Raw genomic sequence first — 51,514 nt, forward strand, 5'->3', positions numbered from 1 at the left:
ACACCTCTTTTTCAACTCCCTTGCGGCTTCGATGGACTGAAGCAACCTGCTGCCGAAAACTGCGTAACTCTTTGTTTACCAAGGAGTTTTCCGTTTCGACTGCGCCGGAAGTGGGGCGAATTATAGAGATCTGAAATCTGCCGTCAAGCACTGATTTAGGTTTTCTATCAATAAGCTGCAGAAAGCAGCAAAACACCCCAAAGGGTGCCTATATAGAGGAGCCAGAACGCCCCTCTATATAGAAGAGCTTCCCCATAAGCAGCCACAACCCATGTCATAGCCAAAAAATCAGCCCACGCGCACAGACGATTGACTGACCGCCAAAAAACAAAAAAGCACCCAAGGTGCTTTTTTGTTATCGCTATCAGTTGAACAAAGCCGACACCCTCGCCCGCGCCATGTGCAGCTTTTTGTAGCTTTCGATCAGGCGAAGGTGCCTGTCGAGCCCTTCCAGTTTCATGCTCGTCGGCGTCAGACCATAGAACCGCACGCTGCCATCCACGGACCCTATCGCCGCGTCCATCCGCTCGTTGCCGAACATCCGGCGGAAGTTGACCTCGTAGTCGCTCAGTTCCAGATCATCGTCCAGCTGCATTTCCAGCACGACGTTCACAGCTTGATAAAACAAGCCGCGCTCGACGGTGTTGTCGTTGTATTGCAAGAAGGCTTCCACCAGATCCTTGGCCTGATCAAACTTCTGCAAGGCGAGATAAATCAGCAGCCTCAGCTCCAGGATCGTCAACTTGCCCCAAGGCGTGTTGTCGTCGAACTCGATGCCGATCAAAGTGGTGATGTCGGTGTAGTCATCCAGCTCGCTGTTTTCCAGACCTTGGGCCAGCGATCTCAGGCCGACTTTGCTCAGGCTGTGCAGGTTCAGGATGTCAGCGCGGAACTGCAGCGCTTTGTTGGTGTTATCCCAGATCAAATCTTCTACCGGATAAATTTCCGAGTAACCCGGCACCAGAATGCGGCAGGCCTTGGCACCAATGTGCTCATAGACTGCCATGTACACTTCTTTGCCCATGTCTTCGAGAATGCCGAACAGGGTCGCGGCCTCTTCGGTATTGGAGTTTTCGCCCTGACCGGAGAAATCCCACTCAACGAATTCAAAATCCGGTTTTGCACTAAAGAAGCGCCACGAGACCACACCGCTGGAATCGATAAAGTGCTCGACGAAGTTGTTCGGCTCAGTCACCGCCTGACCTTCGAAGGTCGGCTGAGGCAGATCGTTCAGGCCTTCGAAACTGCGGCCTTGCAGCAGCTCCGTCAGGCTGCGCTCCAGCGCCACTTCCAGGCTGGGGTGCGCGCCGAACGAGGCAAACACACCACCGGTACGCGGGTTCATCAAGGTCACACACATCACCGGGAACTCCCCGCCCAGCGATGCATCCTTGACCAGCACCGGGAAGCCCTGCTCTTCCAGGGCCTGGATACCAGCCAGAATCCCCGGGTATTTCGCCAGTACTTCCTGCGGCACATCCGGCAGGGCCATTTCGCCTTCGAGGATTTCGCGTTTGACCGCGCGCTCGAAGATTTCCGACAGGCACTGCACCTGGGCTTCGGCCAGGGTGTTGCCGGCGCTCATGCCATTGCTCAGGAACAGGTTTTCGATCAGGTTGGACGGGAAGTACACCACCTCATTGTCCGACTGGCGCACAAACGGCAGTGAACAAATGCCGCGCTGGGTATTGCCGGAGTTGGTGTCGTACAGATGCGAGCCACGCAACTCGCCATCCCGGTCGTAAATCTTCAGGCAGTACTCGTCGAGAATTTCAGTCGGCAGTTCGTCCTTCGGGCCAGGCTTGAACCAGCGCTCGTCCGGGTAATGCACAAACGCCGCGTTGGCGATGTCCTCGCCCCAGAACTGATCGTTGTAGAAGAAGTTGCAGTTGAGCCGCTCGATAAACTCGCCCAGTGCCGATGCCAGCGCGCCTTCTTTGGTCGCGCCTTTGCCGTTGGTAAAACACATTGGCGAGTGCGCGTCGCGGATGTGCAGCGACCACACATTGGGAACGATATTGCGCCACGAAGCGATTTCAATCTTCATGCCCAGGTCAGCCAGGATGCCCGACATGTTGGCGATGGTTTGCTCCAGCGGCAGGTCCTTGCCCACAATGTAGGTGCCCGCCTCGCTGGTCGAGTGCGGCATCAGCAACGCCTGGGCATCGGCGTCGAGGTTTTCGACCTCTTCAATCACAAACTCAGGCCCGGTTTGCACCACCTTCTTTACCGTACAACGGTCGATGGAGCGCAAGATCCCCTGACGGTCCTTGGCGGAAATGTCCGCTGGCAATTCAACCTGAATCTTGAAAATCTGGTTGTAGCGGTTTTCCGGATCAACAATGTTGTTCTGCGACAGGCGGATATTTTCGGTGGGGATATTGCGAGTTTCGCAATACAGCTTCACGAAGTACGCCGCACACAACGCCGACGAAGCCAGGAAGTAATCGAACGGCCCCGGTGCCGAGCCATCGCCCTTGTAGCGAATGGGTTGATCGGCAATCACCGTGAAGTCGTCGAACTTGGCTTCAAGTCGAAGGTTGTCGAGAAAGTTGACCTTGATTTCCATGTGCGATTACCAGAATTACGAGCTAAACGATTTGGCCGCCATTATCCGGTTTTTCGGCACAGACCGTTAACTTTCCGCTATTTATCGATCAACACCACACCCCGCTCCTCAAGCAAGCGCACAAACATCGTCAGGCTCTGCGACACGGTCCCCCTGCGCCACACCAGCCAGGTGCGTAAATAGCGGAACGACTCCGACAACGGCCAGACGCTGACCGTCGTGCATCCAGGCATGCTTTCGAGCATGCTGCGGGGCATCAGCGCCAGGCCGGCACCGGCGCTGACGCAGGCCAGCATGCCGTGATAGGACTCCATTTCGAAAATCTTGCCGGGCACCGCCGCGCCATTGGCGAACCAGCTTTCGAAATGATGGCGATAGGAGCAGTTGGAGCGGAAGGCATAGATGTTTTCGCCATTCACATCCTTGGCTCGATGAATCGGGTCATGGTTGAGGGGGGCGATCAGGACCATTTCCTCCTCGAATGCAGGCACGCCCTCCAGCGCCGGATGCAACACCGGACCATCGACAAATGCAGCGGCCAGCCGCCCGGACAGTACTCCATCGATCATGGTCCCGGAGGGGCCGGTGGACAGGTCCAGTTCGACCTTGGCGTGCTTCTGGTTATAGGCGGCCAATAGCTCTGGAATACGTACCGCTGCAGTACTTTCCAGCGAACCCAGGGCGAAGGCTCCCTGCGGTTCTTCACCCGCCACGGTGGCTCGCGCCTCCTGAACCAGATCGAGAATACGTCGAGCGTAATCCAGAAAGCTCCAGCCGGCCGGCGACAGGCGCAGGCGACTCTTCTCACGAATAAACAGATCCACACCCAGGTCCAGTTCAAGCTGTTTGATTCTGGTCGTGAGATTCGATGGCACCCGGTGGATATGCTGGGCGGCCACGCTGATGCTGCCGTGCTCGGCGACAGCCTTGAAAATTTCGAGCTGAACCAGATCCAAGCCATTCTCCAAACGTGAACGTTATGCTCATTATTATTCAGTTTCCAGAAAACATATAGCCCCATAACCTGAGCACATTCCTACCTCGCAGGACGGTGCCATGACCAACGTATCCAGCCTTACCCATGCCATTTCGATCAACCCCGCTACGGGCGAGCAGATCGGCCATTACCCTTTCGAATCCGATTCGGCATTACAGGCCGCGCTGACGCGGGCCGCTACCGGGTTTCGCGCCTGGCGCGGCAAACCGGTTGAACAGCGCGCGCAACTGTTGATCAACCTCGGTCAGGCCTTGCGCAACAATGCACAGGCCATGGCGAACATGATCACCCTGGAAATGGGTAAGCCGATTGCCCAGGCCCGCGGTGAAATTGAAAAATGTGCGCAGCTCTGCCAGTGGTACGCCGAACACGGCCCCGCCATGCTGAGCCCGGAACCGACTCTGGTTGAAGGCGGCAAGGCACGCATTGAATATCGTCCCCTGGGCCCGATTCTCGCCGTGATGCCGTGGAACTTCCCCATCTGGCAAGTCCTGCGCGGCGCGGTCCCCACCCTGCTCGCCGGCAATACCTACGTGCTCAAGCACGCGCCAAACGTCATGGGCAGCACCTACCTGCTGCTGGAGGCCTTCAAGCAAGCGGACTTCCCCGAAGGTGTTTTCGAGGTCATCAACGTCACCCCGGACGGTGTATCCAAGGCGATCGCCGATCCACGCATCGCGGCCGTCACCCTCACCGGTAGCGTGCGAGCGGGCATGGCCATCGGTGCTCAGGCCGGAGCCGCACTGAAGAAGTGCGTATTGGAACTGGGCGGCTCCGACCCGTTTATCGTTCTCGACGACGCAGACCTCGATGAGGCGGTAAAAGCCGCCGTGATCGGGCGCTATCAAAACACCGGACAAGTCTGTGCCGCAGCCAAACGCCTGATTGTCGAGCAAGGCATTGCCCGGGAATTTACCCGCAAGTTCGTCGAGGCCACCCAACAACTGGTTGTCGGTGATCCACTGGCTACCACTACCTATATCGGCCCGATGGCTCGCTTCGATCTGCGCGATGAACTGGATCAACAGGTGCGCGACACACTGAAAGAAGGCGCGACGTTGCTGATGGGTGGAAAGAAGGCTGAAGGCCCAGGTAACTACTATGAGCCCACTGTACTCGGCGACGTGACCGATCAGATGACATCATTCAAACAGGAGTTGTTTGGTCCGGTGGCCTCAATCATCACGGCCCGAGACGCAGCCCATGCGCTGGAGTTGGCCAATGACAGCGAGTTCGGCCTCACCGCCACCCTCTACACGCGCAATGTCGAACTCGCCCGGCAGATGGCCAGCGAACTTGAAACCGGCGGCGTGTTCATCAACGGCTATAGCGCCAGCGATCCGCGTGTCAGTTTTGGTGGCGTGAAGAAGAGTGGCTTTGGCCGTGAACTCTCGCATTTCGGTGTGCGTGAATTCTGTAATGCACAAACGGTTTGGCTGGACCGGCGTTAAGGGGGGCGTTGTGTTCCGAACCCGGCTCGGTGGCCGGGTTCTGTTTTCACTCTTGAATGGGAAGGTCAGCTCGCAACTCCTGCATGGTGAGCAATCCTTGTTTTCTGGGATTGCCGCACATCCAACAGGAACATACCTTCCCATTGTTTGCAAAAAGCCCGGCGTTTTTCTCGCTGGTTGACCAGCATTCGTAAGCGCGTTGCCTTGAATAAAAACGAGCCTTTATGCGGCGCGTATCGTGTCGTCGTTGAGCTCTAGACATGTTTTCTCCTAAGCCGAATACGACGAAGCCCCGGCAGACTTCTCTGGCGAGGCTTTGTTCGGCTCATTTCTAAATATATAGAAATGACAGGATTTGATTAAATTCGCTCATCCGTTAATTGATGTCAACAGGCACTCACGCGGCCCGCTCGAATATTAACCCTCGGCCTCCAGAGTCTCCCCCGGCGTGCGTTTGCGCACCGCAGTGCAACAAGCTGCGCACCCTGGATGAAAAGCTGACGACACCACAGGTCGAGCAGATCGCCGCGAAGTACCAGATCGAGTTGGCAGAATACGGGAAGCTGACTTGAGACAAACCCAACTGAAACCTGAAATCAGTTGCTGCGACTGAGCTGAACGTTTTGGGATGTACATTCGGTGGTGCTAACAGTACCCATGAAAGCATTCATCTTCACGGAGCACTTCTCGATATTCAAGCCGTTACGTCCATCGCTTGAGATGTTGGTGACATATGGGCCCGCAGTTGTGCAGCCAGCCAAAACAGCAAGCAAGCCCAAGGCAACGATATTGAATTTCATATGAGTCCTTTCGAGCGGTAGCCTGAGCCAAATGGTTCGCCGAAAACGGCATTGAAACGTAGTCAGAGCGTAGACCAACCCGAAAAAATCACCCACTCCTCTGTCGCACCCGGTCACGGTAAAGCCATGATTATCGTCATCACAACACCGCGCTACATGGCTTGGCTCATCGACAAGGGGTCGCGGCGATGACGTCAGACAAGCTTCTTACCCTTTGCCCAACCAGCGACCATCAAGACCACGCCAGGAATCCAAAGGCCCGGCGCAGTGATAGCAAGACCGCAGACAACTAGTGGCAGCCCGGTTAAAAACAACGGATTTCGAAACGCCTTTTCCATAGTAACAACTCCATTAAGAATTTATCTCATTAAACCATCTAGCCTACCGGCGAACTGCGATTAGTCACCGGCACCACTGCTTCTCACAAGGTATCCCGTCGTAGTCGCCATCCATTTCCATTCCTGGGCAATTTTGCAGAAAGTTTGTGGCCTCTGCGCACGAGGTCATCTGCGAGCAATATTTGCGCCCATCGCATTTGACTGGAGCCGAAACAGGCTTTGGCGCAATCAAGACCGCAGAGATTCTTTGGGGACTCGATGGCCGAGCCTCAACCCAGGACTGTAATTCAGGGGAAAACTTCCAAGCCAACAGACCAACAACAAGCAAAACCAAAATCAGTTTCATCTTGATCCATCCATGATGAGAGACCGTTTGTGTTCTCACGTTGCCTGCTTCCAGCATAACCCACTAATCCATATACAGCCTGCCGGTGGGAGGCGGCCAACTGGTACGCAGGTTGGAAGGAGGAATAGATGCCGGGCCTCCACGAAGTGCGAGTGCTGTCGCTGCACCTGTACATGAAAGTCGGAAAGGATGGGCAAAAAATCGCGTGACATGCGAGCGAAGGCATGACCCAAAACTACCAACGTGACCACGAGGAAATCATCTGACCAGAGGCGATTCCGGACCTGAATATCAGCAAAATCACCGGGTAGTTTTGCACCAGTTTTGCGCGGGTTTTACGCAGGCACAAAAAAGCCGAACTAGCTGACTGGCTTAAGTGTCTGATTTCACTCAGAAATAATGGTCTGGACGGAGTAATTCGAACACTCGCCCCCTAGCACCCGATCTCCTTTTGCATACTTCTTGAAAGCTTTGAAAATTTCACTCTGGATTTTTCCAAGCGAGTATTTACTTGAGCTCCAGCGGTGTTCTGCTCCACGAGAGTCCAGTAACGTCCATCAAGAGCCGACGTTTTTGTGGGGGTAAAAGTAGGGGGAGTCCATTTCATGACCAAAAATTGCCATCAAAGAACTCGAGTCGCTGGCCGCTGAAGATGCCAGCCGGATCCTTAGGGAAGATGGCAATCAGAGCTGTTCTTTTCATACCAGTCGAATCAGCAGCAACACCAGGAGCACATTCAATACCGCCAGCGAACTCAGGCCCGCAAGCACACCGCCAGCGCCCCAGATCTCTAACAGGTACCCGGCCGCGAGGGGAGTCAAGGCCTGTCCTATGAGCGAAGGCCGAGCCATGCGCCCCATCAGCAAAACATAATGAGTAGGCGACATGAGGGCCAATGGCAGCAGTCCTCGAACGATCGCCCGCAAGCCATTACCCGCACCATAGATCACCAGACCCAGCGCGGTCATTGCCGGAGAGATGGTCACAAACAGCAGACCAATTGCCACGAACACCACAGAGATCAACGTCGTCCAGATCGGGTGTCGCTTTCGCGAAAACACTTGTAGAACACGTGACCCTACCTGACTCGGCCCCAGCAACGCGCTCAGTCCGATAGCGGCTGCAAGCGAGTAGCCCTGCCCCTGCAACAATGAAATCAGCTGGACCGACATCGCCGTCATGATCACGGCACCCAACGCGAAGATCAGCGTAAGCAACAGGTAGATCCGCCGGTCTATTGAGAGACTTTCATCACTCACTGCCGGGCTCTTTGTGAGGGGTCCCGTGCCCCGCGCCAGCACCCAGAGATAAAGCGGTGCCACGGCAATGACCAATAACACCCCATAAGCCACGCATGTCGTGCGCCAGCCAACGTGCTCGATGACCAGCGCTACCGCGGGCCATGACAGCGTTGTCGCAAACCCTGAATAAGCGTGATCCCGGTAATCGCACTGCCCGCCCGCTCCCCGTACAGAGAACCTAAAGCCGCGAATAGCGCTTCATACAGCCCCAGCGCCATACCGACGCCAATCACGGCCCAAGACAAAAGAAACATCGGCAACGAGGTCGAGATGGCCATCAGAAACAACCCGATAGCGACACCCAGCCCGCTACTGGCCAGGATGGGGCGGCCGCCGTACCGGGCGATAAGCCGGCTGGTCAACGGTGCCAGCATCGCGGAAACCAGAATGCTCAGAGACAGTGCGCCATACACCCACTGGCTGGCCCAACCGGTCTCTTTCATGATCGGATCGGCCATGACGGCCATCAGGAAGAACGAACCTCCCCAGACCAGAACTTGCAGCATCCCCAAAATAAAAATGCCGAATACGCCAGGCAGTCGCGTTTGTTGGTTCAAGACAGTGTCATCAGTGGTGAGCAAAGCGGAACTCGTGAGCAGCTGCGCAACTACGGATAATTGGGCGATTTGTATGGGGACGGGGCACTCGCAGCTAACAGGTTCACCGTTGGCTCAAAGCATGTGTCCAGCCCAAATCTTGCGATTGACCAGATCGGCGGCAATCTCGATAAAGGCATCCCCGACAAATTTGGCGGCCGGACTGACCCGCCTGTCGGCCGGAAAAACCTGAACCAGTTTGCGCATGGGAACGGGGTCGACCAAGGGGGCTGCACTGAGCACGCCAGCGTCGACCTGCGCGTAAATCGATGCCAAAGGCAAAGCGGTCAGACCGAAGCCATTTCGGACCAGATCGATCATGGCGCCGAAGGAGTCGGCTTCAACGCTGGTCTTGAGCTTGATCCCGACTTGACGTGCACAATCATCCAGAATCACGCGAAGGCTATGTCGAGCGCTTGGCAATACCAATTGCTGCTCAGCCAATGACTCGAACGATATCGGCGTATCAAGACGCAGGTTGGCGCTGGCGGGACCGACCAGCAGCAGATTTTCCATCATCACCGGCACGATACGCAGCGTATGCAAAGGATGGGGATCGTAAGAAATCGCCAGCTCCAATTCGCCACGCTGAACCCAATCGAGCAGATAACCGCTGAAGGCTGAGGAAAACCTGACGGCGAGATTCGGATGCGCCTCTTTGATCTTGCGTACCAATGGAACAGTGATAATTTGCGCGACCGTCGGCGTCGTGCCGATGACGACCGTTCCCCGAAAAGAGGACTTTGCGCCCACAACAGAACTTCGAATGGACTCCATTTCTTCCATGATTCGGGTGGCATGTGCCAACACTTCACGTCCGGCGTCGGTGATCTCCATGCCTCGACCATGTCGATCAAACAGGTAGGTGCCGAGTTCCTTTTCCAACAATCGAATTTGCCGGCTAAGTGCCGGTTGCGCGATGTGAAGACGATCCGAGGCCTTGCTGAGACTGCCCAGCTCGGCAACATGAATCAGGGTTTTGAGTTGAACGACATCCATTACCAGGCCAGTCAGCATCGGGCTCGGCGCGATATGCGGCGAAAGTGCTGTGAGTGTAATCGCATTTACGCACCTTGGAATGCCCCGCAACCACCGTGTCGTGCGGCCCCAGGACCTTCAAGCCGGCTGTATCCCCCGGCCCGCCGGGGCTGCACGCCAAGCTATAAAATTCAGGTATATCAGTTAGGCCTGCCTGACGGCTTATTACCCTCCTGACTCTGCGGTAGCGTGCAATCAACGTCGGCGCCAAAGAGCGCTCGACTCACTACAAGAATAAGATTCGAGGGCTCGCGCCATGATGTTCAATGCTTCGTCTCACCCGTCCGATTTCCCCGGGCCACTACCGTTCGCCACGCTCGTGCATCCACCCTCTCCCTTCTCTACGGAAATCCGGCCGTGAGCGGGTTCACGCCTTTTCGTTAAACCCAAAACCCAACGAGCCAGTCACGTCGGACGCGCATCAGCGCGCTCCTCGTCTCCCCTCGCCTTGAAAAAAGGGTGAATCACATGTCCGCATCAATCACAGACGCCAAAGACCACGCAGCCCAAACTGCTGCGATGAGAGCGCCCAACCGCGTCAAGGCCATCATGGGTGCCTGCTCGGGCAATCTGGTGGAGTGGTACGACTTTTTCATTTACGCCTACACCGCCATCTACTTCGCCGCTTCGTTTTTCCCCAAGGGCGACACGACCAGCCAGCTACTGGCGACCGCGGGCGTCTTCGCCGTCGGCTTTTTCATGCGCCCGCTCGGTGGCTGGATATTCGGCTGGATCGCTGACACTCGCGGCCGCAAGGTCTCGATGATTATCTCGGTGTTCATGATGTGCGCCGGCTCGCTGCTGATCGCCGTCATGCCGACCTACGCAACCATAGGCGTCGCGGCGCCGATCCTGCTCGTGGTTGCCAGGCTGATTCAGGGCCTGTCGGTCGGTGCGGAATACGGCACCGGCGCCACCTACATCAGCGAAATCGCGACACCGGGTCGTCGCTGTTTCTATGGCTCGTTTCAGTACTTCACCATCATTGCCGGTCAGCTGCTGGCCTTGATGACCGTCGTCATTCTCCAACAAACCCTGACCGGTGAAGAGTTGCGCGAGTGGGGTTGGAGGATTCCGTTCTTCATCGGCGCGCTGAGCTCGGTCGTGGTGGTGTATCTGCGTCGCGCCATGCATGAAACCGCCAACAAGAAAGACATGAACCGCAAAGATGCCGGCTCTCTGCGCGGCATGTTCAAACACAAACGCGCAGTTGCCCTGGTGGTGGCGTTCACCATCGGTGGTTCGCTGTATTTCTATACCTTCACTACCTACATGCAGAAGTTCCTGGTGATCTCCGCCGGCTTCAGCCCGGAAACGGTCAGCTTCATCATGACGGCGGCCCTGATCGGCTTCATGCTTTGCCAGCCGCTGTTCGGCTTGCTCGCCGACCGCATCGGTATCAAGGCGCACATGTTGATGTTCTCCGGGCTGGCCATGTTGCTGGTGATCCCCCTGCTGTACTCGCTGCAGTCGGTCAGCAACCCGTTCATGGCATTCGTGCTGGTGTTTGGCGGTCTGGCCATTGCGTCGCTCTACACGCCGATTGCCGGGATCGTCAAAGCCGAACTGTTCCCACCTGCCGTACGTGCATTGGGGGTTGGATTTCCCTATGCGGTGGGCAATGCGGCATTTGGCGGCACCGCCGAATACGTGGCCTTGTCGCTTCGCTCACAGGGCATCGAGGAGTACTTTTTCTTCTACGTAGCGGCGGTCGTGACCATCACCTTCATCGCCGCGATGCTGATGCCCAACCTGTCGCGTTACGGCTATATCAGTGGCTCAGGTGAGATTGAAGAACGTACCGGTTTGAAGGGACGTGTAAAGCCCCATGCTGCGCGAGTCTGATTGACGGAGGATCTCCAGACGACCTTCAAGGGCCCATGACTTGTCATGGGCCCTTTTTTCATCAGCGCACGGCAGAGGCAGGTGCTACCTGTGGTGCAGATTCAGGGATGCTGTTGCCGACCTTTTCCCGATGGGGCCATGCCTGCAAGTCAAGATCAAGATCCGCGAACTGGCTGGAGTCGAATATCGGCGACTTGATGCCGGCCTTGCGCTGCCGGTCATAGTCACGCAGCAAGCGCATGCCGACGTTGAACAACAGCGCCAGCGCGATCAGATTGACGAAAGCCAACAGCGTCATGGTGATATCGGCAAAGGCGAACACCGTGCCCAGATTTTGCACGGCGCCCCAAAGGATCAACAGCAACACCAGGCCCCGATAGGTCATCACCGCAGCACGTTTATCGCCCAGTAGAAAGCGCAGGTTATTTTCGCCCAGATAGTAGTTATAGAGGATCGACGTGAAGACAAACAGAGCCAATGCCACGCTAATGAACGTGCGCCCCCAGTCCCCGACCACTGCCGCCAGTGCGTTCTGTGTCAGTACCAGGCCATCGCCTTCGAAGCCTGGCGTGTAAAAACCCGACAACAGAATCAGCAGCGCCGTGCAGGTACAGATCACAAAGGTATCCAGGAAGACGCTGAAAGCTTGAACCACCCCTTGAGCCGCCGGGTGATCGACTTTCGCTACGGCGGCTACGTTGGGCGCACTGCCCAGTCCCGCCTCATTGGCAAACACCCCGCGTTTGACGCCCATGACGATGGCACTGCCAACCAGGCCTGCGAATGCCTGGTCGAGGCCAAAGGCACTTTTGAAAATGGTCACCAGCATGCCCGGCACATGGTCAAACTGAAGTACGATCACATAAACGGTCACGCCAATGTAGGCCAGTGTCTTGACCGGCACCAACAGGTCCGAGACGGCAGCGATGCGCTTGATGCCACCCATGAATACCAGGCCGAGCAATACGGCAATCGCAATACCGGAGTAGGTCGTGGAGAAGCCGAACGCATTGTTCAGCGAGTGAGTCACGGCATGGGATTGCAGCCCGTTGAAGGCAAAACCGAAAGTCACCAGGAGCAACACGGCCATGACCTTGCCCAGCCACGCCTGTTTCAGTCCGTACTGGATGTAGTACGACGGCCCACCCCGAAACTGCCCCTTGGCATCGCACCGTTTATACAACTGCCCCAGGCTGCATTCGAAGAAGCTGGTGGACATGCCTACCAGCGCGGTCACCCACATCCAGAACACCGCTCCTGGCCCGCCCAACGTCACGGCCAACCCGACCCCGGCGATGTTGCCCGCCCCTACGCGACCCGCCAGGCTAAGCATCAAGGCCTGGAACGAGCTGATCTGACCGGCGCTCTTCTGCACGCTATCGCGAAAGGCTCCGAACATATGCAGGAAATGGCGAAACTGGACAAAGCGTGAACGAATCGTGAAATAGCCACCCAGGCCTACGATAAGTACGATCAGGAGCTTTCCGGAAAGAAAGCTGTTTATGACTTCGAGCATGATTTGAACCTCTTGTTGTTATGGATTACAGGCATGCACGCGCCCTCACACATCGCCGCGGCAGACATGTGAGATGAAACGCGTTGAATAGCGACCGCGAGCCCGCAGTCAGGCTCCCGCCCTACATCGGGAAGCGCTCGGGGCGATCGGACTTACCCGGTTCGACTGCTAGTCTGGAAATCGGCGATCTGTTTCCACATCGCGATGGGGTTGGAGTACATGGGGAAGTGGCCGCAGGCCGGAATTGGCGCCAAACGCACGCCTTGGGCCTCGATGTGCGAAAGGTAGGACAGTGAAGCGTTCTGCTCGCCGTACATGAACATTCGCGGGCACTTCAAGCCGAGAAACCTGCTCATCAGGTCGGCGTTATCGGAAAGGTCGACCATCGACCGGAATATCCCCCGCACTGCCCCGGCACGCACCTTTTGCCTGAGGCTCGCCGAATAGAGTGCGCTGGCGTATGCCGGGGCCTGCCGGGCACGCGCGATGAAAGCCGTGAAAAACTTCTCTGGATCATCGCTTGGATAAGCGTTGATCTGCCGGCTGAGAAAGCAATCTTCCGGAGCAATATTGCCCTCTATATCGACGAAACTGATTACCCGCTCCGGGAACTGATGGGCCAGCATCAGTGCGGTCAGTCCGCCCATGGAGTGGCCGACCAGGTGGAAGCGCTCGATACCGAAATGCTCCAGCATCTGTAATGCGGTCTGCAGCAGAAAAGGAATCGAAATACTGGAAAGGTCGCTGCACTGACTCTCCCCGCAGCCCGGTGCGTCGTAGGCAAGGAAGGGGTGCCCGGCGAATTCCGCGTGCTGCACGATGTCGGCGTAGTCCTCTTTGGTGGAACCAAAACCATGCAGGAACACAATCGGCGTCAGGTTGCCATTTCGATGAATGGCGGCGACGTTCAGCTGGACTCCCTCAACGGTCAAAGGGAGCTGCGTATGAGTGAACGTTTCGGATGCGGTCACGAAAATGACTCCTTGGACGATAGGACTGCCGCCGAAACAGGTCATCGGCGACAGGCCCAATTTCAGCCGGTTCGAGTCTTATGTAAATTCCTAATTGTGGAACGTTTCCATACGCCAAACCTATCGTTGATTGCCCACTCGCTGCTCTTGTCCGGCTCAGGCCTTTTTCCGCAGTCGCGCAATCACTTGCGCTATGAGCGGATTGGGCCGATCCGCATTCCAGGCGACCGCCGTCGTCACCACGTTAAGCTTCTGACTCAATGATCGAAATACCACGTTATCCGGTGCCATTTTTTTCAAGGATGCCGGTACCAGGGCGATGCCCTGCCCATAGCTGACAAAGGCAATTTGCGAAGCGACCGAACGCACTTCATGCAGCACCCGCGGGGAAAACCCGCTGGCTCGGCAGGTTGCGATCAAGTAGTCGAAATAGACCGGGCTGACCTTTCGCGAAAACATCACCAAAGGTTCGTTGGCCAGGCTGGACAAACTGATACGTGTTCGCGCCGCCAATGGGTGGTCACTGGGTAACGCCACTACCAGACGATCCTCCAGCAACGGCAGTGACTGGATCGAGGCGCCCAGATCACCGTCCAGACGGGCGAAGGCCAGGTCGATATCACCGGCTTCCAGTGCCGGAACGGCCTCTACGCTGTCGATTTCCCGCACGGATACGGTCAGGTGCGGGTAATCGTCTTTCATCTGTTCGATCAGACCAGGCAGTACGTCAAACATGGCCGTGGAGATGGCACCGATGGTCAACATCCCCGACTGCCCTGCTACGGCCTCCTCCACCGCCAGTTCCAGGCGCTCGAGTTGTTCGGCGAATTTACGCACCGCCGGCAGGATCGCCGCCCCCACTGGGGTCAGTTTCGCCCCGCGTCGCGAGCGCTCGAACAGTTGGACCTTGAGTGCCTGTTCCAGCACCTGAATCTGCTCGCTCAGGGGAGGCTGAGACATGCCAAGCCGCTTGGCCGCACGGCCGAAATTCTGCTCTTCGGCGACGGCCAGGAACAGCCAGAGGTGACGGATCAGACGGAAATTGATCATGATTATTCCATAGGTTTAGCGTATCTAACGCTTCTGTGATTAGTAATATACCTATCAAATCGCCTCGTCGACACTGGCCGCCTCCGTCACCGCAGGGGCTACCCCATGAACAAAAAGAGTTTGCTGGATCGCTTGGCAGCGCTAGATACCAACACGGTATCCGACGCCCTCGACTTCCTCGGCCTGGCTGGTGCCACCGTGGGACTACGCCCGCTTTGGAACTGCCCGAAGATCATCGGTCGCGCCAGTACCGTGTTGCTGGCGCCAAAAACCGACAGCGTGCCCACCGTGCATCTGATCACCCCGGTAGTGGAGCAGATTGACAGCGACGATCGCGTGCTGGTCATTGCCGGCGGTATCGAGGGCATTTCCTGCTGGGGCGACATTCTCGCCAACGCCGCGGCCGGCAAACAGGTGCGCGGCACGGTCATCGACGGCTTCAGTCGCGATATCGATGGCAGCGAGTCGATTGGCTACCCGGTATATGGCCGTGGCGTCACCATGATCAGCGCGCGCAATCGGGTGGTGCAGATCGATGCCGCCGTGACGATCAATGTGGCGGGCGTCGACGTCAGCGAAGACGACTATGTCATCGCCGATAACTGCGGAACGGTGTTCGTGCCCCAGGCTTACATCGAGAAGGTAGTCGATCTTGGCGAGCGCATTACCCGTCGCCAGGACGGCATGGTGGAAGCGGTTCGCAGCGGCCGCTCAGTGGCCGAAGTGATGCATGACACCCAGTTCGAAGCTATCCAGGTGGAGCGTTCCTGATGAATCTTGAAGACCAAGCACTTGTCGCCCTGTTTGAGGGCCTGGACACCCCTGGCGTCTCCGATGCCCTGGACAAACTCGGCCTGCCCGGCCAATGCCTGGGCGTGGCACCGCTGGACAATTACAGCAAGGTCATCGTCGGACCTGCCTTCACCGTGCAGTACGTTTCGGCCAGCGTGCCTCCCGGTACTGTGGGCGACTTCATCGAAGACGTGCTCCCCGGTGACGTCGTGGTGATCGACAACAGTGGCCGCACAGACTGCACGGTATGGGGCGACATCATGACCCAGTACGCCAGCAGCCGGCAGATTGCGGCCACCGTCATCGACGGTGTTTGCCGAGACGTGAACAAGGCGCTGAGCGACGGCTATCCGATCTTCAGCAAGGGCCGCTTCATGCGCACCGGTAAGGACCGCGTACAGGTTCAGTCGGTCAATCAACCAGTGTCTGTCGGCACGGCTCGCGTCTGTGCCCGGGACATCGTGGTGGCCGACGCCAACGGCGTGGTGATTGTGCCTCGCGCCCGGGCAACTGAAGTGGCCGCGTGCGCCCGCCAGATCGAGTCGGTCGAAGCCGATATCCGAGCCCTGATCGCTCAAGGCAAAACCCTCAAGCAAGCCCGCGCCGCACTGGGTTACCACCACCTGCAGAGGAAAGTCTGATGACCACGCTCCCCCTCCCGTTGAATTTCCACGAACGAGCAAAAGTCCTGGGCAGCTCGACGCTGTATGAAGCGTCCCATCTGCCCTGTGCGGTCGACAGCGCGATCCGTCCCGTCTGGGACGGTGCCTTCATCGCCGCGCCGGCCTACCCACTGGAGTGCTCGCCGGGTGACAACCTGTCGTTGCACCTGGCAATGGAACGCGTGCCTCGCGGCAGCGTTCTGGTGGTGGGTACGGGAAGTTTCATCGCCGGTTACTGGGGTGAAGTGCTGACCGTGGCAGCCGAAGCGGCAGGCGTGGTCGGCCTGGTCATTGATGGGGGCGTTCGTGATATCGCGGCGCTGAAGAAGCGCCAGTTTCCAGTATTCGCGCGCGGCATCTCGGTCAAAGGCACCGTCAAGGTCAGCGCGCCCTCCGTGGGCCAGCCATTCAATTTCAATGGCGTAGGCGTGGCGGTCGGTGACCTGGTCGTAGCCGACGATGATGGCGTGATCATCATTCCCAAGTCGGATGCCGCACGTACCCTCGCTGAAGGCGAAGCTCGCGCGAACAAGGAGGCGCTGATGATGCAAGCATTGACCGAAGGTCGCTCGACCCTGGAACTGATGAACCTTACCGAATGGAGAACCCGCGCATGAGCGCTGATATCCAACGTCTGAACCAACGCCTGGCCTGTGCGCAACCTTCCGCGACCTATCGGATAATCGATAGAGTGGCTGAGCGCCGGGCGCAAGGTGCGAAGATCATTTCGCTGTGCGCCGGCGAGCCAGATTTCGATACACCCGAACATGTACGTGAAGCGGCCATTCACGCCATCGAACACGGCCACACCCGCTACACCCAGGTCGCCGGTGTACGCTCACTGCGAGAAGCGGTGGCCGCCAAGTTCCGTCGTGAGAACGGCCTGGACGTTACCTGGCAAGACACCCTTGTCTGCAACGGTGGCAAGCAGGTGATCTACAACGCCCTGGCCGCGACCCTCAATGAGGGTGACGAAGTCATCGTGCCGGCGCCGTACTGGGTCAGTTATCCGGAGATGGTGCAACTGTGTGGTGGTGAAACCAGAATCGTCACTTGCGATGCCGATACCGGATTCAAGCTGACGCCCGCGGCACTGACCGCGGCGATCACACCGCAGACCCGCTGGCTGATCCTCAACTCGCCGTCCAACCCGACGGGCGCAGTTTACAGCCGGGATGAGCTTCAAGCCTTGGTGCAGGTGTTGTTGGCACACCCTCACGTGTTGATTCTGGCCGATGACATCTACGAACACCTGATCTTCGACGATCAAGTATTCCATACCCTCGCCCAGGTTGAACCACGGCTCGCCACGCGAACCCTGACCATGAACGGTGTTTCCAAGGCCTATGCCATGACCGGCTGGCGTATCGGTTTTGCCACCGGGCCACGCTGGCTACTGGAGGCCATGGAAAAACTGCAAGGTCAGCAAACCTCAGGTGCAAGCTCGATCTCACAGCAGGCCGCACTCGCCGCACTGGAGGGGCCCAAGGACTTCATCCGCGAAAGCCGTGCCGCTTTTCAGGGGCGTCGCGATTTGATGGTGGAGCTTTTGAACGCCACACCTGGTCTTGAATGCGTCAGCCCAGCCGGGGCGTTTTACGCGTTCGCCTCCTGCGCGGGGCTGATCGGTCGCACCTCAGCGGGCGGTCGAGCGCTGCTCACCGATGAAGACGTCGCCCACGCATTGCTCGACGAAGCGAATGTGGCGGTGGTGCATGGCAGCGCGTTTGGCCTCGGCCCCTACATTCGCATTGCCTACGCCCTGGATGATGCTTCATTGCTCAAGGCCTGCGAGGCCATCCGCGCGTTCTGTAGCGCCCTGCGTTAACCCAAGTGTATTTGAACGAACCCGGCCATCGCCGGGTTTCGTTTTTCTCGGCACGGGTCAGACAGTCAGCGGTTTCTCCCCCACGCCACCCGAAGCGTCCAGCGCGGCGGCGTCTCGCTCGGCCTTATCCTCACTCACCAACTCGCCTTCCCATTTGGCCACCACAGCCGTGGCGATGGAGTTGCCCACCGCGTTGGTGGCCGAGCGGCCCATATCGAGGAAGGTGTCGATCCCCAGAATCAGCAGCAAACCGGCTTCGGGAATATCGAACTGGGTCAGCGTCGCGGCAATCACCACCAACGAAGCCCGGGGCACGCCGGCCATGCCTTTGGAGGTCAGCATCAACGTCAACAACATGGTGATCTGCGTGCCGATGGACATCTCGATGCCATAGGCCTGAGCGATGAACAGTACGGCAAACGTGCAGTACATCATCGAGCCGTCAAGATTGAAGGAATACCCCATGGGCATGACGAAACTCGAGATTCGGCGCTTGACCCCAAAACGATCCAGCGCATGAAGAATCTTCGGGTAAGCCGACTCGGAGCTGGCTGTAGCGAAAGACAGAAGGAAAGCCTCTCTGATCAGCACCACCAGTTTGAACACCCGACGCCCCAGAAACATCCAGCCGGCAAACACCAGCATCACCCAGAGCACCATCAGCCCGAGATAGAAGTCGCGCATGAACACGGCGAACTTGACCAGAATGGACAGGCCGTTAATTGAAACGGTCGCGGCCATGGCCGCCATCACCGCCAGCGGAGCAAGCTTCATCACATAACCGGTAACCTTCAACATCGCGTGGGACAGATCTTCGATGACATTCACCAGGCCCTCGGCTTTCTTGCCCAGGGAGGCCAGCGCAACGCCGAAGAATATCGAGAACACCACGATTTGAAGAATTTCGTTGGTGGCCATGGCCTCCGCGAAAGATTTGGGCACCAGATGTGTCATGAAATCCTTGAGGGTGAACACCGACGTTTGCAGGTTGGTCGCACTGGTCACCTCTGGTAATGGCAATCCCAGGTTATGCCCGGGTTGCAACAGGTTGGCCATGACCAGCCCTACCGACAGCGAGATCAACGAGGCCGTCAAAAACCAGCCCAGTGCCTTGCCGAACACCCGGCCGACAGCGCTGGCATCCCCCATGTATGCGATGCCCACCACCAGGGTCGAGAACACCAGAGGGCCAATGAGCATTTTGATCAGGCGTAGAAAAATGTCAGAGACGATCGAGATGTAACCGGCCACTCTCGTCGCCGCCGCTTTGTCCGGGAAGTTCAGGAAAATCATGTAGCCGATAAGAATCCCCAATAGCATGGCGATCAGAATGCCTGCCGCGGCCGGTAGCCTGTTTTTCATTAGGTGTGCCCCCTACTTATTGTTGTAGTTGCGTCGGTTACGCGCTGTAACCACGTAGCCGAAAACTACCCTAGCCCCACCCCGTCAATAAGAGCGGATCACGCTCTAGCTGATATGCCCAAATGCTATGGCCAGGCGCCCAGGCTCAGCACCTTTGCCCTTCCCATACTTTGTGGTTATCGCAGTTCGCCACTGCGCCATGCATTCACCGTCCAGCTATATAAAACGGGCATATCTCAAAGACAAAAACGGTAGTCGTCGTTCTCCTTCAGCACTCCCAGAATGTGTGAAAACACAAAAGCAGCACTGCTTGGGAGATGGGCATGTCAACAGAAGCTGAACAAACCGTGGGGCAGGATTGGCAGGAGGATGTATTCCGCGTGCTCAAGGCCCACGACGTCAAACACGTGGTCTTCGTACCGGATGCAGGTCACTCGGCGGCCATCCGCATGTCGTATGCCGACCCGGACATCAAAGCCGTTGTCCTCACCACCGAAGAAGAAGGCATCGGCTACCTCGCCGGCGCCTGGCTCGGCGGTGAGCGCGGCGCCCTATTGATGCAGTCCAGTGGTGTCGGCAACTGCATCAACACCCTGGCACTTCAGGTATGTGCCGGCTTCCCGCTGTTGATGGTGGTCACCATGCGCGGCGACTGGGCCGAATTCAACGCGTGGCAGAACCCGATGGGCCAGGCCACCGAAGCCTCCCTGAACCTGATGAAGGTCATGACCTGGCGCGCAGATGTCCCGGAAGACGTCGCCCCGCTGCTGCACGGTGCCGCAACCATGGCCTTCAACGGTGATTCCGCCACTGCCCTGCTGCTCGGTCAGCGCCTGATTGGAGAAAAGAAATGGGTCAAGTAAGCGCAAACCACACCCTGTGCCGCCGCGAAGTGGTCAAAGCCTTGCTGGCCGACCGCAAAGATGTGCTGGTCGTGACCGGTCTGGGCTCAGCGTCTTATGACGTCATGGCCGCCGGCGACCATGATCTGAATTATTACCTCTGGGCTGCCATGGGCAGCGCAATAACGGTCGGCCTGGGCCTGGCGAATGCCCAGCCGGACAAGTCGGTGGTGGTAGTCACCGGTGACGGTGAGTTACTCATGGGATTCGGCGCACTGGCCACGGTAGCACTGCAGAAGCCCGCCAACCTGACCATCGCAGTGCTGGACAACGGTCACTTTGGCGAGACCGGCATGCAAGTCAGCCACGCCGGTTTCGGTATTTCCCTGGACCAGGTGGCGAAGACTTGCGGCTTCAGTTGGACCGACGAAATTCGCGACATGGAAGGCGTACACGACCTGCGCGAACGCTTCGCTACCCGTGACGGCGTCAAGCTCGCGACGATCAAGATCAAAGCAGAAAACCCACCCCGGGTGCTGCCACCCCGTGATGGTCACTACGTCAAAAATCGCTTTCGTGCTGCGCTGGGTTTCAACCCGATCTGATTGCGCCCTACCCGAACCCGGTCACGCAGGGCTGATGCCATGCGTGACGCGTTGAGGAGAATAATAATGACCGACCGCAACTCTGATGAACTCAATGCCATCCGCGAAGGCGTACGCGCCTTGTGTGCTGAATTCGATGCCGCGTACTGGCGCAAAGTCGACGAAGAAAAAGGTTTCCCGGAAACCTTCGTCAAGGCCCTGACCGACGCCGGTTGGCTGGCTGCGATGATTCCTGTCGAATATGGCGGCTCCGGCCTCGGGCTGGCCGAGGCCTCGGTGATCCTCGAAGAAGTGAACCGCTGTGGCGGCAACTCCGGCACCGTTCACGGGCAGATGTACAACATGTTCACCCTGCTGCGTCATGGCAGCGAGGCACAGAAAAGCTACTACCTGCCGAAACTGGCCAACGGTGAACTGCGCCTGCAATCGATGGGTGTGACCGAGCCCACCACCGGCACCGATACCACCAAGATCAAGACCACCGCGATCAAACGCGGCGACAAGTACGTGATCAACGGGCAGAAAGTGTGGATCTCGCGAATCCAGCATTCCGACCTGATGATCCTCCTGGCGCGCACTACGCCCTTGGCCGAGGTGAAGAAAAAGTCCGAAGGCATGTCGATCTTTCTGGTCGACCTGCGCGAGGCCATCGGCAACGGCATGACCGTGCAGCCGATCGCCAACATGGTCAATCACGAAACCAACGAACTGTTCTTCGACAACCTGGAAATCCCCGCTGACAGCCTGATCGGCGAGGAAGGCAAAGGCTTCCGGTACATCCTCGACGGGCTGAATGCCGAACGCACACTTATCGCTGCCGAATGCATCGGCGACGGTCGCTGGTTTATCGAAAAGGCCAGTGCTTATGCCCGAGACCGTGTGGTGTTCGGGCGCCCTATCGGGCAGAACCAGGGCGTGCAGTTCCCCATCGCCGAAGCCCACATCGAAATCGAAGCGGCTGACCTGATGCGCTGGCGTGCCTGCGAAGAATACGACAGCGGCATCAACGCCGGGGCCAGCGCCAACATGGCCAAGTACCTGGCAGCGAAAGCGTCCTGGGAAGCGGCTAACGCCTGCTTGCAGACCCACGGAGGATTCGGCTTTGCCTGCGAATACGACGTCGAACGCAAATTCCGCGAAACCCGTCTGTATCAGGTAGCGCCCATCTCTACCAACCTGATCTTGTCCTACGTTGCCGAACACCTGCTCGAGCTGCCGCGCTCTTTCTGATAACAAGAGAGATAAAAATCATGAGCCAGCCCAAAAGCATCCGTCCGCTCGATGGCCTTACCGTCGTCAGCCTTGAGCATGCCATTGCCGCGCCCTTCTGTACCCGACAACTGGCCGATCTCGGCGCAAGGGTGATCAAGGTCGAACGTCCAGGCACAGGCGATTTCGCCCGGGGCTACGATCAACGCGTCAACGGTCTGGCCTCGCACTTTGTCTGGACCAATCGTTCAAAAGAAAGCCTGACCCTCGACCTGAAGCAGGATTGTGCCGCCGACGTGCTGGACAGTTTGCTGGCCACCGCCGATGTGCTCGTGCAGAACCTGGCGCCCGGTGCGGCCGCGCGAATGGGGCTGTCATTCGAGGTGCTGCACCAGCGTTTTCCGCGCCTGATCGTCTGCGACATTTCAGGCTATGGCGCCGGTGGCCCCTACGAGAAGAAGAAAGCCTACGATCTGTTGATCCAGAGTGAAGGCGGATTCCTGTCGGTCACCGGCGGCCAGGGCGAGGAAGAAATGGCCAAGGCCGGTTGTTCAATTGCCGATATCGCGGCCGGCATGTACGCCTACACCGGCATCCTGTCTGCGCTGTTGTTGCGTGAACGCACCGGTGAAGGCAGCCACCTCGACGTTTCGATGCTCGAAAGCCTGGTCGAGTGGATGAACTACCCAATGTACTACGCCTATGACGGAGCTCCTCCGCCCCCTCGCGCCGGCGCTGCACACGCCACCATTTACCCCTACGGTCCCTTCCCTGTCGGTGACGGCACCACGGTGATGCTGGGCTTGCAGAACGAGCGTGAATGGCAGTTGTTTTGCGAGAAGGTGCTGCTTGCGCCCGGGTTGGCCAAAGACCCGCGTTTCTCGGCCAACTTCAAACGTGTCGAAAACCGCAATGTGCTACGGGAATTGATCGTTGAATCGTTCTCCACGCTCAACTTCGATGCGGTGATCGATCGCCTGGACCAGGCGCAAATCGCTAACGCCCGAGTGAACGATATGCAAGGTGTCTGGGACCATCCGCAACTTCAGGCGCGTGATCGCTGGCGAGCAGTCGAAACCTCTGCTGGCCCCGTTCCGAGCCTGGTCCCGCCCGGCAGTAACAGTGCGTTCGAACCTCGCATGGATGCCGTGCCAGGACTTGGCCAACACACCGAACAAGTGCTCAAGGAGCTGGGACTGGGGGCAGAGCGCATTGAACAAATGCGTGCCACCGGTGCCATCTGACGGCAACGATCAAAGTTTTTCGAGAGAACACTGCCCAATGAAGATCCTGGTAGCTGTGAAACGAGTGGTCGATTACAACGTGAAAGTTCGCGTGAAAGCCGACAACTCTGGCGTCGACCTCGCCAACGTCAAGATGTCGATGAACCCGTTCTGCGAAATCGCCGTGGAAGAAGCCGTGCGCCTGAAAGAACTCTCTATTCAAGAAGGGCGCGTTGCGACTGAAATCGTCGTTGTCTCCGTAGGCCCGTCCACCGCTCAAGAGCAACTGCGCACCGCGCTGGCTCTGGGTGCCGACCGCGCCATCCTCGTCGAGTCCGCCGAAGACCTGACTTCCCTGGCCGTTGCCAAACTGTTGAAAGCTGTTGTCGACAAGGAACAGCCTCAGCTGGTGATCCTTGGCAAACAGGCCATCGACAGCGACAACAACCAGACTGGCCAGATGCTCGCTGCATTGAGCGGCTACGGTCAGGGCACGTTCGCTTCGAAAGTCGAAATCAGCGGCGACAGCGTAGCTGTGACCCGTGAAATCGACGGCGGCGCGCAGACAGTTTCCCTGAAACTGCCGGCGATCGTCACCACCGACCTGCGTTTGAACGAGCCGCGTTATGCGTCTCTGCCAAACATCATGAAAGCCAAGAAGAAGCCTCTCGAAGTAGTGACTGCGGATGCTTTGGGCGTTTCCACCGCCTCCACCAACAAGACTTTGAAAGTCGAAGCGCCGGCTGCACGCAGCGCGGGTATCAAAGTCAAGTCGGTGGCTGAACTGGTCGAAAAACTGAAAAACGAAGCGAAGGTGCTTTGAGTTAAGGAGCCGAATCATGACTATCTTGGTAATTGCAGAACACGACAACAAGGTTGTGGCTCCTGCCACCCTGAACACCGTTGCTGCTGCCGCCAAAATCGGTGGCGACATCCACGTTCTGGTCGCTGGCCAGGGTGTGGGTGCCGTGGCTGAAGCCGCTGCGAAAATCGCTGGCGTGAGCAAAGTATTGGTAGCTGACAACACTGCCTACGCGCACCAGCTGCCGGAAAACGTCGCTCCTCTGGTTGCAGTTCTCGCCCAAGAAACAGGGGCTACGGGCTACAGCCACATCCTGGCTGCCGCCACTTCCAACGGCAAAAACATCCTGCCGCGCGTTGCCGCTGCACTGGACGTTGACCAGATCTCCGAGATCATCTCGGTAGAAAGCGCTGACACCTTCAAGCGCCCGATCTACGCCGGTAACGCCATCGCTACCGTTCAGTCGAACGCTGCGGTCAAGGTGATCACCGTGCGTGCCACCGGTTTCGACCCGGTTGCAGCCGAAGGTGGCTCCGCTGCCGTTGAAGCTGTTGGCACTGCCCACGACGCTGGCATCGCAAGCTTCGTTGGCGAAGAACTGGCCAAGTCCGATCGTCCGGAACTGACCGCTGCCAAGATCGTCGTTTCCGGCGGTCGCGGTATGCAGAACGGCGACAACTTCAAACACCTGTACGCCCTGGCCGACAAGCTGGGCGCTGCCGTCGGTGCATCGCGCGCCGCGGTCGACGCAGGTTTTGTTCCCAACGACATGCAGGTCGGTCAGACCGGCAAGATCGTTGCTCCACAGCTGTACATCGCCGTCGGTATCTCCGGCGCGATCCAGCACCTGGCCGGCATGAAAGACTCCAAAGTGATCGTTGCGATCAACAAGGACGAAGAAGCGCCGATCTTCCAGGTGGCCGATTACGGCCTGGTGGCGGACTTGTTTGAAGCGATTCCAGAAATGGCCACCCTGGCCTGATTGCCGACTGACAGGAGCGATAAATATGAGCAGTTCCGATTTTTCAGCCTGGATTGGACGTCGTCAGGAAAGCCAGGACCGGATCAGTTTTACTTTGGTCAAACGTATTGCCGCGACGATGGGCGAGCCGGTACCCCGGTCGGGTGAATCGCTGCCGCCTTTGTGGCACTGGGCGTTTTTTCAGGAACCGGTTACCGCCGACGAACTGGGTCCGGACGGTCATCCGGCGCTCGGGGGATTCCTGCCGCCCGCCCACAACCGCAACCGCATGTGGGCGGGTAGTCGACTTGAGTTTTACCAGCCGTTGAAGGTGGAGGCTGACGTGACCTGTGTGTCAACCATCCTCAACGTCGAAGAGAAGCACGGTCGCACGGGTTCCTTGTTGTTCGTCACGGTGCGCCATGAGTATTTTCAGGATGGCAAACGCGCCCTGCAGGATGAGCAGGACATTGTCTATCGGGAACCCACTCCACCCAAACTGAGCGGCATCGAGGCGATACCGGAGGGCCAATGGCGGGACCTGGTCGTCCCCTCCCCGACCTTGCTGTTCCGTTACTCCGCCGTCACCTTCAATGGCCACCGGATTCACTACGACTGGCCATACGTCACAGAGACCGAGGGTTACCCGGGATTGGTGGTGCATGGTCCTTTGATCGCCACGCTGAATTTGCGCGCGTTTACCAAAGCGCACCCGAACGCGCGCTTGAAGCGCTTCACCTTCCGTGGCGTCCGTCCCTTGATTTCGCCTCAGCCTTTCGAGGTCGGCGGACGCCTGATTGATAGCGGCAAGGCACAGCTCTGGGCAGGTAATCAGGACGGCATGGCGCAGACCGGCGAAGTCGAGTTCAGCGCGGGAGAAACACCATGAATACCTCCATTGTTCGCTCCGCCCTTTTTGTCCCGGCCACTCGTCCGGAGCGCATACCCAAAGCCATCGCTACCGGTGCGGACCGGGTCATTGTTGATTTGGAAGATGCCGTACAGGAGAACCTCAAGGAACAGGCGAGGGATAACCTGGAGCGCTTTTTGAGTGACAATCCGCAAGCCCGGATTCTGGTGCGGGTCAATGCTCCGGATCACTGGGCCCACATGGCAGATCTGGAGCTTTGTCGACGACACGCTGGCGTGATCGGTATTTTGCTACCCAAAGCAGAAAGCGCGGAGCACGTTCTCACGGGCGCCAATACTCAAAAACCGATCTGGCCCATCATCGAAAGCGCCAAGGGCCTGGCCGAACTCCAAGCGATTGCCCAGACCCAAGGCGTTGAGCGCTTGTCATTCGGAAGTCTTGATCTGGGCCTGGACCTGAATTTGACCACCGGCAGTCCTGCCGCCGAAGAGATCCTGAGTCACGCTCGATACGCAGTACTGCTCGCGACTCGGGTGGCCGGCCTCGCTCCGGCGCTGGATGGCGTGTTTCCTTCCATACAGGACACCGTCGGCCTGCACAGCACCGTTCAGTTTGCCCGCGACATGGGGTTTGGTGGCGCGTTATGTATCCATCCGAGCCAAGTGGCGATTATCCATCAAGCGCTAAAACCCGGTCTGGAGGAACTGCTCTGGGCACAACGCATCATGGACGCCGCCAGTTCGGGTGAAGGTGTATTCGTGCTCGACGGGCAAATGGTCGACGCGCCTGTCATTGGCCGTGCGCAGGCCATCCTGGCGCGCGCGACCTGACTCAACGGCAGCGCTCTTGCACCGTACGCGAATTTTGTAACGCACGGACCGTATGGCTGGACCGTCACTATCAACCAGCCAATCGCCAAGCCCGGCGAGACCTGTCGCCAAATAAAAGATGGGCGAGTCCGAAAAAGACTCGCCTGACCCTTATGAGAATTTTTTGATGCGTGCCTTCCCTTAAACTCCACCAGGAACGCGCCTACACTGAGATGCACAGCGATTGAGAGGACATGGAGCTCCACGCATGCGGACTAGCGCCCTTGTGATACTCCTTATCAGCTATGCCGTGCTGATGGTGGTTTTTTTCAAGCTAAATGCTCGAAACAATCTACGCCGCAGAGAGGGTCTTTACGAAGCCTTTGAAACGACTATGCGACAGCATGGGATCAAATCTTTCGAGATCCTCAAGGAAAGTATTTATATCGGTAACAACTTTCGGCCATCAGAACTGTGCCGGGTATTGCTGGACGATTCAGGGCACTACTTTCTTTACTTGCACGCCAGCAACGCGCAACCAACTTTAACGCCGCTGACCGAGGAGCGAGCGTTACAAGCTGCACAAGGTGACATAGGAATTCAGGCATAGATCATCGCAACCGCCACAAGTCACCTCCGAGCACATTCGGAGCAAGGAAATACCTCCCCTTTTCCTCGGCATGCTCACGCCATCACCTGGCGTGAGCATGCGCCGATTACTCAGGTAAAGGCGAAGTCCGCCTCGGTGATGGCTGCCTGTGGGACACCGGTCAAGGTGATGCTTCCCACACCCGGCTGGTCAGTGACGGTTATGACGGCCTCACCGTTCTGCTCTCCAACAGTGAGATTCGCAAAGGCCAATCCGCTGGTACTCAGGTTGATCAGGTCAGTGCCGTCCTCGAATTTTATGACCCTTCGTACGCCCACACTGGGAAGACTCTTTAATACTGTCCGTCCCCTCAAAGCTTTGCTGCCAGCTTCGGTTCGATTTCGGTCGGCCACGACATGCACAAAGCGGCCAGAAGTCGTCATTCTTCAGATCTCACCGCCCCCCGCCCCCAGAACGCAACAGACGCTTTTTTGGCGATTATCCAGCTCAGTGGAAATATTCAACTTCTTCTCCCCATTCAGTAAAACGCATTGGGCAGGTGACCAAACCGACCCAATGCCATACGAGCTGATCCATTTACCGCGAATCGACTAACCCAACGTGTTAAGGCACACCACCTTGGGTTGGGTCATTTCCTCATAGGCAAAACGTACGCCTTCCCGGCCCAGGCTACCGTACTTGGAACCGCCAAACGGCATCGCGTCGAAGCGGTAGTCGGAAGAGTCGTTGATCATCACCCCTCCGGCTTCGATCCTCCGGGCAGCACTCATCGCCGTAGCCAGATCATTGGTGAAGATCCCGGCATGCAGGCTGTATTCGGGCTCATTGGCCAACGCAATGGCTTCATCGAAGGTTTCGAAAAGCTGCAATACCACCACAGGAGCGAAGACTTCATTGCGCCAGAGTCGACTGGAGTGATCGACGTTTTCCAACACGGTGGCGGCATAGCACGATCCTTCACGCCGATGGCCGCAGAGCAACGTGGCGCCCTCCTGCAAGGCCTCGTTCACCACTTGCTCTGCATTCTGCGCAGCATGCGCAGTAATCATGGGGCCGATATCGGTATCGGCCAGTAATGGATCGCCGACCACAAGCGCACGGGCCTGACTGACAAAACGCTCTCGGAACGCTTCATAAATCGACGCCTGAATAAGCAAGCGCTGGGTGCCTACGCAGTTCTGTCCCGCAGCCCAAAAGGCTCCGGACACGCAACTCTCGACAGCCGCCTGAAGGTCGCAATCGCCCATGACGATTACCGGCGCATTGCCGCCCAGGTCCATGGCCAGTTTCTTCAACCCGGCCGTGCGGGCAATCTGCTCTGCGGTGACGAAACCGCCGGTGAAGGAAATCATCCGCACCTCACGGGCGGCGACCAACGCCTTGCCCAGTTCTGCGCCGCCGGTGGCGACTGTAACCACTGATTCAGGCAAGCCTGCTGCGACCAGATAAGACACCAGTTTAATCGCCGACAATGGCGCGAGCTCGGATGGTTTGAGAATCACCGCGTTACCGCCCGCAATGGCCGGACCGAGTTTATGCGCCACCAGGTTCAACGGATCGTTGTACGGCGTGATCGCGACGATCAGGCCCAAGGGCTCGCGAGAAAACCAGCCCTGACGCGATTCGGAGCCTTCATAAGCATCGAAAGGCACCACCTCCCCAGCATTGCGCCTGGCCTCCTCGGCCGATAGCTTGAGGGTGTTGACGCAGCGTTTGACCTCCTTTTCCGCCTGTTTGAGGGTCTTTCCGGCCTCATCGACGATCAGCCTGGCAAACACTCCGGCATCACGTTCAATATTGATTGCGGCTTGCTCAAGAATGCGAGCCCGACGATGACGCGCTAATGCGGCGCATGCTCGTCTACCACTGCGTCCCGTCTCCAATAACTGCGGAACTTGCGACGCACAGACATTCGTTACGCTACCGATGACGGAACCGTCATAGGCGTTAAAGACTTCAATGGGCGGCTCCACGATATCCAGAACCAGGCGCGATAGTTTCACAGGCTTACTCCTGGTTGCGTGCAATGGATTGATGGATGCTGATGATGTCCGAGAGCAGCGCAAACGCTGTTTCCGTGCGCCCGGCTCCCGGTCCCGAAACCGTCACCGCACCGAGCAGTTCGGAGGTAAACGACACCGCGTTCGTTGCACCGCCAACACTGGCCAGCGGATGGTCATTGTTCAACAGCCGCGGTTCGACACTGGCACTGATCGAGCCGTCGGCATGGCGCATCGCCGACCCGATCAGCTTCCAGCGAGCGCCGTCCTGCCGGGCTTTTTCGATGTCGCCAAGGCTGAGGGACGAAATGCCGCTGCACGTGACGTCGCTGACCGTAAGCTTCGCGTCCAACAGTTCATTCGCCAGGATCACCACCTTCAGGCGTACGTCATGACCCTCGACATCCGCCGTCGGGTCGGCTTCGGCGTAACCCAGCGCCTGGGCCTTGGCAACGGCCTCGGCAAACCCCAGGCCGCCTTCCATGCTGGTGAGCACGAAGTTGGACGTGCCATTGAGAATGCCTTCAAAACCGACAATGGAGCTGCCTGCCAGTGCCTGCCGGGCCAGGCGAATAACCGGCGTGCCGCTCATGACCGAGCCTTCGTATTCAAAGGCGACATGTTTGCGTCGAGCCAGTGCTTTGAGCTCGGTGCCGTGCAACGCGATGGGCCCCTTGTTGGTGGTGACGACATGCTGGCCGCCCTCCAGCGCCCAACGGCAGAACGAAGTGGCCGGTTCACCGTCAACCGGGTTGGTAAACGTGGCTTCAACAATAATGTCCGCGCCGGAATCTTTGATCACCGCTTCATTGAGGGCTGTGACGTCGCCACCCGACAGTTGCGCCAATGCACCTTTGACTGTCGGCAATTGGGCAAGAGCACTGGCGTCCAGCCCTTCGCGGCCAATCACCGAACCGAGAAACAAGTCAGTCACGCCGACGATTTTCAGGGTGAAACCCAGTTCTGTATTCCACTGTTCGTTACGTTCGGCAATCAGCTGAGCCAATGCCCGGTTAACACCGCCAAAGCCAACCAGCGCCAATTTGTATTCAGTCATTTTTTTATGCCCTTGATCCGGGTGATGGGTTGTTGGGCTCTAGGTTAGGGGCACGACCAGGGCAGTGAAATAGGCCAATTTGCTCTATTTTGTGGGCGTTTTGACCAGCACCCGGGCAAAACGCCAAGCATAAAAAAAGCCAACACAGGTTGGCTTTTTTCAGAGCGATAAAGGGGTTAGACGACGGACGACAGCACGAATGAGGTCACCGTGTTTTCCACCCCGGGCAACGCGCAGATCTCATTCCAGACCTTATGCACCCGCTCCGGACTGGCAGCGCCGACCCGCAGCATCAGATCGAACTCGCCACTCATCACATCGCACTGAATGACTTCCGGTATTGCCCGCAGGGCCTGCAGCACTTCCGCGCCACGCATGCGGTCGTAGCGGTAGACGAAAATCACCGCATTGATGTTCGAAGAAGCTTGCCGCCCCTCCCCCGTGCGTACCGTATAACCCTGTATCGCCCCGTCGCGCTCAAGCCGTTCAATGCGCTGGCGCACGGCATTGCGCGACAGGTTGACCTTCGCCGCCAGCTCGGCGTGGGCAGCCCGGGCATTGAGCCGCAGTTCCGCGATGATGTGTTCATCGAGAGGGTCCAGAATTCGCTTCACTTGGCCTCCTGTTGCCGCGCCTTCACAGCGCGCCGAGCAGCTGATGGATGGTATCGAGGTCGTCCGGTTGAATCCGGTAAAGCTGCTCCGGCCCTTGCGCCGGGACCGGACGGTGTTGCGCTGGCGTGCTGACCCCCAGCTCGCCGAGCAGCACCGCCGATTTGGCCGGCGAGATTTCCCCCAGGGTAACCATCGGCGCCACCAGGCTTCGACGATACAACCTGGCCGCGAGGACGCCGGTGGCGGTATGCGGGTCGATGACGTAACCGGTGTCACGATACAGCGAGGTAATTTCCTTCAGTGTCTCCTCATCACTGACCGCGTAAGAGTCGATGATCATCCGAGCCTGCAACCAGAACTCGTTGGCGATGGTCATCTCGCCGCTGGATTCGAACGCTGCCATCAGCGCACTCACGGCCTGATCGTCATGCCCGTAGAGTTCCCAGAGAAAACGTTCCAGGTTAGAAAAGATCGACAGGTCCATGGCCGGCGACAAGGTCTTGTTGGCTCGCAACCTGGAGTAGTGGTTCTTCAGAAACAACTGATGCAACGCGTCATTCTGGTTGGTCGCAACGATTATCTGAGTGATCGGCAAGCCCATTTTCTGCGCGATGTAGCCGGCATAGACCTCGGCAAAACTCGCGGCTGGCACGCTGAAACCAATCGGACGCTGACCGCCCCCCAGTTGCAGCACGGCGTGGAAATAAAACACCAGTTGCGCCAACACACTGACCCAGTTGCTGGAGTTGAAACTGATCGCCTCGTGCTGCGTGTACGGCCACTGAAGGAACAGCCGGGTGACGATGGCCTGGCACTCGTCGAAACTGCCATTCACTGCGAACTGATGAACCTTGGGATGCGCCACCGCTTGCAGGTGCTGGAGTTGGTCTTGCGGTACACCTGCCTCCGGGTAAAACACCACCACGTCCGTTTCGTCGCCGTGCTTGAATGCCTCGATGGCGGCAAGTCCGGTGTCGCCATTGGTGGCACCGAGCACCACCGCGCGACGCCCGCGTTTGCGCAGAAAATATTGCACCAGCCGTGCCTGCAACTGGGCGGCAAAATCCTTCGAGGAACGGGTCGGTCCATGGAACAGCTCCAACACCCATTCGTTGCGATCTACCTGATGCAAAGGTGCCAGGGACCGATGGCTGAATTGGCTGCCAGCCTCCTTGAGCATGCATTTGAGGTCTGTCTCGGAGATCGTCTCGCCAACAAACGGACTGATCACCCGATAGGCCAGTTCGTCATAGGGCAAGGTCGACCAGTTGGCAATGTCCTGTGGTTTGAACAGCGGCAGTTCGAGCGGCACGAACAACCCACCGCCCTCGGCAATTCCAGACAACACGACCCTTTCGAAATTGACCTTAACAGCCGAATTTCGGGTACTTACATAGTGCATGGTTGGCTCCGGCCATTCATTTGAAACGATGTGCCTGCTCGACCAGCCAGGTGGAAAACATGACCGCGTCGGGGTGCTGGTCGGCCCCGGAACCGCGTACGAGGTAAAAAGACTCACTGGCCTCGATGCGCTGGTCGAAGGGCTCGACCAGTCGACCGTCCTGAAGCATCTCTTCAACCATCGAGGACCGGGCCAGGGCAACCCCCTGTCCCAACTCGGCCATACGCAAGGTGGAAATCAGTGTGTCAAACTGCATGCCGGTCGACGAATCGACGGTGTCTGCACCGACCATGTTCAACCAGTAACCCCAACCCTCTTCGTAACCCAGGACATGCAACAACGGATGGTGCGCCACGTCCGCCGGCACCGTCAGCGGCGAACTCGCCATCAGGGCTGGCGAGCAGACCGGAAACAAGGTGTCCCAAGTCAGGCGCTGCGACACCAGGCCGGGCCATTGACCATGGCCCCAGCGAATTTCCATGTCGTCCTCACCATCCAGTTCTTTGACCCAGATGTTGCTGATGTAGCGGATGTCGACCTGTGGATGGGCCTGGCGAAAATCCACCAGTTTGGGCGCCAGCCAGTGCACGAAAAACGCCAGGCTGCCGCGCACCTTGATCGGCCGGCGTTTGTGCTGGCCAAAAATCTCGTTGGTCCCCACCGCCAGTCGAGTGATTGCATCCTGCACGACCGGCAGATAGGCCTGACCTTCCTCGGTCAGCCCCAAGCCACGGGGCAAACGCTTGAACAGCGCCACACCCAGATGACTTTCCAATTGGCGGATTTGCTGACTGACTGCACCCTGAGTCAAAAACAGTTCTTCGGCAGCGTGGGTGAAGTTCAGGCAACGGGCGGACACCTCGAATGCCCGCAACCAGTTCAATGGGGGTAACGTCTTTTGCTTCATGGTCTGAACCTCAATGACGCCCCCTCCACCGAGCGCGCTTGCCCACCCCGTCGACAGTGCCTAGAACGCATCGGACGGTTGTGCCAAGGGGGTAACCGACAAGCGTCGCTCGCGGCTTTTGCGCGTAATGTAATACACGAAATAGCACCAGGCGATGAATGGCAAACCGAAGTACAGAGCTACCCGCTGTTCAGGGTCGAAAGCAATCCCGACACACGCCAGGCTGCAGCAGACCAACGCCCCCAACGGCACCCATGGATAACCCCGGACGCGGAACTTAAGGTCGTGGACATCGCCTCCATTGGCCACATAGTGACGGCGGAAAGCAATCTGGCTCGCGGCGATGCTCATCCACACCACCACCACTGCCAATCCGGAGATCGACACCAGCGCCAGATAGATGGTGTCGGCGGCAAACACGCTGCTGAGCAAAGAGGCGGCGCCACCGGCCATGCTGACAATAATGGCGTTGAGTGGTGTGCCCATGCGGGTCAGGGCCGAGAACTGTTTGGGCAGGTGACCCTGGTCACTCAGGGTCCAGAGCATCCGTGAAGCAGCGTATAAACCGGAGTTGGCGGCCGACAACAAGGCACTGATGATCACGAAGTTCATGATGTCAGCCGAATAGGGAATCCCGATGTAAGTGAACACCGTGACAAATGGACTCTCTACCAGGCCGGCCTGCTCACGGGGTAACAGCGTCGCCAGGACGAAAATGGTACCTACGAAGAAGATCGCCAAGCGCAGCACGGTCGTGCGAATGGCACGTGGCACATTGCGCTGGGGGTCCTTGGTTTCACCCGCGGCGATGCCGATCAGTTCAGTACCGGAGAACGCAAAGGAGACCGCCAGTAACGTCATGGCAATCGGCATGAAACCGGTAGGGAAAAGCCCCTCGCGAGTGAAGTTGCTCAGCCCGATACTGTGAGCCTGATCGATATGCAGCAGACCGATAATCGCGCCACCACCGATTAGCAGAAAAACCACCACGGTCACCACTTTGACCAGAGACAACCAGAATTCGGTCTCAGCGAACAAGCGTACCGAAATCACGTTGGTCAGAAACACCAAGCCTGCGAACAGCGCGCTCCAAATCCATACCGGTGTATCCGGAAACCAGCGCGCCATCAAAATCCCGGCGGCGGTAAATTCAGAGCCGATTGCCACAGTCCAGGTCAGCCAATACAACCACGCCACGGTGTAGCCGGTGCCGGGTCCGAGAAAACGCGTGGCGTAGGTGCTGAACGAACCCGTTTCCGGCATCTGCACCGCCAATTCGCCCAAGCACATCATGACCATGTAAACCATGAGTGCGCCAATGATGTAGGCGATGACTGCACCCAACGGACCGGCCTGGTTAACAGTGTACCCGGACGTGAGAAACAGCCCGGTACCAATGACGCCACCCAATGCCAACATGACAATGTGGCGCGTCTGCATTTCCTGTTTAAAACCGGCACGCGTAGTGAGTTGTTCTTCTTTTATGGACATGGTTGTTCTCATGAAAGTTGTCAGGGCGCGCATTAACGTCTGCGATCAGTTACTGGGCAGAGTAAAAACAGGTCGCCACTAAGTTTTATTATTATTCCACTTCATGAACGCCTCACTAACAGCCTTGTCGTGAGGTACTAACGTTAAAACTTCAGCTTGCAGCCTCGATGCACGTTTTGTTGTTTGAGTGCTGTGTGTTTGCCTGTGCCAGCTCATCGCGCGAACACCTGACAAAAGCGAACGCCTGCTTCAAATCGTCGAGCAGATCGTCAGTGTCTTCAATGCCGACCGAGACCCGCACCAGTCCTTCGGAGATACCCAGAGCCAGTCGTTCCTCCAGCGTGTTCTCGACATGGCTGGTGGTCCGGGCCGGGCCGTAAATGGTTTCCACTGCACCGAGATTGCCCGCGCAGTGGGCGAATCGCAGACGTGGCAAGAGCACCTTGACCGTGTCCATCCCACCGACCAGAACAAAACTGACGATGGCGCCGAAGCCGGACATTTGCGCGCACGCCACAGCGTGGTTCGGATGACCGGGCAAGCCGGGATAATTGACCGACTCAACCAACGGTTCGGTGCAGAGGAACTCCGCCAGGGCACGGGCACTGCGTTGCTGTTGACGCATGCGCAGCACCAGCGTTTTCATGCCCCGGATGATCATGTAGGCCGAGAACGGGTCGAGCGTCGCACCGTTGATTTCCCGGTAATGACGAACCTTGGCCATCAAGGATTCGCTGCCGCACACCAGGCCGCCAAGTACATCGCCATGACCGCTGAGGAACTTGGTCGCGCTGTGGATGACCACGTCCACCCCTAACGCCAGGGGGTTCTGATTCAGCGGCGTGGCAAAGGTGTTGTCCGCCACCACCACGGCACCGACGCGCTTGGCTGCAGCTACCAGACGCTGGATATCGAGTATTTTCAGGGTCGGGTTGGTCGGCGTTTCCAGGTACACCAACTGGCAGCCTTTGGCGATTTCACGCTCGATCTCCTCGTGATCGAACGTCTCGCACAATGTCACCTCCACACCCGTGCGCGGCAGGAATTCTTCGAAAATCTTGTTGGTGCCACCGTAGCTGTCCTTGGTCGACACCACACGATCGCCATTGGCCAGGAAGGTGAAAAGCACACTGCTGATCGCCGCCATGCCGCTGCTGAAGGCCACGGCGGACTCGGCCATTTCCAGCTCGCGAATCTTTGCTTCGAGGGTCTCGACTGTCGGGTTGCTCATGCGGCTGTAGATAAAGCCCGGCGTCTTGCCCAACGCAACGTCGTACCAGACGTCGATGTCGTCGTAACCGTAAGCGGCGCTGACCACGATCGGTGTTTGAGTGGCGTTGTAGGGATGCCTGACTTGCTCCCCGCCCCAGACCGCTCGGGTCCCGGTTCCGGCGTTATCAAGCCCCGCGTTGTCAGGTTTATTGTTCATTAAGACTACTCGCACTGAGGGTGGTGAGTGTTGAGTCATTCACCAGATCTGGCGGCCAATATATTGAAAAGCGGTGCGCCCGAGAAACGATGTTATCGGTGCCAAAGGGCTGCTTTTTTTAATGGCTGTGTAGTCCTGAAATAGGTTTACACCTTCTGATCTGTTTTTCAGGAAGGCATGATTGTTCAGCGGCTGTCGCCCAATGTTGCCTGGGTCATCGTCGGGGCTCCGGACTACCTCAATCGTTTTACCCCCTGCTCGATTTGGGTATCGCTATACGGCTACTGGTCTTGACCTCGCGTAACGACAAACTGGACTGGATGGATGCAATACCCACCTGACGCCTGAGTACCTGTTCGATAAAGTCGCTGTAGCTATCTAGATCCTCTGCCAGCACTTGCAGTACGTAATCGGCATCCCCGGTGATCTTGTGACAGGACAACACTTCGGGCAATTGCGCAATCACCGCCTCGAAGGCGTCCGGAGCGTGATCGGCGTGGGTGGAAAAACGGATGTGCACGAACGCCATGATATCCAGCCCCAGCATTCGTCGATCAAGGTTGGCCTGGTAGCCCTTTATCACGCCCGCCTCCTCCATTCTCTTACGCCGCCGCCAGCAAGGCGTAAGGCTTAACGACAGCCGCTCACTGAGCTCGGCGTTGGAAATACTCGCGTCCTCCTGCAGCAACGCGAGAATCGCCAGGTCGGTGTCGTCGAGACTGATGCGCTTGGATGATTTTTTCTTCATTACGCCATTCCTGAGTAATAAATCCCGAACAATCTAGTAAAACACGAAAACAAAGCAAAGAAAGCGCCTCCAGACCGGAACAGAATATTTGCACTGGTTCACATCAACGGATGCGCACAATGTTTACAGTTTTCAGTGATTCCCACCGTTTGCACCACGGCTCCGAATTGAAAGACGGCGTGCTCAAGCCCTCCTTCGAACAGCCCAGTCGGGCCGATACCGTCCATCATCGGGTCAAACAGGTAGGGCTTGGCCAGGTCATCGAACCGCGAGCATTTGACCGGTCGTGCTATGTCAACGCGCACAGCGAGCGCTACGTAACCTTTCTGGAAACTGCCTGGTCTGAATGGTGCGCAACCGGACGCACCCACGATGCCTTGCCGCTGGTATGGCCCGTGCGCGATCTGGCCAACGAGCAAGTACCGACTTTCATCGACGGCAAACTGGGTTTCTACGCCATGGACGCCGGCTCCCCCATTACCGCCACCACATGGCAAGCAGTAAAAACCAGCGCCGATATCGCGCTGACCGGACTGGCGCTGATCGATGAAGGCCACGACAGTGCCTTTGCCCTGTGTCGCCCACCTGGCCATCACGCAGCACGTGAATACATGGGCGGCTACTGCTATCTGAACAACGCCGCCATTGCCGCACAGCAAGCCATTACCCAAGGCGCCAAACGTGTCGCGGTATTGGACGTCGACTTTCATCATGGCAACGGCACGCAGAACATTTTCTACGGGCGCAGCGACGTCATGTTTGTCTCGCTGCACGGCGAACCGGCAGTGTCCTATCCGTACTACTCAGGCTACAGCCACGAAGTCGGCGCCGGCCACGGCGAAGGTTACAACCTGAACTACCCGTTGCCGAAGAACACCACCTGGGAAAGCTACCGCAACGCCCTGCTCCACGCCTGCAGGAAACTGCAGCAATTCGCCCCTGAAGTACTGGTTATTTCACTCGGCGTCGATACGTTCAAGGACGACCCCATCAGCCACTTCCTGCTGGAAAGCGAAGACTTCATCGGCATCGGCGAGCTGATCGCGGGCGTGGGCTGCCCCACCCTGTTCGTGATGGAAGGCGGCTACATGGTCGATGAGATCGGGATCAATGCGGTCAACGTACTGCATGGTTTCGAGAGCAAACGTGCCTGAGTCATGCCCTGAATCGCAGCGTTTCAACTACTGAATCGGAGAATAAAAAAATGACTCATTTTATCGATGTCGATCATGCCGCACACCTGTTCGCCAAGGTGGGAATCTGTCGGGCCATCCGCGAAATGGCGGCTTACATTGAGGCTGACTATTCACGCTGGGCGCAGTTTGATAAATCGCCCCGCACTGCCAATCATTCAGCAGACGGTGTGATCGAGTTGATGCCCACCGACGACGGCCAGCAGTACTCGTTCAAATACGTGAATGGTCACCCGGACAACGGTCAAAGAGGCATGCTGACGGTCATGGCCTTCGGAGTCCTGGCCGATGTCCACAGCGGCTATCCAACATTGCTCAGCGAACTGACGCTGACAACTGCCGTACGCACTGCCGCGACCTCTGCCCTGGTTGCGCAGTCCCTGGCGCGCCCGGGTGCAAGCATCATGGCAATCATCGGAAATGGCGCCCAGAGCGAATTTCAGGCCCTCGCCTTCCACGAAATGCTGTCCATCAAGCAAATACGCATTTTCGATATCGATCGCGACGCTTCACTCAAATTGAAGCACAACCTGGCCGCATTCCCGGATATTGAGGTGATTCTGGCCAACTCGGTACAGGAAGCGGTCAAGGGCGCGCACATCGTCACCACAGTCACCGCAGACAAAGCCTATGCAACGATTCTGACGCCCGAGATGATCGAGCCCGGCATGCATATCAATGCCGTCGGCGGCGACTGCCCGGGGAAAACCGAACTGCACGCCGAGATCCTGCGCAATGCCCGGGTCATCGTTGAGTTTGAACCTCAAACCCGGATTGAAGGCGATATTCAACAACTGGAGCCCGACTTTCCTGTCGTCGAGTTCTTCCGGATTGTCCTGGGCGAAGTCCCGGGGCGCGAGAACGACGCACAGGTCACCGTGTTCGATTCGGTGGGTTTTGCCCTCGAAGACTTTTCGTCACTGCGCTACGTGCACGACCTGGCGCGAGAGCATGCCATCGGTGAGCGCATCCATCTGGTGCCGACGCCTTCCAACATAAAAAATCTCTACCAACTGCTTGATCAGCAGCCAGCAATCGTCCCCTCGCGCCTGCGCACGGCCAGTTGATAGCCACAAGTGGTGCCCCTGAACAAAGTGCCAAGGGGCCACTCACCCTGCAGTGAACGCGAACCCTGCCGCCCGCAAACCACCACCGTCAGTAGCCGTTGCATCCCTAACAAGAACGCTAGACAGCCACCTTTCTGCCAAAACTCAAAAACATAAAATCAAGAGGTTTTGTAATGAAATCGACTCCGTCCGAGCGGGTTGAACAGCCCGCGCTGCAGCGCACGCTCAGCAATCGTCACATTCAATTAATGGCCATGGGAGGTGCCATCGGTACAGGCCTGTTCATGGGTTCCGGGAAGATCATTGCCCTCTCCGGCACGTCGATCATCCTCATTTATATGATCATCGGTCTGTTCGTCTACTTCGTCATGCGCGCCATGGGCGAACTGTTGCTGTCCAACTTGAACTTCAAAACCTTCGCGGATTTTGCCGGTGCCTACCTCGGCCCGCGGGCGGCATTCTTCCTCGGCTGGTCGTACTGGCTGAGCTGGAGCGTCGCGGTGGTGGGCGACGCCGTGGTGGTCGGCGGATTCTTTCAGTACTGGTTCCCCGATGTACCCGCCTGGATCCCGGCCATCGGTATGTTGATGACGCTGTTCGCCCTAAACGTGCTGACCGTCAGACTTTTCGGTGAAGTGGAGTTCTGGTTCGCGATCATCAAGATCATTGCCGTCGTCACCCTGATTGGCGTCAGCATGGTGATGATTGCCAGCTCCTTTGTATCACCTAGTGGCGTTACAGCATCCCTGAACCACCTGCTGGATAAACAGGCGGCCTTCCCCAACGGCCTGTTTGGTTTCTTTGCCGGATTCCAGATGGCAATCTTCTCCTTTGCCGGCACTGAGCTGATCGGTACTGCAGCCGCCGAAACTCGCTCCCCCGAGAAGACCCTGCCAAAAGCCATCAACTCGATTCCGCTGAGAATCATCCTGTTTTATGTGCTGGCACTGGCCTGCATTATTGCAGTGACTTCCTGGCAGCAGGTTTCGCCCAACAAGAGCCCTTTCGTCGAACTGTTTCTGGTTGCAGGGTTTCCCGCAGCAGCAGGTATCGTCAACTTTGTGGTGCTGACGTCTGCCGCCTCATCGGCCAACAGTGGCGTATTTTCATCCAGCCGCATGCTGTTTGGACTGGCCAGTCACGACAATGCGCCTGGGATTTTTCGGCGTTTGTCGGGCAATAGCGTACCTCTGCTAAGCCTGGCGTTTACCACACTGTTGATGCTGGTGGGTGTACTGCTGCTGTTCATCGTTCCGGAAGTCATGACAGCGTTCACCATCGTTTCTACCGTGTCGGCGATCCTGGTGATTTTCACTTGGTCGACCATCCTCGCGTCGTACATTGCCTATCGCAAAAGCCGACCCGACCTGCATACGCAATCGACCTACAAGATGCCTGGCGGCGTGCCGATGGCCTGGTTCTCCTTGGCGTTCCTGGGGTTTGTTCTCTGCCTGTTGGCATTAAGACCTGACACTCGTATTGCCTTACTGGTCATGCCAGGGTGGTTCATTTGGTTGGCAATTGCTTATCAGCTGACCCATTCCAGGAAGCTAAAATCCGCTGCTGGTTCGGCAAATCAGTACAGCTGATGTTCACCTGCCACCTCAAGGTGCCGATGCAGTGAACCGCGCTTGAGCAACGTGGCGTTTGTGGGGCACCTGCAGGTTGAAGAGCGGCAAGCGAAGGCCGTCAGATTTTACTGACGGCCAACTCTGCGAATGAACGATTCGCTCAGTGCAGCGCGCTGCGTTGCGCCCAACTGCCGATCACCCCATCCCCAATCCGGTGCGCCCGGATCGACCTCGTATCTAGCGCCACATCACCTACAACTGTCGATCACGTGTTGGACGGCGATTGCGGCGTATCAGGATTGAGTTGCTGACGTCTGAATTGCCCAGGTGGCTGGCCGTGGATCTGGCGGAAGCGTCGCGAAAAATATGCCTCGTCAGCGAAACCGCACAACCTCGCCACCTCCCCCACCGGTCGTGTGCCATTGAGCAAATAATTGCGTGCAGCGTGCATTCGGCGTTCGAGCACCAGTTCGGTGAAGGTCTTGCCGATTTCCCTGCGCAGCCAATGCGTCAGGTACGTCGGGGACAGGTAGGTCGCCGCCGCAACTTTAATCAAGTTGAGGTCGGGGTCGGCGATGTTCTTGCGCAAGTATTCCGACATCCTGCTCAGCGCATCGCGTCGGCTGACTTCGGCGGCATTCTCTTCGGCCAATCGTTTGAGCGGCTCGGCATACAAGGCACAAACGCTCCCCACCAGTTGCAGCAACAACCCCTTGAGCATCTCGCGAGTGCCAAACTGACGCTTCTCATCCAGGACTCGCATCTGTTCGATCAAGGCACAGACTTTGTTGAAATCCTCATCGGCCAGAATGAAATCCAGATGCTCTTGAAAGCGGAACGGCGACAACTCCGGCGCCAGCAGAATCGAGACTTCCTCCAGATCCATCGGATCGCACTGCAAATGCGGCAGCAGGAAGGTCTGGGAAAAATTGATCACCATGAAGTTGCTGTCGGCCGGATGCGGAATCACGTGCACGCGATGCGGCAGGATGAAGGCCAGCGTGTTGCGCGGAAACGGACGTTCGACATTGCCGATGTGCTGCATTGTATCGCCACCGAGGTTGACCTGGATCTGGAAATACTCGTGGCGATGCGGGCTGGTTTCGGCGCGCCGTCCCTTTTTGTCGCGGATGTAAAAGTCCGTCAATTCGCTGCGCTGCTGCATGACGTAAGTGGGTACTCGACTGGGTGACGACATCGCCTGAGGATCCTCGACAGGTACATGGACAGGTTGTCGTCGCGCCGCGATGCAGGCGGCGACCGCGCTGATTGTGAAGGCAGACCCTGCTGACCTCAACATGTCATAGGATGACAACGAAATTCAGAGAATTAATTGTATCCGTGTGTGATTTGTCGTCCGTCCAAAAAACTACGAGCACATAAAAATAATTAATCATTTAAAAACATAATCTTATTAAACGCATGAAGCATGACTAAGGAAATGAGCTGATTTGATTTTTCTTGGACACCTGCATTAATCGCCTTTTTCAGAAGAAAAAACGATCTAACGCCCCCGTTGATTTTGAGATGTTGTACGACCACTGTGACAGCCAATGCAGCCCGACCCGTCCAAAAACAATCAAAAGGTGCGCACGTGATGAACCTGATTTTCCCCCTCGCCAACCCTCCCCAGATCGAGCCAGTCCGAAGGCGTATCTGAGCGCCTGACAGCGGCTGTCCGCGCCTCTCATTCAAGTAGCGATTGCTCTGCCCCGACACTGGCGGCATCGGCTTCGGCTGCGCGCGAACATCTCGATTCTTCTAACAATAAAAAGGTCTACTCATGTCGAACTCGCAAACCTCCCCGTCCACCGCGCCGTCGGTGAATGCCGGCGCCCGGGACGCCCTGCTGCCACAACGACTGCCGACGCGTAGGCGCTGGTTCATGCTGTCGTTGCTGCTGATTGCAACCATCATCAACTACATCGACCGCGTGAACATTTCGATTGCGGCGCCGTTCCTCGCCAAGGACCTGGGCCTGGACAAGATTGAAATGGGCCTGATTTTTTCCGCGTTTGCCTGGACTTACGCCCTCGCCCTGGTGCCCGCCGGGTTTGTTGCCGATCGCTTCGGATCCCGGTTCACTTACGGTGTATCACTGATCAGCTGGTCGACGGTCACCGTGTGCCAGGGCTTCGCCACGGGCTTCGCGTCGTTGTTCGGACTGCGCCTAGCCGTCGGCGCCATGGAAGCTCCAGCCTTTCCGGCCAACAGCCGTGCGGTGACGGTATGGTTCCCGGCCCGCGAACGGGGCCTGGCCAGCAGCATTTACGTGTGCGGCCAATATCTGGGCACGGCACTGTTCACGGGCGTGCTGTTATGGCTGGCCACGACCTATGACTGGCGCCATGTGTTTTACAGCACCGGATTACTCGGCATTGTTTTCGGAGTGATCTGGCTGTACCTGTACCGCGATCCGTTGAACTGCAAGACCGTCAGCCCGGAAGAACTGAAGTACATCGAAGCCGGGGGTGGACTGGTCAAGAGCAGCCAGGAACGCACCCGGTTCAACTGGCGGCAGATCGCCGAGCTGTTCAACTATCGGCAGATCTGGGCGATTTGCATCGGCAAGTTCGCCAGCACCTCAGCGCTGTACTTCTTCCTGACCTGGTTCCCGACGTACCTGATCGAAGAACGCAAGTTGACCATGATCAAGGCCGGGATCTTCGCGGTGCTACCGTTCGTGGGCGCAACGGTCGGCATCTTGCTCGCCGGCATCGTCTCCGACTTGCTGATACGCCGTGGTTACTCAATGTCCTTCGCTCGCAAGTTGCCATTGGTGGTCGGATCAATGCTGGGGATGTCGATTGTGCTGGTGAATTTCACCGACTCGAACGTGATCTGCATTGCCGTGCTGACCATTGCCTTCTTCGCCCAGGGAATCGCTTCTTCGTCGTGGGCGGCAGTGTCGGAGGTCGCGCCCAAGGAATTGATAGGACTGACCGGCGGGGTCACCAGCCTGGCCGCCAACATCGGCGGGATTGTCACTCCGATTGTGATTGGTGGCATCGTCCACGCGACAGGCTCGTTTGCCTACGCCTTCTGGTTCATTGGTGGCGTGGCGCTGATGGGTACCTTGTCCTATTCGTTGCTGCTCGGTCGTTTGTATCGCATCGAACTCAAGGCGCGCTGAGCGCAGAAAAGCGTTTTTCTCCAACACGAGGTGGCATTCGTCCAACTTCGCAAAACGAAGCCGCCGTAGGCTGATGCTTCCAACAGGACAACTACAAAAATGACTATGACCGAATACGTTTTTACCCCGGATCTGCCTGCGACCTTGCCGGTTGCCGGCAGCCAGCAGCGCTTTCCCGTCGGCCGGGTATTTTGCGTCGGCCGCAACTACCCTTGGCCAGACACCCAAGGCCAGTCCCGTCAGCCGCCAGTGTTCTTCATGAAACCGGCGAGCAACGTGGTGGATGCGGCGGGTGAAGTGACTTTCCCGCCGTTGACTGAAGAGTTTGTCCACGAAATCGAATTGGTCGTGGCCATCGGTGAAGGCGGCGCCAATATTCCGGAGAGTCAGGCGCTGGCCTATGTCTGGGGCTATGCCGTCGGTCTTGACCTGACTCGTCGTGATGTCCAGCGCGCGGCCAAAAGCAATGGTTTGCCGTGGGAAGGTGCCAAGGTGTTCGACGGCGCCGCACCGATGACCGCCATCGTGCCGGTGACTCACGCGGGACACCCGGACGGCGAGTTGTGGCTAAACGTCAACGGCGAAGAACGCCAGCGCGACAGCCTCGACAGCCAGATCTGGTCGGTCAGTGAAATCATCAGCCGCATCTCGCAATCGGTAGCGCTGCGGGCCGGTGACTTGATCATGACCGGCAGCCCGGCAGGCGTCGATGTGCTGCAACCAGGCGACATCATCAACGCCGGGATCGCCGGCATCGGCCAACTGGAAATGCGCGTTGGTCAGCGACCTTGAACCCGGCACACGCCCTCGTGAATTGAAAAAGGAGATAACAACATGTCTAACACTCTTCCTTTAAAGGTGGCCCTGGTCACCGGCGCCGGTAGCGGAATCGGCCGCGCCGTGGCCCTGGCTCTGATGGCCGACGGATTCACCCTGGTATTGGCCGGACGTCGGCCGGAGCCGTTGCAGGCCTTGGTCGAATTGGCACTCAGCGAAGGACACGAAGCGTTGGCGGTCCCCACTGATGTGCGCGACCCGGCCAGTGTCGATGCACTGTTTGCAACCATCACCGAGGTATACGGACGCCTCGACGTGGTGTTCAACAATGCCGGGGTCAACGCCCCTGCCGTGCCGCTCGATGAACTGACATTCGAGCAGTGGCGCAACGTGATCGACACCAACCTCAACGGCGTTTTCCTCTGCGCCCGTGGTGCCTTCGGACTGATGCGCCGGCAACAGCCACAGGGCGGACGCATCATCAATAACGGTTCGATCTCGGCGCATACCCCACGCCCCTTCAGCAGCGCCTACACCGCCAGTAAACACGCGGTGCTGGGACTGACCAAATCCCTGGCCCTGGACGGGCGCGAATTCAACATCGCCTGCAGCCAGATCGACATCGGCAACGCCCTGACCGAAATGTCGGTGCGCATGACTAAAGGCGTGCGCCAGGCCAACGGCACCATCGCCGTGGAGCCGATGGTGGACGTCAAGCATGTGGCCGATGCCGTGCGCTACATCACCGGTCTGCCGCTGGAGGCGAACGTCCTGAACATGACCGTCATGGCCAGCGCCATGCCGTTTGCCGGTCGCGGTTAAACCGGCCTTTTTTATTCCGTTACGCGAGGTTTTATATGAAGCCAGAAGTCTTGCAGCTCAGCCCGATCCTGATCCCTGAAATCAACGCTAGGCTCGATGAGCTGTTTACCGTCAGACGTTACTTCCAGCAGGCCGACAAGCAGGCTTATTTGCAGGAACACGGCGCGAACATTCGCGGTGTGATCACCGGCGGGCATACCGGTATCAGCCAGGCACTCATGGCGCAACTGCCCAAGCTGGAAGTGGTGGCGGTCAATGGCGTGGGCACTGATGCGGTGGATCTGGCATACGCCAGGGATCGCGGAATTCGCGTAACCGCGACCATCGGCGCGCTGACCGAAGATGTCGCGGACCTGGCCATCGGATTATTGATTGCCGTGTGCCGGAGTCTGTGCACCAGTGATCGTTATGTGCGTTCGGGCCAATGGCCCCATAGCCCGACACCGTTGGCCCCGTTGCCGTTGGCGCGCCAAGTGTCCGGCATGCGCATTGGCATCGTCGGCATGGGCCGGGTCGGTCGTGCCGTGGCGACCCGCGCCGCAGCGTTCGGTTGCCCGATCAGTTACACCGATTTGCAGCCGATGAGCGATGTAAACCACACCTTCATCGCCGACCTGAAGCAGCTTGCCAGCAACAGTGATGCGCTGATTCTCGCGGCCGCTGCCGACAAGGCTGAAGCCATCATCAATGCCGAGGTGCTGCAGGCGCTGGGCAAGGACGGGTATCTGATCAACGTGGCGCGCGGCAAGCTGGTCAACGAGGTCGATCTGGTGGCGGCGCTTGCCGCTGGTGAGATCGCGGGTGCGGCGCTGGATGTGTTTGTCGATGAACCGAACGTCCCCGAGACACTGTTTGCCAACGAAAAAGTGGTGCTGCAGCCCCATCGCGCGAGCGCGACGCTGCAGACCCGCACGCGGATGGGCGAGATGGTGGTGGCGAGCCTGGTGGACAGTTTCGCCGGGAGAATGCCGCAAGGGTCTGTGACTGATTGAACGCTAGCCGCCAAGGGGACGTTGCGTCCCCTTGGCGGCTCGGTGTCAGGTAAACAGATCGACGCCCAACTGGAAGGCGACCCACAGCGCGAGGCCTGTAGCAAAGAGCAGCGCGATGTTTTCAAACAGGTTGTTGCGATATTTCTTGTCCAGCAGCGACTTCTGGTTGGACATGATCAGCAGGCCCAGGGAAATGACCGGCAAGCCAATGATGTTCAACGCGCTGACACCAATGGTCAGGGTTACGAAATCCGGCATGCCTGGCAGCGACCAGATCAACGGCGTCACCAGGATAAAAAGCATGAACCATTTGTGCATCGGATCATGATGAAACTCTTTACCGTACTTTTCGCGACGTTCAGGACGAACGTGTTGGAAGGCATCGGTAATCAGCATCGGGAACGCGGTGGTCTTGCCTGAAATACTGGCAAACAGTGTCGCGAACACGCCAATGAAGAACACATACCAACCAATCGGGCCAAAGAAAATTTCCAGCGCCTTGCCAAGGTCGCCCAAGGTCTTCACCTCGATGCCGTTGGGCCGCAGAATTTCCGCGCCGACGATCCAGATGGCCAGGTTGATGACGATCCCGACGAACACTGCAAACAGCAAATCGTTACGTTGAACACGCTTGTGCTGCGGCCCTACCCAGCCCTTCTGGCGCATGACATACGGATGCACGAAGTTGGCAATGGAGCCTGCAACCGCGCCGATAACCGATACCGCCACCAGCAGCGCGCCATGCACGCCTTCATCCGGCGGGATACTGAAGCCGATGGTGCCTTTAACGATACCGGCGACATCGGGACCTGACATTACGGCCAAGGCAATAAAGGCCAGGGTCATGATCGCCAGCAGCATCTTCATCACGCCTTCGATCATCGAATAAATATTACGACCGACCAGCATCCACACAGCGAGTACCACCGCCAATGAACACAGCAGTGGCTGGTCGATTTTGAACAGCATCGCCAGCGACTCACCCGCCCCCTTGATCATGTAGGCGTTCATCAAGTGCCCCATCAGCAGGGCGTAGACGAGCATGAACCAGGCGAAAAAGGGATTCAGCTGCGCATAGCCTTGCAGGATGGTCATGCCTTGGTTATTGCACAACTGGAAGCGAGCGATGATGTTTACGATCAGGTATCTCAAGAGCAGAGAGACCGCCAGCACCCACATCATTGCGTAACCGTAATTGGCACCGGCCACGGACGACGTGATCAGATCACCTGCGCCCAGCCAGGACAGTACGGCGATGATTCCTGGGCCCAGCAGTTTGAGTATTCGGGAAAATCGATTTTGTGCGGGCGCCGCAGCCTGGCCTTCTACGGAAGGAATGCTCGTCATAGAGGGTATCTCCATTTATTTTTTTTGTGAGAACGAGCGCAGTCGAACACATTAGATACGACGTCGTACAACTAATCTTGAGCGAGTGTGTTTATAAATGTTTCAAGCTCGCGGGTCAGCGCCGGGCTGCGTGGACGGTATCTAACCAGGCTCGGCTCGTGCAAACACTGCGCCTGAGCCACGACGTGTCATTCCAACCTAAGAAAACAGCGATTGATGTCGTTTTAGGATAATCATAGGATGACTGACCACATAAACAAAATAAAGAATCACCCGCAAGTAAACCCCTTCTCTTGGCCGCTGCCGTTTCCACCCAATTCAAATCCGTCCCCACCAAGTGATCATCTGCTCGTTTTTTCACGGCAATGTAATTTTCGAAACCTTCGGATAACGGGCTTCCACGCAGCGCATCGGGGGAAGACAGAGACCAGAATGAAGCGCCTGACACCTGCTTCAATGGCTGCGGCCAAACCAAGTCGTCTTCTAAACAGGCTCATCGCGAACAAATCGTATCAAACCGGACAAGATGTAAGACGCATCCACCCAGAACCAGTCGTTTTGTAGGGGTAAAACGACCAAAAATAAAAAAGGGTCGCGAGATAAAATCTCGCAACCCTTTGAATTATATGGTCGGGACGGAGTAATTCGAACACTCGTCCCCTAGCACCCCATGCTGGGGGCTGTAGCAGCCTAACCTATTGTTTCTAAACGAATACAGTTACTTACAAGGGTGGCAAAACACCCGCTTTTTTGTGCTTATACAAACGGAAACACGCGGCCTCCAGAGGAGGTTTTGCGCAAGCCGACCCAACAAAAGCGCTTCCAGGCTTATTAGGCAGAAGCGGACACCACAATCGCACCACTCATACGGCCGGGAGAGAAATGTCACCTTCTCGAATTATGGACGAGTCGGTCAACGAAGAACTCCATATGCCCTCTGGGGGTAGCCAGCAAGGGCCAAGCGTCGACCATTAAAGCGATTTCCTGAAATGCTTGGGCGCACTTGGAGCGCGGAAAGTGTTCGTAGACTGCTCGCTGCTTCTGCACTGCCCTACGCGCACATTCATCGTACGGAACCGCTCCCACATACCGCAGGGTTACGTCGAGGAAGCGATCGGTGACTTTGGCCAATTTAGCGAACAGCGCGCGACCTTCCGTCGGGCTCTGCACCATATTGACCAGCACCCGGAAACGGTCCATTCCGTAATCACGATTAAGCAGTTTGATCAGTGCGTAGGCATCGGTGATCGAGGTCGGTTCGTCGCAGACCACCAGCAAGACTTCGTGGGCCGCCCGGACGAGACTGACCACCGACGCGCCGATGCCCGCAGCTGTGTCTATCACCAGCACATCGAGACTGTCGCCGATTTCACTGAAGGCCTGGATCAGGCCTGCGTGCTGAGTCGGAGACAAATGCACCATGCTCTGGATGCCTGAAGCCGCAGGGACGATTCGTATCCCGCCCGGACCGCGCAAAAGTACATCGGATAGCTCACAGCGACCTTCGATTAAATCGGCAAGCGTGTACTGCGGGGAAAGCCCCAACAGGACATCGATATTCGCCAAGCCAAGATCGCCATCAAGCAATACGACTCGCCTTCCAAGTTTCGCCAGCGCCAATGAAAGATTCACAGCCACAGTCGTCTTGCCGACGCCGCCCTTTCCGCCGGTCACGGCGATAACTTGTACAGAACGCACACCATCCATGTTATTGATTCCCTTCCATGTGCAACGCGTGCGAGTAGTCGCTCACTATTCCTAGATACGCGATGGTAACTGAAATGTGCAGACACATGGCCACTAGCTATATCACAGGATCACCAGAAACGCTGTAACCCACGACATGGCAATCACGCGAACCAGTACTGCCACTGCTGCGATGCGCTCATCCGCCGAGTAATCGCCTATGCCGAATTCAGACCTGCTCCCTTCCCTGCTATTCAAGATCAACGAAAACCAGCTCGCCCTCGAAGCCGCCATCTTGGAGCATTCGAACTGGGTCGAGCAGCGCGGCCGATGTCGCCGACAACGTGCGCGGCGCCCTGGAAGCCATCGACAAAAATGAAGAGCTCATCAAGATGACGCTCGCGCTGATGATGGCGCCGGAGTGACTGCTTTCGGCTGTGGATTCAACCGGTCGATGCAACACAAATAAATTCTGTGTAAGCAGAAGGAGTGTTGCAGATGAAGCAGAGACCTCGGTTCCCGACTGGGAGCGCGGCGCCTACAAAGTTGCCATTATCATTTGTCGTCCATCTTTGTTGACGATTGTGGCCGGCGCTCAGTGCTCTCTTCGGCGTTGGGCGCTTCTGGAAAACTCCCTGGCGTGAACACATGGGTCTGCAAGTCGCTGGCATCGACTTCGGCGACACCATGAACCGAACGGGCCAGACCAATGGCCTGTTCACACTGTCTATGAGTGTTGACGCGGCCGCTTAACCCCACTATGCCCGCATGGGTTTTGACATTGATATGCAGGCTAAGGGTCGGATCGGAAAATGCCAGGGCCGACTTCACCTTGGCGGTAATCCATGCATCGTGAACGGCCATTTCCAGACCATGAGAATAATGCTGGAAGGAGTGAATTTTCATGGCTGAACCCTCTCTCGCGTAATCAGATGTACTGTCCATCCCATTTGCTGTGCTGCCCTCTGCCTGTCAGGTGAACGCTATGGATTCCTGATTCGTTTTGGAGCGCTCGCCACACAAACATTGACAGACATTAATTATAGTACGGCCGTTGCCTGCGGTCAGAGCGCTGTCCCCGTGGACGTCCGTCTTGGTCGCTCTGTGCCAGGCGCAACACCTACAGAGCACTCCAAACGGTCCTTATTGCGATCAGCGCTGATCAACCCATAGCTGCCAATCTCGACCGACAGAAAACGGTCGGTTCTGTTGAAAAAGTCGGTTCGCCCATACAGCCTGGTCACTTTCTGGCTCACACAAGGGGTAATCGCCTCCTCGCATCATTCTGAGTGTCCGCAATGGGTTGTGGATTCAACCGGTCGATGCAACACAACTAAATTCTGTGTAAGCAGAAGGAGTGTTGCAGATAAAGCAAAGACCTCGGATCTATTACACCGAAAGCCAGAAAAAGCTGATGTGGGATCACGGGCAAAAAGGCGACGAATGACTCTAATTGCGCCCCCCAAATAAGACAGATAGAAATTTTTCGTACTAGGCTTCACGAGCGCGTTGAACGGTAAGAGGGATTCGATCCAATCGTTACACCGTTCCCTTGAACCGTCCAGGCTAAAAGTTGGGGGGATTACTGACGAAGTTCCTTGTTGTATTGCTCTCGATACTTGAGCGGCCGCAACAAGGATCGGAACTTGAGAAAGGAAATCCACATGAATAGGCTCTCGCACCGCACTAGATTGTACCTAGCATGTTCCCTCCTGATGGCAATTAACCTTACCCAGGCAGCGCAGACAGAAAAACCAAACATCCTTTTTATCGTATCCGACGATACCGGCTACGGTGACCTGGGCCCCTATGGCGGCGGTGTGGGTCGCGGCATGCCGACGCCGAGCATCGACGAACTGGCGGCGCAAGGCACAACCTTCTTCT

The 51,514-nt window shown here is 57.4% G+C and carries 44 protein-coding genes and 3 pseudogenes; 24 read left to right on the top strand and 23 right to left on the bottom strand.

The window, feature by feature from the left end; translation table 11 throughout:
* Positions 1-364: 364 nt before the first annotated feature.
* A complete protein-coding gene (locus tag KGA98_RS23830) occupies positions 365-2,569 on the bottom strand; it encodes an OsmC domain/YcaO domain-containing protein (RefSeq protein ID WP_150812773.1) in 2,205 nt (734 codons plus the stop codon).
* A gap of 77 nt (positions 2,570-2,646) precedes the next feature.
* Positions 2,647-3,525 (bottom strand): putrescine utilization regulator PtrR, encoded by an 879-nt coding sequence (gene ptrR / locus KGA98_RS23835; protein WP_150812772.1) that lies wholly within the window; start codon positions 3,523-3,525, stop codon positions 2,647-2,649.
* A gap of 100 nt (positions 3,526-3,625) precedes the next feature.
* Here ptrR and KGA98_RS23840 point away from each other — a divergent pair, with 100 nt between their 5' ends.
* Complete coding sequence (locus KGA98_RS23840; protein WP_150812771.1) at positions 3,626-5,017, top strand: aldehyde dehydrogenase family protein; 1,392 nt, start codon at positions 3,626-3,628, stop codon at positions 5,015-5,017.
* A 596-nt stretch (positions 5,018-5,613) separates the two neighbouring features.
* Here KGA98_RS23840 and KGA98_RS23845 read toward each other — a convergent pair.
* Both KGA98_RS23845 and KGA98_RS23850 read right to left on the bottom strand, forming a co-directional pair.
* Positions 5,614-5,817, bottom strand: coding sequence for a hypothetical protein (locus KGA98_RS23845; RefSeq protein WP_080925379.1), 204 nt, complete (start codon positions 5,815-5,817; stop codon positions 5,614-5,616).
* Positions 5,818-6,219: 402 nt separating this feature from the next.
* A complete protein-coding gene (locus KGA98_RS23850; protein ID WP_150812770.1) occupies positions 6,220-6,501 on the bottom strand; it encodes an excalibur calcium-binding domain-containing protein in 282 nt (93 codons plus the stop codon).
* Between the two features lie 89 nt (positions 6,502-6,590).
* Here KGA98_RS23850 and KGA98_RS23855 point away from each other — a divergent pair.
* A pseudogene (locus KGA98_RS23855) lies at positions 6,591-6,767 on the top strand (integrase); the annotation flags it as partial.
* A 432-nt stretch (positions 6,768-7,199) separates the two neighbouring features.
* Here the strand turns inward: KGA98_RS23855 and KGA98_RS23860 are convergent.
* Both KGA98_RS23860 and KGA98_RS23865 read right to left on the bottom strand, forming a co-directional pair.
* A pseudogene (locus tag KGA98_RS23860) lies at positions 7,200-8,308 on the bottom strand (MFS transporter).
* A 165-nt stretch (positions 8,309-8,473) separates the two neighbouring features.
* Entirely contained in the window at positions 8,474-9,415 is a 942-nt protein-coding gene (locus tag KGA98_RS23865) for a LysR substrate-binding domain-containing protein (protein WP_174245511.1), read from the bottom strand.
* Between the two features lie 489 nt (positions 9,416-9,904).
* On the opposite strand from KGA98_RS23865, the gene KGA98_RS23870 reads away from it, so the two are divergent.
* Positions 9,905-11,281: an MFS family transporter gene (locus KGA98_RS23870; RefSeq protein ID WP_150812769.1), complete on the top strand. Its 1,377-nt coding sequence runs from the start codon at positions 9,905-9,907 to the stop codon at positions 11,279-11,281.
* A gap of 61 nt (positions 11,282-11,342) precedes the next feature.
* On the opposite strand, the gene KGA98_RS23875 is transcribed toward KGA98_RS23870, so the two are convergent.
* The 3 genes from KGA98_RS23875 to KGA98_RS23885 all read right to left on the bottom strand — a co-directional run bounded on the left by KGA98_RS23875 (position 11,343) and on the right by KGA98_RS23885 (position 14,818).
* Entirely contained in the window at positions 11,343-12,797 is a 1,455-nt protein-coding gene (locus KGA98_RS23875; protein ID WP_150812768.1) for an alanine/glycine:cation symporter family protein, read from the bottom strand.
* Between the two features lie 152 nt (positions 12,798-12,949).
* Positions 12,950-13,768, bottom strand: coding sequence for an alpha/beta fold hydrolase (locus KGA98_RS23880; RefSeq protein ID WP_150812767.1), 819 nt, complete (start codon positions 13,766-13,768; stop codon positions 12,950-12,952).
* A gap of 156 nt (positions 13,769-13,924) precedes the next feature.
* Positions 13,925-14,818 carry a LysR family transcriptional regulator gene (locus KGA98_RS23885; protein ID WP_150812766.1) on the bottom strand — a complete coding sequence of 298 codons (894 nt, stop codon included), beginning with the start codon at positions 14,816-14,818 and terminating at the stop codon, positions 13,925-13,927.
* A 105-nt stretch (positions 14,819-14,923) separates the two neighbouring features.
* On the opposite strand from KGA98_RS23885, the gene KGA98_RS23890 reads away from it, so the two are divergent.
* From KGA98_RS23890 to KGA98_RS23905, 4 genes are read left to right on the top strand one after another with little or no spacing between them, the layout of a single operon-like run.
* Complete coding sequence (locus KGA98_RS23890; protein ID WP_150812765.1) at positions 14,924-15,589, top strand: RraA family protein; 666 nt, start codon at positions 14,924-14,926, stop codon at positions 15,587-15,589.
* A complete protein-coding gene (locus KGA98_RS23895; RefSeq protein WP_150812764.1) occupies positions 15,589-16,251 on the top strand; it encodes an RraA family protein in 663 nt (220 codons plus the stop codon). Before KGA98_RS23890 ends, KGA98_RS23895 begins: the two co-directional genes overlap by 1 nt.
* Positions 16,251-16,889: an RraA family protein gene (locus KGA98_RS23900; RefSeq protein WP_150812763.1), complete on the top strand. Its 639-nt coding sequence runs from the start codon at positions 16,251-16,253 to the stop codon at positions 16,887-16,889. The genes KGA98_RS23895 and KGA98_RS23900 overlap by 1 nt, the downstream gene beginning before the upstream one ends.
* Positions 16,886-18,100: a pyridoxal phosphate-dependent aminotransferase gene (locus tag KGA98_RS23905; protein WP_150812762.1), complete on the top strand. Its 1,215-nt coding sequence runs from the start codon at positions 16,886-16,888 to the stop codon at positions 18,098-18,100. Before KGA98_RS23900 ends, KGA98_RS23905 begins: the two co-directional genes overlap by 4 nt.
* Before the next feature lie 57 nt (positions 18,101-18,157).
* Here the strand turns inward: KGA98_RS23905 and KGA98_RS23910 are convergent, their stop codons facing one another.
* The gene (locus tag KGA98_RS23910) at positions 18,158-19,462 is read right to left on the bottom strand and encodes a dicarboxylate/amino acid:cation symporter (protein WP_150812761.1); all 1,305 of its coding nucleotides are present in this window, start codon (positions 19,460-19,462) and stop codon (positions 18,158-18,160) included.
* A 323-nt stretch (positions 19,463-19,785) separates the two neighbouring features.
* Here KGA98_RS23910 and KGA98_RS23915 point away from each other — a divergent pair, with 323 nt between their 5' ends.
* The 9 genes from KGA98_RS23915 (at position 19,786) to KGA98_RS23955 (ending at position 27,394) form a co-directional block, all read left to right on the top strand.
* Positions 19,786-20,325, top strand: coding sequence for a thiamine pyrophosphate-binding protein (locus tag KGA98_RS23915; RefSeq protein ID WP_007896342.1), 540 nt, complete (start codon positions 19,786-19,788; stop codon positions 20,323-20,325).
* Positions 20,313-20,909 carry a thiamine pyrophosphate-dependent enzyme gene (locus tag KGA98_RS23920; protein WP_150812760.1) on the top strand — a complete coding sequence of 199 codons (597 nt, stop codon included), beginning with the start codon at positions 20,313-20,315 and terminating at the stop codon, positions 20,907-20,909. Before KGA98_RS23915 ends, KGA98_RS23920 begins: the two co-directional genes overlap by 13 nt.
* A 66-nt stretch (positions 20,910-20,975) precedes the next feature.
* Positions 20,976-22,139 carry an acyl-CoA dehydrogenase family protein gene (locus tag KGA98_RS23925; RefSeq protein ID WP_150812759.1) on the top strand — a complete coding sequence of 388 codons (1,164 nt, stop codon included), beginning with the start codon at positions 20,976-20,978 and terminating at the stop codon, positions 22,137-22,139.
* A gap of 20 nt (positions 22,140-22,159) precedes the next feature.
* Complete coding sequence (locus KGA98_RS23930; protein ID WP_191626084.1) at positions 22,160-23,362, top strand: CaiB/BaiF CoA transferase family protein; 1,203 nt, start codon at positions 22,160-22,162, stop codon at positions 23,360-23,362.
* Between the two features lie 37 nt (positions 23,363-23,399).
* Complete coding sequence (locus tag KGA98_RS23935; protein WP_150812757.1) at positions 23,400-24,164, top strand: electron transfer flavoprotein subunit beta/FixA family protein; 765 nt, start codon at positions 23,400-23,402, stop codon at positions 24,162-24,164.
* 16 nt (positions 24,165-24,180) lie between these two features.
* Positions 24,181-25,125: an electron transfer flavoprotein subunit alpha/FixB family protein gene (locus tag KGA98_RS23940; RefSeq protein ID WP_150812756.1), complete on the top strand. Its 945-nt coding sequence runs from the start codon at positions 24,181-24,183 to the stop codon at positions 25,123-25,125.
* A 25-nt stretch (positions 25,126-25,150) separates the two neighbouring features.
* Positions 25,151-25,993: a MaoC family dehydratase N-terminal domain-containing protein gene (locus tag KGA98_RS23945; protein ID WP_150812755.1), complete on the top strand. Its 843-nt coding sequence runs from the start codon at positions 25,151-25,153 to the stop codon at positions 25,991-25,993.
* Positions 25,990-26,805 carry an HpcH/HpaI aldolase/citrate lyase family protein gene (locus tag KGA98_RS23950; protein ID WP_150812754.1) on the top strand — a complete coding sequence of 272 codons (816 nt, stop codon included), beginning with the start codon at positions 25,990-25,992 and terminating at the stop codon, positions 26,803-26,805. Before KGA98_RS23945 ends, KGA98_RS23950 begins: the two co-directional genes overlap by 4 nt.
* A 247-nt stretch (positions 26,806-27,052) precedes the next feature.
* The gene (locus tag KGA98_RS23955) at positions 27,053-27,394 is read left to right on the top strand and encodes a hypothetical protein (RefSeq protein WP_150812753.1); all 342 of its coding nucleotides are present in this window, start codon (positions 27,053-27,055) and stop codon (positions 27,392-27,394) included.
* A 110-nt stretch (positions 27,395-27,504) separates the two neighbouring features.
* On the opposite strand, the gene KGA98_RS23960 is transcribed toward KGA98_RS23955, so the two are convergent.
* The 9 genes from KGA98_RS23960 to KGA98_RS24000 form a co-directional block, all read right to left on the bottom strand.
* The gene (locus tag KGA98_RS23960; RefSeq protein WP_223504134.1) at positions 27,505-27,816 is read right to left on the bottom strand and encodes a hypothetical protein; all 312 of its coding nucleotides are present in this window, start codon (positions 27,814-27,816) and stop codon (positions 27,505-27,507) included.
* 168 nt (positions 27,817-27,984) lie between these two features.
* Positions 27,985-29,397, bottom strand: a complete 1,413-nt coding sequence (locus tag KGA98_RS23965; protein ID WP_150812752.1) for an aldehyde dehydrogenase family protein — start codon at positions 29,395-29,397, stop codon at positions 27,985-27,987.
* Between the two features lie 4 nt (positions 29,398-29,401).
* Positions 29,402-30,451, bottom strand: coding sequence for a homoserine dehydrogenase (locus tag KGA98_RS23970; protein ID WP_150812751.1), 1,050 nt, complete (start codon positions 30,449-30,451; stop codon positions 29,402-29,404).
* Between the two features lie 176 nt (positions 30,452-30,627).
* Positions 30,628-31,065, bottom strand: a complete 438-nt coding sequence (locus KGA98_RS23975) for an Lrp/AsnC family transcriptional regulator (protein WP_150812750.1) — start codon at positions 31,063-31,065, stop codon at positions 30,628-30,630.
* A gap of 22 nt (positions 31,066-31,087) precedes the next feature.
* Positions 31,088-32,467 (bottom strand): threonine synthase, encoded by a 1,380-nt coding sequence (thrC, locus tag KGA98_RS23980; RefSeq protein WP_150812749.1) that lies wholly within the window; start codon positions 32,465-32,467, stop codon positions 31,088-31,090.
* A gap of 16 nt (positions 32,468-32,483) precedes the next feature.
* Entirely contained in the window at positions 32,484-33,374 is an 891-nt protein-coding gene (locus KGA98_RS23985; RefSeq protein ID WP_150812748.1) for a LysR substrate-binding domain-containing protein, read from the bottom strand.
* A 60-nt stretch (positions 33,375-33,434) separates the two neighbouring features.
* Positions 33,435-34,865 carry an amino acid permease gene (locus KGA98_RS23990; RefSeq protein WP_150812747.1) on the bottom strand — a complete coding sequence of 477 codons (1,431 nt, stop codon included), beginning with the start codon at positions 34,863-34,865 and terminating at the stop codon, positions 33,435-33,437.
* A gap of 151 nt (positions 34,866-35,016) precedes the next feature.
* Positions 35,017-36,294, bottom strand: coding sequence for a cystathionine gamma-synthase family protein (locus KGA98_RS23995; RefSeq protein WP_150812746.1), 1,278 nt, complete (start codon positions 36,292-36,294; stop codon positions 35,017-35,019).
* Positions 36,295-36,541: 247 nt separating this feature from the next.
* A complete protein-coding gene (locus KGA98_RS24000) occupies positions 36,542-37,042 on the bottom strand; it encodes an Lrp/AsnC family transcriptional regulator (protein WP_150812745.1) in 501 nt (166 codons plus the stop codon).
* Positions 37,043-37,161: 119 nt separating this feature from the next.
* On the opposite strand from KGA98_RS24000, the gene KGA98_RS24005 reads away from it, so the two are divergent.
* The 3 genes from KGA98_RS24005 (at position 37,162) to KGA98_RS24015 (ending at position 40,891) form a co-directional block, all read left to right on the top strand.
* On the top strand, positions 37,162-38,196 hold the full coding sequence (locus KGA98_RS24005; protein WP_150812744.1) for a histone deacetylase family protein: 1,035 nt from the start codon (positions 37,162-37,164) through the stop codon (positions 38,194-38,196).
* A 50-nt stretch (positions 38,197-38,246) separates the two neighbouring features.
* Positions 38,247-39,302, top strand: a complete 1,056-nt coding sequence (locus KGA98_RS24010) for an ornithine cyclodeaminase (RefSeq protein WP_150812743.1) — start codon at positions 38,247-38,249, stop codon at positions 39,300-39,302.
* Positions 39,303-39,475: 173 nt separating this feature from the next.
* The gene (locus tag KGA98_RS24015) at positions 39,476-40,891 is read left to right on the top strand and encodes an amino acid permease (RefSeq protein WP_150812742.1); all 1,416 of its coding nucleotides are present in this window, start codon (positions 39,476-39,478) and stop codon (positions 40,889-40,891) included.
* A gap of 247 nt (positions 40,892-41,138) precedes the next feature.
* Here KGA98_RS24015 and KGA98_RS24020 read toward each other — a convergent pair whose 3' ends face one another.
* On the bottom strand, positions 41,139-42,071 hold the full coding sequence (locus tag KGA98_RS24020; protein ID WP_150812741.1) for a helix-turn-helix transcriptional regulator: 933 nt from the start codon (positions 42,069-42,071) through the stop codon (positions 41,139-41,141).
* Positions 42,072-42,656: 585 nt separating this feature from the next.
* Here KGA98_RS24020 and KGA98_RS24025 point away from each other — a divergent pair.
* From KGA98_RS24025 to KGA98_RS24040, 4 genes are all read left to right on the top strand, one after another.
* Positions 42,657-44,006, top strand: a complete 1,350-nt coding sequence (locus KGA98_RS24025) for an MFS transporter (protein WP_150812740.1) — start codon at positions 42,657-42,659, stop codon at positions 44,004-44,006.
* Positions 44,007-44,105: 99 nt separating this feature from the next.
* The gene (locus KGA98_RS24030) at positions 44,106-44,798 is read left to right on the top strand and encodes a fumarylacetoacetate hydrolase family protein (protein WP_150812739.1); all 693 of its coding nucleotides are present in this window, start codon (positions 44,106-44,108) and stop codon (positions 44,796-44,798) included.
* A 42-nt stretch (positions 44,799-44,840) separates the two neighbouring features.
* Positions 44,841-45,605 (top strand): SDR family oxidoreductase, encoded by a 765-nt coding sequence (locus tag KGA98_RS24035; protein ID WP_150812738.1) that lies wholly within the window; start codon positions 44,841-44,843, stop codon positions 45,603-45,605.
* A gap of 35 nt (positions 45,606-45,640) precedes the next feature.
* The gene (locus KGA98_RS24040) at positions 45,641-46,597 is read left to right on the top strand and encodes a 2-hydroxyacid dehydrogenase (RefSeq protein ID WP_150812737.1); all 957 of its coding nucleotides are present in this window, start codon (positions 45,641-45,643) and stop codon (positions 46,595-46,597) included.
* Positions 46,598-46,642: 45 nt separating this feature from the next.
* Here KGA98_RS24040 and KGA98_RS24045 read toward each other — a convergent pair whose 3' ends face one another.
* Together KGA98_RS24045 and KGA98_RS24050 are read right to left on the bottom strand one after the other, a co-directional pair.
* The gene (locus KGA98_RS24045; RefSeq protein ID WP_150812736.1) at positions 46,643-47,944 is read right to left on the bottom strand and encodes an Nramp family divalent metal transporter; all 1,302 of its coding nucleotides are present in this window, start codon (positions 47,942-47,944) and stop codon (positions 46,643-46,645) included.
* A gap of 885 nt (positions 47,945-48,829) precedes the next feature.
* Positions 48,830-49,651, bottom strand: a complete 822-nt coding sequence (locus tag KGA98_RS24050; RefSeq protein ID WP_150812735.1) for a MinD/ParA family protein — start codon at positions 49,649-49,651, stop codon at positions 48,830-48,832.
* 199 nt (positions 49,652-49,850) lie between these two features.
* Between KGA98_RS24050 and KGA98_RS24055 the strand changes: the two are divergent.
* Positions 49,851-50,055: pseudogene (locus KGA98_RS24055) on the top strand (hypothetical protein).
* Between the two features lie 130 nt (positions 50,056-50,185).
* Here KGA98_RS24055 and KGA98_RS24060 read toward each other — a convergent pair.
* Entirely contained in the window at positions 50,186-50,536 is a 351-nt protein-coding gene (locus KGA98_RS24060; RefSeq protein WP_150812540.1) for a BON domain-containing protein, read from the bottom strand.
* Between the last annotated feature and the right edge of the window lie 978 nt (positions 50,537-51,514).

Source organism: Pseudomonas sp. BF-R-24, assembly GCF_019947335.1.
Classification (GTDB): Bacteria; Pseudomonadota; Gammaproteobacteria; order Pseudomonadales; family Pseudomonadaceae; genus Aquipseudomonas; species Aquipseudomonas jessenii.

Coding starts and splice junctions, on each gene's coding strand:
- KGA98_RS23830 (WP_150812773.1), bottom strand. CDS start 2,569: ATGGAAATCAAGGTCAACTTTCTCGACAACCTTCGACTTGAAGCCAAG.
- KGA98_RS23840 (WP_150812771.1), top strand. CDS start 3,626: ATGACCAACGTATCCAGCCTTACCCATGCCATTTCGATCAACCCCGCT.
- KGA98_RS23845 (WP_080925379.1), bottom strand. CDS start 5,817: ATGAAATTCAATATCGTTGCCTTGGGCTTGCTTGCTGTTTTGGCTGGC.
- KGA98_RS23850 (WP_150812770.1), bottom strand. CDS start 6,501: ATGAAACTGATTTTGGTTTTGCTTGTTGTTGGTCTGTTGGCTTGGAAG.
- KGA98_RS23865 (WP_174245511.1), bottom strand. CDS start 9,415: ATGCTGACTGGCCTGGTAATGGATGTCGTTCAACTCAAAACCCTGATT.
- KGA98_RS23870 (WP_150812769.1), top strand. CDS start 9,905: ATGTCCGCATCAATCACAGACGCCAAAGACCACGCAGCCCAAACTGCT.
- KGA98_RS23875 (WP_150812768.1), bottom strand. CDS start 12,797: ATGCTCGAAGTCATAAACAGCTTTCTTTCCGGAAAGCTCCTGATCGTA.
- KGA98_RS23885 (WP_150812766.1), bottom strand. CDS start 14,818: ATGATCAATTTCCGTCTGATCCGTCACCTCTGGCTGTTCCTGGCCGTC.
- KGA98_RS23890 (WP_150812765.1), top strand. CDS start 14,924: ATGAACAAAAAGAGTTTGCTGGATCGCTTGGCAGCGCTAGATACCAAC.
- KGA98_RS23895 (WP_150812764.1), top strand. CDS start 15,589: ATGAATCTTGAAGACCAAGCACTTGTCGCCCTGTTTGAGGGCCTGGAC.
- KGA98_RS23900 (WP_150812763.1), top strand. CDS start 16,251: ATGACCACGCTCCCCCTCCCGTTGAATTTCCACGAACGAGCAAAAGTC.
- KGA98_RS23905 (WP_150812762.1), top strand. CDS start 16,886: ATGAGCGCTGATATCCAACGTCTGAACCAACGCCTGGCCTGTGCGCAA.
- KGA98_RS23910 (WP_150812761.1), bottom strand. CDS start 19,462: ATGAAAAACAGGCTACCGGCCGCGGCAGGCATTCTGATCGCCATGCTA.
- KGA98_RS23915 (WP_007896342.1), top strand. CDS start 19,786: ATGTCAACAGAAGCTGAACAAACCGTGGGGCAGGATTGGCAGGAGGAT.
- KGA98_RS23920 (WP_150812760.1), top strand. CDS start 20,313: ATGGGTCAAGTAAGCGCAAACCACACCCTGTGCCGCCGCGAAGTGGTC.
- KGA98_RS23925 (WP_150812759.1), top strand. CDS start 20,976: ATGACCGACCGCAACTCTGATGAACTCAATGCCATCCGCGAAGGCGTA.
- KGA98_RS23930 (WP_191626084.1), top strand. CDS start 22,160: ATGAGCCAGCCCAAAAGCATCCGTCCGCTCGATGGCCTTACCGTCGTC.
- KGA98_RS23935 (WP_150812757.1), top strand. CDS start 23,400: ATGAAGATCCTGGTAGCTGTGAAACGAGTGGTCGATTACAACGTGAAA.
- KGA98_RS23940 (WP_150812756.1), top strand. CDS start 24,181: ATGACTATCTTGGTAATTGCAGAACACGACAACAAGGTTGTGGCTCCT.
- KGA98_RS23945 (WP_150812755.1), top strand. CDS start 25,151: ATGAGCAGTTCCGATTTTTCAGCCTGGATTGGACGTCGTCAGGAAAGC.
- KGA98_RS23950 (WP_150812754.1), top strand. CDS start 25,990: ATGAATACCTCCATTGTTCGCTCCGCCCTTTTTGTCCCGGCCACTCGT.
- KGA98_RS23955 (WP_150812753.1), top strand. CDS start 27,053: ATGCGGACTAGCGCCCTTGTGATACTCCTTATCAGCTATGCCGTGCTG.
- KGA98_RS23960 (WP_223504134.1), bottom strand. CDS start 27,816: ATGACGACTTCTGGCCGCTTTGTGCATGTCGTGGCCGACCGAAATCGA.
- KGA98_RS23970 (WP_150812751.1), bottom strand. CDS start 30,451: ATGACTGAATACAAATTGGCGCTGGTTGGCTTTGGCGGTGTTAACCGG.
- thrC (WP_150812749.1), bottom strand. CDS start 32,467: ATGCACTATGTAAGTACCCGAAATTCGGCTGTTAAGGTCAATTTCGAA.
- KGA98_RS23985 (WP_150812748.1), bottom strand. CDS start 33,374: ATGAAGCAAAAGACGTTACCCCCATTGAACTGGTTGCGGGCATTCGAG.
- KGA98_RS23990 (WP_150812747.1), bottom strand. CDS start 34,865: ATGTCCATAAAAGAAGAACAACTCACTACGCGTGCCGGTTTTAAACAG.
- KGA98_RS23995 (WP_150812746.1), bottom strand. CDS start 36,294: ATGAACAATAAACCTGACAACGCGGGGCTTGATAACGCCGGAACCGGG.
- KGA98_RS24000 (WP_150812745.1), bottom strand. CDS start 37,042: ATGAAGAAAAAATCATCCAAGCGCATCAGTCTCGACGACACCGACCTG.
- KGA98_RS24005 (WP_150812744.1), top strand. CDS start 37,162: ATGTTTACAGTTTTCAGTGATTCCCACCGTTTGCACCACGGCTCCGAA.
- KGA98_RS24010 (WP_150812743.1), top strand. CDS start 38,247: ATGACTCATTTTATCGATGTCGATCATGCCGCACACCTGTTCGCCAAG.
- KGA98_RS24015 (WP_150812742.1), top strand. CDS start 39,476: ATGAAATCGACTCCGTCCGAGCGGGTTGAACAGCCCGCGCTGCAGCGC.
- KGA98_RS24020 (WP_150812741.1), bottom strand. CDS start 42,071: ATGTCGTCACCCAGTCGAGTACCCACTTACGTCATGCAGCAGCGCAGC.
- KGA98_RS24025 (WP_150812740.1), top strand. CDS start 42,657: ATGTCGAACTCGCAAACCTCCCCGTCCACCGCGCCGTCGGTGAATGCC.
- KGA98_RS24030 (WP_150812739.1), top strand. CDS start 44,106: ATGACTATGACCGAATACGTTTTTACCCCGGATCTGCCTGCGACCTTG.
- KGA98_RS24035 (WP_150812738.1), top strand. CDS start 44,841: ATGTCTAACACTCTTCCTTTAAAGGTGGCCCTGGTCACCGGCGCCGGT.
- KGA98_RS24040 (WP_150812737.1), top strand. CDS start 45,641: ATGAAGCCAGAAGTCTTGCAGCTCAGCCCGATCCTGATCCCTGAAATC.
- KGA98_RS24045 (WP_150812736.1), bottom strand. CDS start 47,944: ATGACGAGCATTCCTTCCGTAGAAGGCCAGGCTGCGGCGCCCGCACAA.
- KGA98_RS24050 (WP_150812735.1), bottom strand. CDS start 49,651: ATGGATGGTGTGCGTTCTGTACAAGTTATCGCCGTGACCGGCGGAAAG.
- KGA98_RS24060 (WP_150812540.1), bottom strand. CDS start 50,536: ATGAAAATTCACTCCTTCCAGCATTATTCTCATGGTCTGGAAATGGCC.